The sequence below is a fragment of the Ruegeria sp. HKCCE4148 genome (assembly GCF_017872495.1).
In the GTDB taxonomy this organism is placed as follows: domain Bacteria; phylum Pseudomonadota; class Alphaproteobacteria; order Rhodobacterales; family Rhodobacteraceae; genus Ruegeria.
On the sequence record NZ_JAEDOS010000003.1, the window covers coordinates 175,514 to 233,184 of the forward strand.

Sequence of the window (57,671 nt, forward strand, 5' to 3'; positions counted from 1 at the left end):
TGTGGTGAGCACCCAGATATGCCAGCCGCGCAGCGGACTCAAGAGGCTTTTTCAAATTCCGCTCCACTATCTTATCCGACAAACAAGTTGCGCAAAATGTGCAGTGCGCTAAGACAAGGTCCGGTCAACTAAAGGAAGCCCGAGTGAACCTCCGCAAGAAGATCGCAGACAGCGAAGTTGTGCTGAACTGGGTGGCACGTCGGATCGCCAGCTATATTCGATGGGTCAACCGCAACACGCGCTGGCAACGCATCGGGTATGAAGAACTGGACCAACTGGCTGAACAGGGAGAGCCGGTCATCGTTGTGCTGTGGCACCAGCGGCTGGCGCAGTCCCCGTATTTCTTTCCGCTGGACAAGGGCAGGATCTGTTCGATCACGTCCGCAGCCCGCGCCGGCAGCATGGTGGGCCGGGTGCAGGAACAGTTCGGCATGGACACAATCGCCATGTCCAGCCACAAGCGACACGTGGCCCTGTCGCGTGAAGTGCTTGGTAAGATGAAGCAGGGCATTTCCATCGGCATTGCTGCGGATGGGCCACGCGGACCAGAACGGGTGCTTTCAACTGTGCCTCTGGTCTGGGCGCGTACATCGGGCAAACGGGTATTTGGCATCACCTTTTCTGCGAAACACGGGCGCGAGGCCGGTACATGGGACCGCTTGCTGATGCCACGCCCCTGGCGCAATGAAGGAGTGTTTTTGTGCCGCGAATGGACCGAAACGGTGCCTCGCAAAGCCAGCGAAGAAGAGTTTGAGGCCCTGCGCCTGAGCCTTGAGCAGCACATGAACGACATCACAGCCGAAGCCGACCGGATGGTCGGGCGCGAGCCTTGGTCGCCTGATGCCTAACCGCCCCTGAGGCGTTGCATCAGATAGACTTCGCTGCCCTCAGGGATTGGTTCAGTGAGCCCGGTGGCAATGACGCGCCCGTCAATCGCGATAGAGACCCCCGCATCGATGGGGGCTTGCAATTGCGGGTGGGCCTGAACCAACGCACGTAAAAGTTCGCCGGTGGTTTTGGCCTCGACCTCCACCACCTGTTGGCCCCCGGTCAATGACCGGAGGCTAGACCAAAGGTGGACCTCAACCATTGTCCTTTAGCGCGGCCAGAATGCGCGGCGGGGACATTGGCAGTTGCTTCATCCGAACGCCAGCGGCGTTGGACACCGCATTGGCGATGGCCGCCAGCGGCGGGACAATGCCCGTTTCGCCGACACCACGAACCCCAAACGGGTGGCCGGGGTTGGGTACTTCGACAATCACCGTGTCAATCATCGGCAGGTCGCTGGCAACGGGAATGCGATAGTCGAGGAAGATCGAGTTCTGCAAGCGCCCGTCCTCGCCATAGATGTACTCCTCGTTCAGAGCCCAACCGATGCCTTGTGCGGCTCCACCCTGGAATTGACCCTCAACATAGGTCGGGTGGATCGCTTTACCGGCGTCCTGAATGACCGTGTAACGGGTGATCGAGGTCTTGCCGGTTTCAGGATCGACTTCGGCATCGACAATATGAGTGCCAAAAGACACGCCCGCACCTTCCGGGGTGGCTTCAAAGTGGCCCGAGATCGGGCCGCCGGTTGAACCCATATCCGCAGTGATGTCGGCCAGCGGCATCGGATCGAAATCGCCTGCATTGGGGCCCGAAGGCACCGCGCATCCGTCTTCCCATTTCACCGCATCAACCGGGATGCCCCACTTGGCCGCCGCGCGTTCGCATAGTTTCTCGACCGCATGTTTTGCGGCTTTGATCGTGGCCAGACCCGAGGCATAGGTCACGCGCGAGCCGTGGCTCACGTCGTTGTAACCCAGTGTCGCGGTGTCGGCGACGGTGACACGGATGTTCTCATAGGCAATGCCCAGAACCTCGGCCGCCATCAGCGCCATCGACGCGCGCGACCCGCCAATGTCAGGCGTTCCGACCATCAGCTGGGCCGAGCCATCTTCGGACAAGGCCAAAGATACGCTGGTCTCACCACCATGGTTGAACCAGAACCCGCAGGAAATCCCCCGCCCCTGCCCCGGTTTCAGCGGTGCTGCGTAATGCGGATGCGCCTTGGCAGCCTCAAGCGTTTCGACCAGACCGATGCGTTCATAGGTCGGGCCATAGCTGGCCTTGGTACCCTCATGGGCGGCGTTTTTCAGGCGCACGTCGACGGGGTCGAGACCCAGCTTGTTGCACAGCTCATCGATGACCGATTCAACCGCAAACGCCCCCATCGGCGCGCCCGGTGCCCTGTAGGCCGCCTGCTTGGGCCGGTTCGACATCACGTCATAGCCAATTTGCTTAACGTTGGTCAGATTGTAGGGCGCAAAGGCACACATAGCGGTCATGTCGCCCGGTGCGCCGGGGAACGCCCCACCTTGCAGGCGGAACACGCCTTGTGCTGCCGAAATTGTACCGTCCGTCTTCATCCCGATCTTTACATCCATCGATGCAGAAGAGGTTGGGCCGGTTGCACGGAATACTTCTGAACGCGTCATGACGATCTTGACCGGACGATTGGCTTTGCGGCTCAGCGCCAGCGCAACAGGCTCGATGAAAACGGTGGTCTTACCGCCGAACCCGCCGCCGATCTCGGACGCAGTCACCCGCAATTGCGAGGTTTCGATGCCCAGCAAAGCTGCACAGGTTTTCTGCGCAATCCAGTGGCCTTGCGTTGTGCACCACAGCTCGCCTTTACCGTCATTGCCCAGCATGCCCAGACAGGCGTGCGGTTCGATATAACCCTGGTGGGTCGCCTCGGTCACAAAGCTGTCTTCGATCACCAGATCGGCCTCGGCAAATCCGGCCTCGACATCGCCGTGACCGCTTTCATGGTAGCGGACCACGTTGGGGTGCATCCCTTCGGGTACGGAATAGTCTGCCGCGCCTTCGCGGATGATAGGTGCGTCCGAAGCCATTGCCTTGTCCACGTCGGTGACATGGGGCAGCACTTCGTATTCGACCTCGATCAACTTAAGCGCATCACGGGCCGCCAGCGCAGACGTCGCCGCCACGGCCGCCACCGCGTGACCGTCATACAGAGCTTTCTCACCCGCCATGACGTTTTCCAGAACATTCCAGAACTCGCCTTCCAGCCCCGGCTTGAACGGCACGTCGGCAAAATCCGCTCGGGTTACAACGGCTTTGACATCATTATGCGCCTCGGCCCTTGACGCATCGATCTTCACAATCCGTGCATGGGCGTGAGGAGAGCGCAGAACAGCACCGTGCAACATTCCGGGTGCCGAAATATCCGCGCCGAATTTGGCGCGGCCTGTCACCTTGTCCAGACCGTCAGGACGATTGGGGCGGGTGCCCACAAATGTGAAGTCTGATTTCCGATCGTCCAGAGCCATTACGACGCCTCCCGCATCTCAGCCGCCGTATCCATCACGGCGCGAATGATCTTGTCGTACCCGGTGCAGCGGCAGAGATTGCCTGCCAGCCAGTACCGGGTTTCCTCTTCGGTGGGGTTCGGGTTTTTCTCCAGCAGCGACTTGGCCGCCACCAGAATACCCGGAGTACAGATACCACACTGCAAAGCAGCGTATTCGATCATCTTCTTTTGCAGCGGATGCAGAACGTCGCCCTCTGCAATGCCTTCGACGGTTTCGATTTGCTTACCCTCGGCCTCGACGCCCAGCATCAGACAGGAACAGACCAGACGGCCATCAACGGTGACGGAACACGCACCGCAATCCCCGGTACCGCAGCCCTCTTTCGCGCCGGTCAGGTTCAGCTTGTCGCGCAGACAATCCAGCAAGGTTTCGCGCGGGTCGCAGAGGTATTCAACGGCGTCCCCGTTCACGGTGGTGGATACGTGGAGCTTGCTCATGCGTTTTCTCCCTTTGCACGGGCATAGGCAATTTTCGCAGCGCGCTTGGCCAGAACGCCAGCGACCTCGGTGCGGAATGCCATGGTGCCGCGTTTGTCATCGATTGGGTTGCAAGCGGCCGAGGCCGCAGCGGCCAGCGCATCCAGCGCGGCATCGTCCAGCTTGCTGCCGACAAGGGCTTTCGCGCAATCCTCGACCAGCAGAACCGTGGGAGCGATCGCCCCCAGCGACACCCGAGCCTCGGTGATGGTATCCCCGTCCAGACGCAAGCTGACACCTACACCAACCACGGCAATGTCCATTTCCGTACGCGGGATAAACCGCAGATATGCGTCGCCTGCATTCTCACCGCGCGCGGGAATGTTGACGGCGGAAACAACTTCACCCTTCGCCAGTGAGATCTTGCCGGGGCCGGTTGGGATATCCTCGACTGCAATCTCACGGGTGCCATCCGGACCAGTGACCGTGACAGTTACACCCGCTGCAACCATCGCTGGCACGGAATCAGCCGCCGGAGACCCGTTGCACAAGTTGCCGGTCAAAGTTGCACGCCCCTGCACCTGGGTGGATCCGATCAGGTCCATCGCCTCGACCACACCAGGCCAGTCCTTGCCCAGATCAGGATGCTCGCTCATCTCGGCGCCTGTAGTGGCCACACCCAGCGTCCAACTGCCATCGGCATTGCGGGTGATGTCGTGTACACCGTTGATTTTCTTGATGTCGATCAGCGTATCGGGTGTCACCAGTTCCGAGCGCAACTGCACCAAAACATCGGTGCCACCCGCCAGAAACCGAGTGATACCCGTCGCATTCGCGGCCAGAGCCGAGGCTTCGGCAAAGCTGGCGGGGCTGTGATAATCCATGAAGCTACCTCGTACCTGTTGATCAGGGATATCTGGGTTCCGGGCGACGTTAATTCACCCCTCGCCCGGCGTCTATGGGCCGAGCGACTAAAATTAGCGCTCCAAATGTCACGTAAGGTTAGGGTTCACAGATCGATTTCGATCACCCCATCGGCTTCTGCTGCGCGGCTTTGGCACAGGATCATGGCCCCTTCGCGCTGTTTCTTTGATAAAACGAAATCTCGGTGTTCGACCTCACCCGAGATAACATCGCATTTACAGACGCCGCAGATGCCGTCTGCGCATTTCACATCCACATGAAAACCCGCCTCGTTCAAAACCTGCGCCGCATCCTTGTCTGCTGGTACGGTCAGCGTCTTCCCGGATCGTGCCAGTCTGAGCTCAAACGGATGGTTCTCATATTCGGGTTGTTCGGGAACCGAAAAGTATTCTAGATGCCGGGCCTCTTCGGGGAAGCCTTGCTGTTCTGCCGCTTGCATTACCCCATCCATGTAGCGATCTGGCCCGCAGGTGTAGACATGCCAACCCTCCTTGTACCCAGACAGGACCGCATCCAAATCGGCGCGGGTACCTTCATCTGAGAAATGGTAGTGCACTTGGTCTGCCCACGGCATCGCGGCCAGATCCTCTAGGTACCCTGCCCCGCTCCGGGTGCTGGCTGAATAGTGCAACTCGAAGTCGTGTCCTAGCGCGTGTAGACGATGGGCAAAGGCGATCATCGGGGTGATGCCGATACCGCCACCCATCAGGAAACTCTTGGTTGCTGTTTCGTCCAGTTCGAAATGGTTAATGGGTTTTGAAATGAAAACCTTGCGCCCCTCAGAGAAGATACGGTGCAGCAACGCCGAACCACCGCGCCCCTCATCCTCGCGCAGCACGCCGATCTGATAGGTCGACCTGTCTGACGGATCGCCGGACATCGAATATTGCCGCAGATATTCCGGTGCGACCAATACGTCCAGATGTGCGCCCGCTGTCCATCCCGGCAGGGGCGCACCGTCCAGCGTTGAGAATTCATACTTCGTTACATCAGCAGTCATCTTATCGACCTTGGTCACGGCAACCCGCATCACCGGTGCATCACCGCTGATCTGATAGCGGTGGATGACCGACATATCCCCGCTGGCCTTGCGCGACTTGTATTCATCGGTTGTCACCATGGCCTCATAGGCCGCAATCCCGGCCTCTCGATCCATGGCAAAGGGATAGGGCCACGGGTGCGGGGCCAGATAAGCGGGATAGACAGCCAGCGTCTGATCTTCGTATTTCAGGTCCAGATCCGTTTGCAGGTCACGCCGGTTCAACGGGTGCGTTGTGGGGCGATAGGAACCGTCCGGCTGCAGCTCGATATCCCACCACCATTTCTTGATGTCGTTCAGACCGCCATTGCCGACCGCATCGTCCAGCTTGGCCAATGCAGGCGCGGCAGAGGGGATGTTCATCGCGGCCCAGCGGAACGGCCGTTCCTTGAAGATGCCTTCAAGGTTCCACGGGCAGGTTTTCATGCACCGCCCACACATCGCCCCTCCCGGTGTTGTCACACGATAGGTCGCACATTTCTGGCTGTCGGATTTCCAGATTTCATAGCCGTTGAACATCAGCTTCGGCCCGGCCGTGATCGCACCCGACGGACATTCGCGCGCGCATTTGTTGCAAGACTCGCAAAAGCTCTGCAAGCCGAAGTCAACCGGCTTGTCATGCTCCATCGGCATATCGGTGGTCACAGCCCCGGATTTCAAACGAGGGCCCAGATATGGGTTCAGGATCACTTCTCCGATCCGACTGACCTCACCCAGACCGGACAGCAACAGAAGCGGCGGTTGCAGCACCTCACCATCCATCACCGTATGCGCCTTGGCCTTGTAACCGAGGTTGCGGATTTGTTGCGCAATCACGCCGCCCAGCAGCGAAAAGCGCAGATAGGCGCGCATGGATTGGGCAACGCTGATCCAGTCGTCACCGCTGGCGCCTTCCATCGTTTCATAGCCCTGATCGATGATCATGCTGATCGCCTGATCATGGGGCGGTACGATTTCTTCACCCGTCGCATCATGAGAATACCACGCCCATTCTGGGCAGCGGCTAAGGCCCACCGCATCGACTCCGAGGAAATAGGTCGCCGCTTTTACATTTGCCGCATTCCTTTGGGCGTCAGTTGGTTTTATAGCCTCAGCGCTTTCGCCATCCTGCAACAGCACGAAGGCCCCCAAGGCACGCCGTTGGGCAAAGCTGGGCGCGGCCTTGCGGACATAGTAACCGCCCTTTGCCGCATCCTGCAGCGATTTGCCCATATCCCCGAATTGCGCACGGGCAAACATGTCAGCGCGTTTGGGAACGCGGGCGACGTTTTCTTCGTCGATATACGTGGTTGGTGTCTCGACCCGTTTGAGTTTCTCGAATGGATGCGCCCCGTCCACGTACCGTCGTTTGGAATACGGATCACGGTTCAGGGCATTCTTGGCAAAGCCCGTTCCCAACCACCATGCTGGCCCTTGCGTCCGGAACCACGGCTGTTGCGCCATGGGTCGGAGCGGTCGGTCATGGGCAATCGGCATCTCAGTCGTGACGGCAGCCAGACCAAATCGCGTGCCCAGCCACGGCGCAATCAATTCACCGTCTTCGACTGTGACCAGCCCGGCGGCCACGGCCAACTTGCCCAAATCAACCTCAGAGGACATCACGCTATGCGCGCGCGCGTCAAAACCCAGCAGACGGATATAGTTGGCGATGACCACGGCATTCTCGGTGGCCAGCAGACAGGCGCGATGATCCTGCGCATCTGTGATCCAGTCTGCGCCGGGTTCGGACGGATCCGGGTTTCGGTTGTGTTCGTACAGAAACACGATGCTATGCTTGTGGCTGTCAATCGGCCCGGGCGCAGCTTCCATACTGTCTTTCAGATCGGCCATGATGACGTCGATGCCCGAAGCCAATGTCTTGGTTTGTCGCGTGCGCAATGCATGGGCAAGCCGGTCGATATCCGGGTTGCGGCGCGGCTGCGCCAGCAAAGCAGCCGACGGCAAAGGCCCGCAGCCCATCATTGACGCATCGTTGAAATACCCAAACGCTTTCAGATGGTCGGCACGTTCCTGCGGGTCTGAAGGTATCTCTGACGCAACCGGGTTTACCAACCCGTCGCGGATGGCGTCCATCATCGCCTGAAACTCGCCCATCGCGTTGACGATGCTGTCGGGATGTTCCGGTCGATGAAAGCTCAGTTCAGCCATCGAAGGCACAAGCGACAGGTCTGGCATATCATCCTGTCGGGCCAAACGCTCCAGCGGATAGCGGCCCATATGAACGGGCCGGTTCTTATCCGAGAAAAAGCGGATTCCCATTATGCGCCTCCTGTTGCTGCCCGTCCCCTAACCCGCCATGGACAGCAAAACCATTCATGCTTAATCATAAATGATATGAGCAAAATCGATTTCACTGACCTCGACGGCAAAGTCCTGCGCACATTTCTGACCATACTCGAGGAAAGCTCGGTCTCGAAAGCTGCGGACCGACTGGGCGTCACACAATCCGCGATCAGCCACACCTTGGCCAAGCTGCGGCAGGTGTTGGGTGATCCGCTGTTTGTCCGTTCGGGTCAGGGCCTGACCCCAACCGAGCGTGCCTTGTCCCTGAAAGACCCGGTGCAGAGCGTGCTGGACGGGATGCGCGCGCTGACCGACGAGCGGCCGTTCGATCCGTTGTCTGAACGGATGGAAATTCGCATCGCAACCAATGACATGCCGCGCGAGTTGATCTTTCCACGGTTGCTGCGCGAATTCCGAGCCGAGGGTGCGCGTCTGCAATTGGAATTTATTCCCTCAGGAGTACCAGAACCTGACTTGCTGCGCAGTGACCGATGCCAGTTGATGCTTACTCCGCTTCCACCCGACGGGCCGGACATCTTTCAGAAACGGCTGATTAACAGCCCTCTGATGGTGTTCTACGACGCCGCGCAACGCAATCCGCCGGACACCTGGCAAGCCTATTGCAACAGCGATCATGTCGAGGTGCGCTTTGCTGATGGCCGAAGCGCCCGTGCGGTCATGCGTGGCGTGGATCAAAGCCAGATCAGACCCTCTGTTGTGACCTTGCCGCATTTCAATGCAATCCCCGCGTTTGTGCGGGGCAGCAATCTGATCTCGACCGATACTGCGCTGATGAAACAGGGGCCACTCGCCACTCTGGATTGTGCCCCGCTGCCTTTCGAGTGCCCGCCTGTGTCCATCTACATGGTCTGGCATCAGCGATCCGCAAATGACCCTGCCCACCGCTGGTTGCGTGCCCGGATCGAGGCAATCGCAACCACGCTTCAGACCTGAGACAACAGCCAGCTGCGCATGATCTCAACCAGTTGCGGCTGGCGCGGCTGGCGCGGCGCGACGATGTAAAATCCAAGATCTTCGATCAAAACATCCTCAAGCGGCCGGACAAGACGGCCCGAGGCAACCTCGGGCGCGACCAGCGGCGCATTGGCCAGCGCGACCCCCTGCCCTGAGAGCGCGGCATCAATCGCAAGACTGGTCTGGCTGAAACTCATCATTCGGGGCTTGCCGTTTACGCCCACCCTCTCAAGAAACAAGGGCCACAGCCCATGGGTGTCATTGAGCAGCACTTGGCCCAGCAGGTCAGAGGGATGGGTGACTTGTCCGGCAATGGCGGGGCTACACACTGGGACGAATTCGGTTGAGAACAATGGCTCGGCAACCAGGTCAGATCCAAACGGCGCCCTGCCCTGCCTGACCGCCAGATCCACGCCATCCGATTTGAAATCTGCCAGGCGCTCGCGTGCATCCACTTGAACCGAGATATCCGGATGCAGGTCTGTGAACCCCGACAATCGCGGTACCAGCCATTTTGATGCAAAGCTGGGCGTGACGGACAATGTGACCCGGCGGTCAGGAGACAAATCTTCAACGGCTTCTTCGATCAACCTGAAAGCCCGGCGTAAAGGTGAATGAAACCGGCGCCCGGCTTCCGTCAACCGCAAGCCACGTGGCAGACGGTCGAACAGAACCTCGCCCAATCGCGCCTCGAGCCCCCGTACCTGCTGCGCAACGGCGCCTTGCGTCACGCCCAGTTCTTCGGCGGCCAGTCGAAAGTTCAGATGCCGCGCAGAAGCTTCAAAAGCCCGCAAGGCGTTCAGAGGGGGAAGGGCGGCCATGGCATGATCCTGTAGATTTTCTACAGCATAGAGCCAGCATAACTGATTGGTCAAACCGGGCCTTGATCGCCATCTTGGAATCAAATGAAAAAAGGAGATTTCAGATGGAAAAAGTAGCTCTTATCACAGCCGGCGGTAGCGGCATGGGTGCGGATTCCGCACGCAGACTGGCTGCAGACGGATACAAGGTGGGAATTCTGTCCGCCTCGGGCAAAGGCGAAACCCTGGCGCATGAGTTGGGCGGCGTCGGTGTGACCGGCTCGAACCAGTCCACTGAAGATTTGCAAAAGCTTGTCGATGCGGCGATGGCCCATTGGGGTCGCATCGACGTTCTGGTCAATTCTGCAGGTCACGGCCCCCGCGCGCCGATCCTTGAGCTGACGGACAACGATTGGCACACAGGCATGGATGTCTATTTCCTGAACGCGGTCCGTCCGACGCGACTGGTGACGCCGATCATGCAGGCGCAAGGTGGTGGGTCGATCATCAATATCTCGACCTTTGCCGCATTCGAACCTGATCCGGTATTTCCGACATCTGGTGTGTTCCGGGCTGGTCTGGCCGCTTTCACCAAGCTGTTCTCGGACAAATATGCCTCTGAGAACATCCGCATGAACAACGTTCTTCCGGGCTTCATTGACAGCCTGCCCGAGAAAGAGGAGTTCCGCAGTCGCATTCCAATGGGTCGCTATGGACGCAGCTACGACGAGATCGCTTCGGTCGTGGCCCTGCTGGCATCCGAAGGGGGCGGCTACATCACCGGGCAGAATATCCGGGTGGATGGCGGCATCACCCGGTCTGTCTGACCTCAGAACCGTGCCTTTATCAGATGTGTCAACGCTGCGCCGGATTCAAAAAAGGCGCGGCGCACGCGTGTCCAGCTTTCGCGATGCTCAGGCACGGCGGGCACAGGTAAACGTGACGGGTCTTCGGCAAGAAGGCTCTCGGCCATCATGCGACCAAACACCGTGCCGGGTCCGATGCCGCGACCGGAATACCCGTGGGCGGCCAAAGCGTTCGGACCGATCTGCGTGATCTTCGGGATATGGTCCGAGGTCATGGCGATCCGCCCGTGCCAACCCTGCTCAAACGGCTGGTCGGCCAATTGCGGGTAAAGCTCTGCCAGTTTACGCCGGACCCAGGCGGTGTGTGCGCTCTGACCTGCATTGCCAAGGTCGCCCATGCCGCCAATAATCATGCGCCCCGCCTGATCCAGGCGAAACGACGTCATGATCAAACCGGTATCCCAGCACCCTTCTTCTTGCGGCAGAATGCTGGCGCGCAATTTATGCGATAGCGGAGCGGTCGCGTATTGAAAATAATAAACCGGCACATAGGCGGGCGCGGTATCTGGCAAGCCAAGGTGATAGGCGTTGGTCGCCTGAATGACGGACTTGGCTCGCACCACCCCGCCCGGTGTGGTCAACACCCATTGGCCGTTTTCATGGCGCATGGTCTGCACCGGGCTTTGCCCGTGTATCTGCGCCCCGGTCTGCGCCGCCGCTCGCGCCAATCCGGCCACATAAGCCAGCGGCTGTATGGTTCCGGCGCGAGGATCGAACAACGCCCCATGGAAGGCATCGCTACCGGTTCTTTCCCGCGCCTGATCCATCGAAAGCAATTCCACCGGTGCACCTGCTGCGCTCAACTGCGCGTGGCGCGTTTGCAGGTTTTTCAAACCAGCTGCGGAATGCGCGCAATGCAAGGTTCCGTTACGCACAGGCTCACATGCGATGCTGTGTTTTTCGATCAATGCAAACACATCAGACGGGGCCCGCGCCAGCAGATCGATCAGGCGATCTCCGGCCACCTGTCCGATATGCGCGCGGATTTCGTCCGGCAGCAACCAAAGCCCTGCATTGGCCAAACCGACATTACGGCCCGATCCGCCAAAGCCGATCTCCTGCGCCTCAAGCAGACAGACCGAAGCACCGGCCTGGGCGGCTTCCAAAGCCGCTGAACATCCGGTGTATCCACCGCCAATGACCGCCAAATCAACAGAAGTATCAGCGGTCAGGCGAGGTGCTGAAACAGTCTCGGCACAGGTGCTGCGCCACAGAGCATTTTCGGGATCGTTCACGTCGGGCCTCTGAGTCTTTGGCCCGGATCATCATATCGTTTTCCCCCCTTGGCAAGCGGGCACGTCAAAGCGCGCCTGCGACGAAAAAGACCCCGCAGTCGCGGGCTTTTCCCGAGCCTGGCAGGCCCAACCGGAGAAGGTATTCCGGCTGGAATGATGACGACGGAGGTGAGCCCCTTGGAAACCGTCAAACGTCGATCGAGCGTGCGATCAACTCTTTCATCACCTCATTGGTGCCGCCGTAGATCATCTGCACGCGCGCATCCGCATAAAGTCGTGCAATCGGATATTCCATCATGAACCCATAACCGCCGAACAGTTGCAGACATTCATGCATGATCTCGTTCTGCACCTCAGATCCCCAATATTTGGCCATCGAGGCGGTGGCCGCGTCCAGCTCTCCAGCTTCCAGCTTTCCGATACAGTCGTTGATGAAGCTGCGCAGAACCTCGGCTTTGGTCTTGCATTCGGCCAGCTTGAACCGGGTGTTTTGGAAGTCCATCACCCGTTGCCCAAAAGCCTTGCGTTCCTGAACGTATTTGACCGTTTCAGCGATGGCGAAATCAATCGCGCCCAGCGCCATGATCGCGATGTTCAACCGTTCCCACGGCAGTTGTTTCATAAGCTGGTAGAAGCCCTGCCCTTCCTCAGCTCCCAGCAGGTTCGTCATTGGCACTTTGACATCTTCAAAGAACAACTCGGCCGTGTCGTTGCCCTTCATTCCCAGTTTTTTAAGGTTGCGCCCCCGGCGGAAGCCATCGGCCCCTTCGGTTTCAACCACGATCAAAGACACACCACGCGCGCCTTCGGATTTGTCTGTCTTGGTCGCCACAATAATCAGGTCAGCTGACTGCCCATTCGTGATGAAGATTTTCGAGCCGTTCAAACGATAAGAGTTTCCGTCTTTTTCAGCCGTCGTCCGCACCGCCTGCACGTCTGACCCGGTGCTAGGTTCCGTCATCGCCAACGCGCCAACCATCTCGCCCGAGGCAAGTTTAGGCAGCCATTTCTGTTTTTGATCTTCGTTGCCATAGGCGGTGAGGTAATGCGTCACAATCGACTGAATGCCATAGCCCCAACCGGCATCGCCACGCGCGCCCTGTTCGTAGGCGGTGATTGCATCGAACCCCATGCCGCCGCCGACACCACCATACTCTTCGGGGATTGCTCCCGCCATAAGTCCGGTTTCACCCGCCTTACGCCAAAAGTCGCGATCCACCACACCGTTTTCGACCCAGGTTTCGATATTCGGCGTCAGTTCGTCATCCATGAACCGGCCCGCCATGTCGGCAAACATGCGGTGTTCATCGGTGACCCAAGCTGCGGTTGAAGTGAAAAGTGGCATCGAACGCTCTCCAGAAAGTCTTTTGTTAAAGCCTAGCGCTCTGTCCGATTCACGCCAATGCGTGTGACGCCGCGTCCTGAAGTGGAACAACGCAACGTTCATTGCCCGACAATCCAAGCAGAAACAGTTTAGCTGAGCAGGTTTAGTTCAGTGCCGAGGCCAGCAGTTTTTTCGCCGCATCCTTGGCGTCCCGCGCAGGATCACAGTGTTGAAGCAGAACGGCAGAGACAATTGCTCCCTCTTGCAAAAGTACAATCTGGCAGGCCAGTTTATGCGGATCCTGAGCACCGGCCTGTTCAGCAACCGAAGTGAAATGGTCCAGCAGGAATTGCTTGTGCTCGGCAGCCTGTACATGGATCGGGTGATCCGGGTCCTGGAATTCAGCGCCTGCCTTGATGAACATGCACCCCCGGAACTCATCTTCTTCGAACCATTCTTTCAAAGCGTCAAAACTGACAAGGATTTGCTCGACCGGAGTCTCTGCCATCTCATCGATGCGTTTCAAGAACCAATCGCGAAAGTTTTCGTCCCGCAGACGTAGTGCCGCAAGGATCAGTTCTTCCTTGGTGCGGAAGTGCTTGTACATCGATGTTTTGGACACGCCCGTTTCCACCACCAGCTTGTCCATGCCAGTCGCGTGAAACCCATCGCGGTAAAAGACCTTCAGGGCCTTGCTCACCAGTTCGTCCCGTTTGTTTGGGCGCATGATTCGGCTCCATAGTGTACCGTTCTGTACATATTAGCCCAAAACGCAAAGTACAATAACATCAAATCAAGTCCCTGATTTTATGGAACTTTATTGACTTCAACAGTCTCAAATTGAAATTTTTTGAAGATTGTCCTTGCAAAAGTTAACAGATCGGTACACTTTGAGGTCGAAAGTTAACCGATCAGTACACCAGAGGATTTGACCGATGAAACGTCGTGCCAGCATTTTTCCATCTCAGTACGTTCCGTTCCTTCTGACCATGGCCCTTCTGGCCGCATCACTTGCCTGAAAGCTCTTGCCTTATGTCTCGCCCCCCTCTGCCCCCTTTCACGCTTGAAACCGCGACTCAGAAAGTGCGGATGGCGGAAAACGCCTGGAACAGTCGCGACCCCGACCGGGTGACGCCCGCCTACACCGAGGACAGTCATTGGCGAAACCGGGCCGAGTTTTTGACTGGCCATGCCGACATCCACGCCTTCCTGACGCGCAAATGGCGGAAGGAACTGGACTATCGCCTGATCAAGGAACTCTGGGCCTTTTCCGGAAATCGCATTGCAGTGCGCTATGCTTATGAATGGCGAGACGACAGCGGCCAGTGGTTCCGCTCTTATGGTAACGAGAACTGGGAATTTGCCGAAGACGGGCGCATGTCGCATCGCCACGCCTCATTGAACGATTTGCCGATCACCGAAGAGGACCGTCTGTTTCACTGGCCGCAAGGCGAACGCCCCGAAGATCATCCCGGACTGTCAGATTTAGGTCTTTGAAAGGACTTACCATGCCCCGTGCCTTTTCCCAACGTGCCTTCACCCCTGCCGTCCGCGCCCATCAAGAGCGGATGGGATCGGCAAAAACCTATGCCAAGTTCATCGAAAGTGGACCACAGCAGGGCCACTTGATCGGCGAGCCCGAAAAAGAGTTCATTCAGACACGGGATGGGTTCTATCAATCCACTGTGTCCGAAACCGGCTGGCCCTATGTGCAGTATCGCGGTGGTCCTGTGGGGTTTTTGAAAGTGCTGGGGCCGCAGACCATCGGCTATGCGGATTTTTCCGGCAACAAGCAATATATCTCGCGCGGGAACCTAGATGGGAATGATCGTATCGCGATGATCCTGATGGATTACGCCAACCAACGCCGCCTGAAGGTCCTGGGGCGTGTCGAGTTTACCGAAGGCGAAGCGGCCGCAGCCAGTTTGTATCCCGAAGAGGCCGAGACCCCGGCGGAACGGGCCGTGATCATCCGCGTCGAGGCGCTGGACTGGAACTGCCCGCGTCACATCACCCCTCGCTTCACCGAAGCCGAGCTGCGCCCCCATCTGAACACGCTTGGACAACAGCTGGCCCAGTTGCAGGCAGAGAATGAACGGCTGAAGCAACAACTGGCCAAGTCAGACTAACCCGCCGGACTGTCAAAGAAATTCGATATTCAGGAAAGGAATTTGCGCAATGGTTCGTTCAGTCTTTCAACTCTCGGCGGCGTGTCTTGCAGCGGCAGCCCTGATATTGCTGATCCTGATGCTTGGGTTTTTCGCCTCACCCAGCGCTGTGCGCACGTCTCCTTCCGTGTTCAGCACAATGCTATTTGATCACCTGCAGCAGGAGTGAAAGGCGATCAGCCTCGACTGGCTTTGACCATTGCTGCAATACCTGCGGCGCAAAACTCGACCAAGGGCTCTATGTCAGGCTGATCACCACCTTGCGACAGCGCCCTAACGCGCCAGCCGCTGTTGAGATGCGCCAACATGGCTGAAACCGTATACACCTGACCACTGGCCAACACTGCCGGATCAACATCAGGATAAAGCGCAGCAATCTCTGCGATAAAATGCTGGGCCGTCGGATCGAAACACTCAGCCGCAATGTCGCTCCACCTTGGATCGACGGACACATGCGCCACTAGCCGGCCATAGGCCATCCAGCCCGGACCACCTGTTTCAGCCAGCTCTACATAAGGGCGGATAAAGCTGTCCAGAATGCTGTGCAATGTCAGCGACCCCTCGGCCCTGGCTTTGTTCAGCGTCTCGACCCGCAACTGCGCCAACTCATCCGCGCGGCGGGCGACGGTGCGATAGAAAAGCTCTTCTTTTCCACCGCCGTGATGGTGCACCAGGCCGATCTGCACACCCGCCAAAGCGGCAATATCGCGGATCGAGGCGCCTTCGAATCCCCGTTCGGCAAAGACCAATTCCGCTGCATCCATGATCCGCGCCCGCGTCTCCAAAGACCGCTTGGACGGTGCTCTTTGCCTTGGTTTTTCTATGTTTTTTAGACTCATGATTTTCACCTTGCCTTATTTTGGTCGTTCGTTCAAGTTAAGCCTCACGAACTTTGGGAGGGTTCATGGAAGAAACGCGCGACGCATTCGCCCTGATCGGGGCGGGACCGATGGGATTGGCCGCGGCCAAGGTGCTGAAAGAACAAGGCATCGCATTTCAAGGGTTCGAGCTGCATTCGGATGTGGGCGGTCTGTGGGACATCGATGCCCCCAGATCAACCATGTATGAGACAGCGCATCTGATCTCGTCCAAGCGCATGACCGAGTTCGAAGACTTCCCGATGGATGAGGCTGTGGCCGAGTACCCTTCTCACTGGGCGATGCGCGACTATTTCCGTGCTTTTGCAGATCATTTCGGGTTGCGTGAGAACTATAGGTTCAATGCCGAAGTCACCCAGATCACGCCGCTGGGCAACTCGGGAGACGGTTGGCGCGTGTCTTGGAGGGATGCCGAAGGTGACCATCAGGCCGACTTCGCAGGGGTTATGATAGCAAACGGCACCCTGTCGGAACCGAACATGCCAGAATTCCCCGGAACCTTCGACGGCGAATTGATCCATGCCTCTCAATACCGGTATCCCAGTCAATTCGACGGCAAGCGCGTATTGGTTGTGGGTGCAGGCAACTCCGGTTGCGACATTGCAGTGGACGCGATCCATCATGCAAAACGCTGCGACCTGTCGATGCGGCGCGGATACTATTTCGTCCCGAAATATGTCTTTGGCAAACCTGCTGACACGATGGGTGGCAAGATCCGCCTGCCCATGTGGTTAAAGCGAAAGGTCGACAGTCTGATCCTCAGCTGGTTCGTCGGAAATCCGCAGAAATACGGCTTTCCCAAACCCGATTATCAGCTTTACGAAAGCCATCCGGTGGTAAATTCACTGGTCCTGTATCACGCAGGCCACGGCGATCTGCGCATTCGCCCCGATATCGACCGGCTTGAGGGTCACACCGTTCACTTCAAGGACGGCACCAGCGAAGACTACGACATGATCCTCGCCGCAACCGGATACAAGCTGCACTATCCTTTCATCGATAAGGACCTGCTGAACTGGCAGGGCGATGCCCCGCATCTTTTCCTGAACACCATACACCCCGAACGCGACGATCTGTTTGTGCTGGGCATGGTCGAGGCCACGGGTCTTGGCTGGCAGGGGAGGCACGAACAGGCCGAGATGGTGGCGCGCTATATCAAGGGTCTTCAATGCGGTTGCCCGGCGGCGGCCGATCTGAAAACCGAAAAACAAAAAGACTACACGCGCGCCACCGGAGGCATGAACTATATCGATCTGCCCCGCATGGCTTATTACGTGGACAAGGCCACATATAGAAAGGCCGTCACTGGCTGGATCGACCGGCTGCGGAAAGCCGCCGCATGAGTGGTATTGACGAAGTCACGCTGAATTTCAGCCCGGCGTCGCTGACGTTGCTGAACGCCATTCTGGCGATTGTGATGTTCTCGATCGCGATCGACCTGACGCCGCGGGATTTTGATCGCCTGAGACGCGCGCCGAAACCGGTGATTGTCGGGCTGTTGTCTCAGTTCGTGGTCCTGCCCGCACTGACCTTTGCGCTGGTGTGGATCACAGAGCCACGTGCATCCATCGCGTTAGGGCTAATCCTTGTTGCGGCTTGTCCCGGAGGCAACATCTCGAACTTCATCACGCATCGCGCGGGCGGCAATGCAGCTCTGTCTGTGTCGATGACAGCGTTTGCCACTATTGGCGCAATCTTCATGACGCCTTTCAACATCGCGCTTTGGGGCGGGCTGTATCCACCAACCCGAGCGATCCTGCAGCAGACCCAGATCGATCCGGTGCAAATCGCCATTCTCGTCGGCTTGATGCTGATCCTGCCCCTGGTTCTGGGTATTGCGTTGAATCAGCTTCGACCAGCCCTGACCGCCCGTCTGCGGGCGCCGTTGCAATACCTGTCGATGGGTATCTTCGCGGCCTTCATCCTGCTTGCCCTGGCCGCCAACTGGGGATTCTTCCTCAGCTTTGCCGGGGCGGTTGCCGGGCTTGTGATCCTTCACAACGCCCTGGCGCTGGGGGGCGGTTGGGTCGTGGCCACTCTGACCCGGCTATCCCCCTTTGATCGTCGCGCAATCACCATAGAGACCGGCATTCAGAATTCAGGGCTTGGACTGGTCTTGATCTTCGCTTTTTTCCACGGGCTGGGCGGCATGGCGGTTGTGGCCGCGTTCTGGGGCATCTGGCACGCGATATCGGGCATTGCGCTTGCGTCGGTCATGGCCCGAACCGAGGCCGCGCGATGACCCGTATTCTGATCACAGGCGCAGCCGGTATGGTCGGGCAAGCACTGTTGCCGGAGCTTGAGGGGCATGAGGTCTTTGCCACCGACCTCAGACGCCCGGAGTCTTTGCCGGAATACGTCGCCTTCCTGCCCATGGACGTGACAAGCGACGCCCCTGCCCGCGTGATCACCAAGGTGAAGCCGGATGTCATCGTGCATCTGGCCTCAATCGTGACGCCCACGCCCAAGATGGGACGCGCCGCAGCATACGCTGTTGACGTCGAAGGAACGCGCAAGGTGGTGAATGCAGCGATTGCCAACGGCGTACGCAGACTGGTGGTCACATCATCCGGGGCTGCGTATGGGTATCATGCGGACAACCGCATTCCGCTGCGCGAGCGTGACCCGTTGCGGGGCAATCCAGAATTCCCTTATTCCGACCACAAGAGACAGGTCGAGGAATTGTTGGCGGAAGCCCGAAGCGCTGCCCCTGATCTTGAACAGGTCGTTCTGCGCGTGGGGACGGTGCTGGGGGCTGGCACTGAAAACCAGATCACCGCCCTGTTTCACAAGCCGCGCCTGCTGGCTGTGACCGGCAGCGAAAGCCCTTTTGTGTTTATCTGGACGCACGATCTGGCCCGTATCCTGCGGCGCGCAGCGACAGACGGGCCACCCGGCGTTTATAACGTCGCCGGGGACGGAGCGATGGGTGTCACCGATCTGGCCGATGCCATGGGGAAATCAGTTCTGCGTCTTCCTGCTTGGGCACTTAAGGCGGCTTTATCCGTGGCACGCCCGCTTGGCTTGTCTCGCTATGGGCCGGAACAGGTACGGTTTCTGCAATATCGACCTGTTTTGGACAATTCCGCCCTCAAATCAGAATTCGGCTATACACCCGAAAAAACCAGCGCCGAGGTGTTCGCGTTCTGGCAAAAGCAGGCCGGGCTATGAAGACAGCTGTCATATCAGGTGGAGCAGGTGGTTTGGGGCAAGCCCTGAGCCATGCCCTGCAAGCCCGCGGTTGGCGGGTCGTGTTGCTGGACCTTGACGTCTCAGGCTTGGACACCAGGCCAAACCAGTTGCCAATCGCTTGCGATCTGACAGACCCCGAGCAGCTTGCTGACGCAACCCAAAGGGTGATCGAATCCAGCGAAAGTACTGATCTGGTCATCTACAACGCCGGGGTCACGCAAATTCGGGGGTTTGATCAGTCCGACGCCGCCAGCCACCGAATGGTATTCGACATCAACTATTTCGCAGCCGTCGAAATGGCCCGGTCATTTTTACAGCCGATCCGGGCGTCCAAAGGGACACATCTGGCGATCTCGTCCGTGGCAGGGTTTGCACCGCTCTATCACCGGACGGCCTATGCTGCATCGAAACACGCGCTTGAGGGGTTTTTCAAATCGCTCCGCTCCGAAGAAGCACCTCATGGTGTTCGGGTTCAGATCGCGGCACCGTCTTTCGTGGCCACCAACCCGGGCAACGCACAAGAGCAGGCCGATGGAACGGCAAGACCCGGATCGGCAAAGGATGGTATGGATGAGATGAGCCCTGAGGCCGCCGCCAAAGCAATCCTGCGAGGATTAGACAAATCGCAGCCGATGATTCCGGTTGGACGTGTGGCGCGTTTGTCTTGGTGGCTGAACAGCCTCTCACCGCGCCTGTATCAACGCATGATGGAGCGCAATATACGCGGGCCAGCAGAATAGATTTTTGCCATGACCCCTTGACCTTCCCGTGACCGGAACCCCCATTTGAAGGGCAAGGTAAGCTGCGGAACGAGTCGCATGGCACATGAAACACTCAAAGAGCTCAAAATCACCGGCATGGGCTGCGCGTCCTGTGTGGGCCGTGTCGAAGCGACCCTGCGCGATGTGCCAGGTGTCGATGCGGCTTCGGTCAACTTTGCAACCAAATCAGCGCAAGTGGCGTTTGACGGGCCGGTTACGGCTCTGACTACGGCGCTGGATGCGGCAGGGTATCCTGCTGAAACCAATTGCGTAGATCTGAGTGTCGACGGGATGAATTGCGCCTCGTGCGTGGCCAAGATCGAACGCGCGCTAGTAGCCAACCCGGGTGTAATAGACGCTCAGGTAAATCTCGCAACTCAAACCGCCAAAGTGACATACGCGGCGGGGACAACCACGCCAGAGCAGTTAGCACAGGTAGTCACCGGAATCGGATACCCGGCGCGCTTTCAAAACACCCAGGAACCTGAAAGCCGCGAAGATGACGAAATTCGCAATCTGAGCCGCACCACGATGCTTGCCGCTGTCCTCGCGCTGCCCGTGTTTGTTCTTGAGATGGGTGGGCACATGATCCCCGCGTTCCATCATTGGGTACACGCCACCGTCGGTGTGCAGACCAGTCAGCTTATCCAGTTTGCTCTGACCTCGGCCCTGTTGATCGGTCCGGGACGAGTGTTTTACCGCAAGGGCATCCCATCCCTGCTACACGGCACGCCTGATATGAACGCGCTTGTCGCGTTGGGGACCGGGGCGGCCTATCTCTATTCCGTGGTGGCCACATTCACCCCAAATGTGCTGCCGCAAGGCACCGCCAATGTCTATTTCGAAGCTGCAGCAGTCATCGTTGTTCTGATCCTTCTGGGTCGGCTTATGGAGGCGCGCGCCAAAGGCAGAACCGGGGCCGCAATCAGGAAGCTGGTAGGCTTGCAGCCCAAAACCGCAAGGGTCGAAGTGGATGGCCGAACAGAGGACCGTCCGATTGCTGAAATAGTTGTCGGAGACATTTTGCGCGTTCGTCCGGGCGAGCGCCTGCCAGTAGATGCCGAAGTGCTTGAGGGCACATCTTACGTCGACGAAAGCATGATCACTGGCGAGCCTGTGCCGGTCGGAAAATCGCAAGGGGCCGCTGTTGTTGGCGGCACGGTGAACGGGACCGGAGCCTTGCGGGTACGCGCCGCGCGCGTTGGGGACGACACGGTTCTGGCTCAGGTCATCCGCATGGTGCAGCAGGCACAGGGGGCCAAATTGCCCATTCAAGGGCTGGTCGACCAGATCACCTATCGCTTCGTCCCCGCCGTCATTCTCGTTGCTGTAATCACCGTCCTAATCTGGCTGATTTTCGGTCCCAGCCCCGCCTTGCCGCTCGCGCTTGTGGCAGGTGTTTCGGTGCTGATCATTGCCTGCCCCTGTGCGATGGGGCTGGCGACGCCTACTTCTATCATGGTGGGCACGGGGCGCGCAGCAGAACTGGGGGTATTGTTCCGCAAAGGCGATGCATTGCAGCAGCTTCAACAAGCACGCATTATCGCGCTGGACAAAACCGGGACACTGACGCTCGGCCGTCCCGAGTTGGATAGCGTGATGACGGCGAACGGGTTTGACAGGGATGAGGTTGTGCGACTCGCTGCGTCCCTCGAAGCACAGTCAGAGCATCCAATTGCATCGGCTATCACCCGGGCGGGCCCCTCTGCTCTACCCGAGGCGTCGAATGTCCAATCAATTACCGGGCTGGGCGTACAGGGCCTCGTTGAAGGTCAGGAAGTTTTGGTCGGGTCGTACAGGCTGATGAAAAACCGGGGGATTGAACTTGGCCGCTTGGCGGACGAGGCCGAAGAGCGCGCCTCTGAAGGGGCAACGCCGCTATTCGTTGCCTTAGATGGGCAGGCCGCTGCGACGATTTCTGTGTCCGACCCGATTAAGTCCGGCACCGAAGAAGCGCTGCAGAGGTTGCACCAGATGGGGCTGACTGTGGCCATGGTCACCGGAGACAACACGCGGACGGCACAGGCGTTGGCTGATCGGTTGGGGATCGATCACGTCACTGCCGAGGTGTTGCCGGACGGTAAAGTAGATGCGATCACGGCTTTGCGGGGTAGTTTCGGAACGCTGGCTTTTGTTGGCGATGGGATCAACGATGCTCCGGCGCTTGCATCTGCGGATATCGGCATCGCCATTGGGACAGGTACGGATGTGGCGATCGAAACGGCGGACGTTGTGCTGATGTCGGGTGATTTGCGTGGCGTTGCAAACGCGACCGAGATCAGCCGTCGCACAATGCGAAACATTCGCCAGAACCTCGGATGGGCGTTTGGTTACAATGTCCTGCTGATCCCGGTGGCGGCTGGCGCACTGTATCCGTTTGGCGGTCATCTGTTGTCGCCTGCTTTGGCAGCAGGCGCGATGGCTTTGTCGAGTGTTTTTGTGGTCTCAAATGCTTTGCGTCTGCGTCGCGTTCGCGCCAGCGTGCCGGAAACCCCGACCTTGGCCGCCAACGAGGTGCACCCATGAATATCGGAGACGTGTCTGCCCGTACAGGTCTGCCCGCCAAGACGATCCGCTATTATGAGGAGATCGACCTGATCAAGCCTCTGCGCGACGACAACGGGTATCGCCGTTTTCGCGATCAGGACGTGCACAAGCTGAACTTTCTGGGCCGCGCCCGTGCGCTTGGGTTCACCATCGAAGATTGCCGTACCCTGTTGGCGTTGTATGAGGATGAAACCCGCGCAAGCGCCGATGTGAAGCGGGTCGCACGGGATCATCTGGCTCAGATCAAAGCCAAGATCGCGGACCTGAACGCGATGCGCGATACGCTGAGCCATCTCATCGATGCGTGCGCCGGAGATGACCGCCCTGATTGCCCGATCCTGAAAGATCTGGGAGGGAAAGGCTGACACGGGGTTGCCCTTTGGGCGCAGCTTTGCTTTGTCTTCGCCAAAGATTTCGGCCTGAGACCATGGTCGAACAGTGGAGAGGATCACAAAATGGCAAAAGTCGCGTTCCTTGGCCTTGGTGTCATGGGCTATCCCATGGCCGGACATCTGAAAGCCGCAGGTCATGACGTTACCGTCTACAACCGCACCACAGCCAAGGCCGAAGCCTGGGTGGCCCAGTATGGCGGGGCCATGGCGGCTACTCCGAAAGACGCCGTCCTGGGCGCGGAATTTGTCATGGCCTGCGTGGGCAATGATAACGATCTGCGCATGGTCTGCTCAGGCGAGGACGGTGCGTTTCACGGCATGTCCGACGGAGCCATCTTCGTCGATCACACAACGGTCTCGGCAGATGTCACGCGTGAGCTTTGCAAGGCCGGTGCCGCGCAGGGGGTCGCCTTTGTCGACGCCCCGATCTCGGGCGGTCAGGCCGGGGCTGAAAACGGTGTTCTGTCCATCATGTGCGGTGGTGATCAGGCCGCTTACGATGCGGCCGAACCGCTGATGGAGGTCTATTCCAAGATTTGCCGCCGAATTGGCGACAGCGGCGCGGGCCAATTGACCAAGATGTGTAACCAGATCGCGATTGCCGGTTTGGTTCAGGCTCTCAGCGAGGCGCTGCATTTTGCCGAGAAAGCAGGGTTGGACGGGCGATCCGTGGTAGAGGTAATCAGCCAGGGCGCGGCTGGAAGCTGGCAAATGGTGAACCGTCACGAGACGATGTTGGACGATCATTTCGAACACGGGTTTGCCGTGGATTGGATGCGCAAGGATTTGGGTATTTGTATGGATGAAGCCAACGTCAATGGTGCATCACTGCCCGTGACCGCATTGGTCGACCAGTTTTACAAGGACGTTCAGAAACTCGGCGGTGGGCGGTGGGATACGTCGTCTCTGTTCAAGCGCTTGCGCGCGTTGGACTGAGGGTTCAGGGGGCTGTCTGCCCCCTCTTGGCCCGTTGGGCCAATTCACCCCCGAAGGTATTTTTAGCCAGATGAAGAGGATCCCGGGTGCACCGGGGCGGAGAGCGACATGAGCGAATTGGTGAAGTTCTGGGCGGATGCATTGCGGCAGCACTGGGGGCTGGACGCGCGTTTGAAGCGGTTGGATGGCGAATACGACCTAAACTTTCTGGTGCAGGCCACCAATGGGCAGGACTATGTTCTGAAGGTCATGCGAGCAGGTTGCGAAGCCGGTTTGGTGGACCTGCAGATACAGGCACTGGCCCATATTGCATCGGAAGCACCGGGTTTGCCTTTTCCCAAAGTGTTCCCCGATTTGAACGGCGATGTGTTACCCGAGATTACAGACTCTGAGGCTCAGCCTAGGCTGGCATGGTTGCTGGAATGCCTGCCCGGGCGATGCTACGCAAAGGCGGCACCAAAATCCGAAGAATTGATCCTGAAACTTGGGCGCGTGCTGGGAGCAACCGATCGGGCCCTGGAAGGGTTCCAGCATGAGGGGCTGCATCGGGCCGATTTCAAATGGGACTTGATGCAGGCGGATTGGATTGCGGGTAAGCTGGACGCGATTTCTGGTCCTTCGCGACAAGCCTTGCTAAAGGAAATCTGCGGCGGGTTTGCTGCGATCTCCGGCACCCTTGCGGATCTGCCAAAACAAGCCATCCACAATGATGCCAATGACTATAACATTCTGGTCGAAGGGGAATTGAGTGAACGGCGGCGGATCTCGGGCCTGATCGATCTGGGTGACATGTGCGCGGCGCCGCGAGTCTGCGATCTGGCGATTGCCGGGGCTTACATAGTGTTGGACCATCCCAAACCAGAACGGGCGCTGTCTGCGTTGGTGAAAGGTTATCACGCGGCCAACCGGCTGAGCGTCGACGAAGTAGACTTGATCTGGCCGCTGCTGCGGATGCGGCTTGCCGTGTCGGTCGTCAACTCGACCCTGATGGCAGCCGAGAACCCGGATGACCCTTATGTAACCATCTCGCAGGCACCCGCATGGCGGTTCCTTGAGAATGCCTCGGTCAATGGTGGGTTGATGAAGGCGCGCTTGCGGGCGGCGTGCGGCCTGCCTGTTGTCGACGGAGCTGAGCGCATCCAAGCCTATCTGAAGGATCATCGTGGCCAGTTTGCCGATATGTTCGGTCAGGATCTGAGCGATGCGCCCATGGGCTCGCTGTCGGTTGAGAACTGTGTCTGGCCTCAGAACCCGTTCCACATGCCTTTGGCCGAAGCCGCGCGGGTCGGCGAGGAATATGGGCAAGATCTGTGGCTGGGCTATTACAACGAGCCCCGCCTGATCTATGCCGAACCGGGGTTCCGCAAGGGCCCGTGGAAAGCCTCGGACCGGCGGACAGTGCATTTGGCCGTGGATGTGTTTGCGCCTGCCGGGACGGTGCTGCACGCGCCCATGAGCGGGCGGGTTGAGGTCGTCGAGAAACGCGACAGCCACCTCGACTATGGCGGGGTGATCATCCTGCATCACGAAACGCCCGAAGGTGATCCGTTCTATACGCTCTATGGTCATCTGGATCCAGAATGCTGTGACAGGCTGAAACCCGGCGATCCGGTAGCACAGGGGGCGGCGTTTGCCCGGCTGGGCGATGCCAGCCAGAATGGCGGATGGGCCCCTCATGTGCATTTCCAACTGGCCCTGACCACCGATGGTATGGAGGCGGACTGGCCCGGTGTTGGCGATCCTGACGAGATGGAGCTGTGGCACGCGGTCTGTCCGAACCCCGCCGCCTTGCTGAACCTGCCGGATGACAAGGTGTTTTACCAACCCACTGACAAGCAGGCGATCCAGCAAGGGCGACGCGATCATTTTGGCGGTAACCTGTCTCTGACCTATGACGATCCGGTCATGCTGGTGCGTGGGTGGAAACACCACCTGTTCGACGAATGGGGCCGCCCCTATCTGGACGCCTATAACAACGTTCCTCATGTCGGCCATGCGCATCCGCGTATTCAGGCCGTGGCAGCGGATCAGTTGAGGCGGATGAATTCGAACACCCGTTATCTGCATCCGGCCCAAACCGCTTTTGCCGACAAGATCCTGTCCAAACTGCCAGATCATTTCGAGGTCTGCTTCTTCGTCAATTCCGGGACCGAGGCCAATGAGCTGGCTCTGCGACTGGCCCGTGCCCATACCGGAGTGAAAGGGATCGTGACGCCGGATCACGGCTATCACGGGAATACAAACGCGGCTGTGGCGATCTCGGCTTATAAGTTCAACAAGCCTGGTGGCATCGGCAAAGCCGACTGGGTTGAGCTGGTCGAAGTCGCGGATGACTACCGCGGTTCGTTCAAGCGAGACGATGCGGATCGGGCCCAGAAATTTGCCGATCTTTTAGACCCGGCAATCACAGCCTTGAACGCGCGCGGGCAAGGCGTAGCAGGGTTTATTGCGGAAACCTTCCCTTCGGTCGGAGGACAGATCATTCCTCCCAAGGGCTATCTGCCTGCGGTTTATGAGAAAATCCGTGCCGCCGGTGGTGTCTGCATCGCAGATGAGGTGCAGACAGGTCTTGGTCGTCTGGGCGAGTACTACTTTGGCATTGAACACCAGGGCGCGCTGCCTGACATTGTTGTCATGGGCAAACCGATCGGCAACGGGCACCCTCTGGGCGTGTTGGTGACGACCAGGGAAATTGCGGACAGCTTCAACAATGGGATTGAATTCTTTTCCACCTTCGGCGGCTCGACCCTGTCCTGCCGGATCGGCAAGGAGGTGCTGGACATCGTTGACGACGAAGGTCTGCAAGACAATGCCCGCCTGATGGGAGACCGTCTGATGACCGGGCTGCGTCAGATCGAAAACGACTTTGGCTGTGTTGGCGACGTGCGGGGCATGGGGTTGTTTCTGGGTGTTGAGCTGATCAACACTGACGGGTCAGAAGGAACCGAGATTTGCAGCTATGTCAAAAACCGGATGCGCGATCATCGCATTCTGATCGGCAGCGAAGGTCCCAAAGACAACATCCTGAAAATCCGCCCGCCGCTGACCATTGAGGCCGAGGATGTGGACATGATCCTGTGGGCCTTGCGGGACGTGCTGTCTGAGGTGGGCGACTACACCCCTGCGCCGGTTTGCGATCATGATCATTACCACGCAGGATGTGGATGCTGCTGAACAAGATAACCCCGGCGCAATGCCGGGGTTAAGCCGCCCTGAACCGGGGATCAGTGGAGAACGGCCGAGGGGGTATGGTGTCCGGTTGTCGGAATCCTGAACCGAGCCGTGATGCGCTTGAGGGCAAGACCCAACTCTTCTGACAACGATGCGAGCGCAGGCGCAAAATCCGGGCGCACGATCAGAGACGCCAACATCATCGCATCTTCACGCGCACCCTCGGATGCTGCGGCGATCATCTGGGCGAAGCAATTCTCATCAGCGCCCAGGCACGCGCATTTCAGCCCATGGCGGATTAGGGGGCGGCGTCCATAGGCGGCACAAAGGGAACACACACTTTCCAGCGTCTGCATCGCGGCCTCTCCGCAATCTGCGCCCAAGGCGATCTGGAAATCACTGGCTGCGTCGGTTCGACCGCCCTCACCCTCGCTCCACATCCGCAGATACATCACCGCACCTGCTTCAACCGGACCAAGATCCGCAAGGTGGCCAACCGTGGCGCCACCGCGTGTGGATTGCATGCTCATTTCGTCAGGATCAGTTTGCCTGCGCGGGTGATCCGCAAAGTGTAAAGCTGATCGCCAAGTTCGATATGGGCAAGATTTCCGCCCTTTGTCAGCTCCTCGGCCTTGTGCGCGGGAAGCATCGAGACAGGATAACCTTGGGTGGGGGTCGGGTTCTGTATGTTCATCAGGACATCTCCAGAGCGTGTCGGCTTAGCGCCATACCTGTTGCGTTTCATATAGTCTGGCTGACCCCGACTGGGCTGGCTTTCTGTTCCTGCAGCTTAATCTGATTATTTTAGTAAGGATTGTCAAGTGTCGTTTTAACACAAGCGATTGCACCCCTGAAGAGGGCGGGTTACGTCTGCGGTCAGACGAAAAGGACGCGCTGGGCATGACCGCAACAGTTATTTTTGATCTCGATGGAACGCTGGTGGACAGCCTTGGCGATCTGGCCGCAGCGGCCAATCGAACATTGAATGACGTTGGGCATGACCCGCTGTCGATCGACATCATCAAGGGATTCGTTGGCAATGGCCTGCCCAAGCTAGTCGAACGCATGATCCACCATTGCGAACTGCCGCTGGACCGTCATGCGGAACTGACACAACTGACCCTGAAGCACTACAACGCAGCGGCCAGCGAAACGACCATTCCTTACCCCGGCATCCCCGAATCGCTGGATGCGTTACGACAGATGGGTTGCGCTCTGGGCATCTGCACAAACAAGCCCGAAGCCCCTGCCCGCCACGTGTTAGAAGCGCTGAACCTGTCGCGGTTCTTCGATGTGGTGATTGGTGGCGACAGTCTGCCGACCAGAAAGCCGGACCCCAAGCATCTTTTTGCAAGCTTCGATGCCCTTGAGGCAAAAGGTCCCCGCGTATTTGTTGGAGACAGCGAGGTAGACTCGGAAACCGCCGTCAGAGCGAAAATCCCGTTTCTGCTGTTCACGGAAGGATACCGAAAGTCCCGCGTGCAGAACATTCCACATGACATCGCCTATGAGGCTGCTGCAGACCTTCCCATTCATGTGGCGACGCTGGCCCAAAACGAACACTTGTCCTGAACTCGCCCACCAAATCTGCGGGCGGCAAGATCTGTTTCACATTCCCAAAAAGTTAAGAGGGGCCGGCCGAGGGGGTGTGACCAGCCCCTCATCGGGGAAAGTAATTACCGTGTGTTTGTGTGGTAAGTACGGTAGGTCATGTTTACCCCTGATCGCTGCCGCGCAAAATTGGGGGTTTCCCGTAGTCGCGCTATTTTCCCTGAAAACCTGTTAAAAAACCCAGCAGGAGCCTTTCGATTTGCCCATCATGCCTTGCTTAAATTTTGCCCCGACGCTCTGTTGGCAACCAAGATCACACGCAGAACAAATCGGGTAAAAAGGTAACCCATGGAAAACCCGGGCAGAAATCCCAAATCATCACCGTCACCGGTGCTGCAGGGCGTGCTGCCTTTTGACCGGTCGCGTCTTCCGACCGAGATGCTTGCCGGGCTTACCTTTGCCTGCCTCGCGATCCCCGAAGTCATGGGCTATACCAAAATCGCGGGTACGCCGGTCATTACGGGGCTCTATACGATTCTGATTCCCATGGCGCTGTTCGCCCTGTTCGGGTCGTCGCGACATCTTGTGGTCGGGGCCGATTCGGCAACGGCGGCCATAACAGCCTCGGCGCTGGCGGGCATGGCGGTCTCGGGTTCGTCGGAATACCTCGCTTTGGCGTCCCTGTTGGCGCTGATGGCGGCCGTGCTTTTGATCGCTGCGCGGATCATCGGGCTTGGATTTCTGGCCGACTTCCTGTCGCGCACCGTTTTGGTCGGTTTTCTGACCGGCGTTGGCGTTCAGGTTGCCACTGGCGAAATACCCGGTTTATTGGGGATCGAAGCCAGCGGACACGGTACGCTTGCGCGGCTGAACGACGTATACCTGAACGTGGCTCATATCAGCTGGCCAACTGTGTTTGTCTCTGCCGCCGTGCTTGGCGTTGTTGTCGCCTCCACAATGCTGTCGCGAAGAATACCCGGCCCCCTGATCGCAATCGTAGGAGTGATCTATTGCAGCTGGGCCTTTTCCTTCGAAACAATCGGCATTGCTGTTCTGGGGACAGTTCCAAGCGGCTTGCCGTCACTCTCGATACCGAATGTGGATTGGAGTTGGACTTTGTTCAAACAACTCCTGCCCACGGCACTGTCCATCTTCGTGGTTATTCTGGCACAGAGCGCAGCGACCTCACGAGCCTACGCTGCCCGGTACGATGAGAAGTTCAGCGAGAACACAGACCTGATCGGGTTGGGCCTTGCAAATTTCGGCGCGGCATTTTCCGGCACATTTGTGGTCAACGGTAGCCCCACCAAAACCGAAATGGTCGCCAGCGCCGGTGGGCGCAGTCAGGTGGCCCAATTGACTACTGTGGCCATTGTCCTTGTGGTGATCCTGTTTCTCACCAAACCGCTTGCTTATCTGCCAAGTGCCGCCTTGTCGGCCATTGTCTTCCTGATTGGTTTGAAGCTGATTGATCTGCGTGGTCTTACCACGATCTACAAACAAGCCCGCTCAGAGTTCTGGGTGGCCGCCGCAACGGCCGCCGTGGTCGTGCTTGTGGGCGTCGAACAAGGCATTGTCTTTGCCGTGGTCTTTTCTCTGATCGATCACACCCGCCGGGGGTATCGCCCAAAGAACGCCGCGATCGTCAAAACCGAAAACGGTGGCTGGCATTCAAAAGCCCTGACACCACCCAATCAATTTGAACCCGGCCTTGTGATCTATCGGTTCTCGCACGGCATGTATTACGCAAACACACAGCGTTTTACGAATGAAGCCACGGCCATTGTGCAAGGCTCGGACGCGAAACCTGAATGGTTCTGCATCGACGCATCGGCCATAGATGAGATCGATTTTACCGCCGGGTATGCCCTGCGCAGCTTGGTCGAGTTTCTGCATGAAAACGGCATTCGCCTCGTGTTCACGCTGGTTGAACCAGATGTAAAAGCAGAGCTTGATCGCTATGGCGTGACCGATCTGATCGGCGAAGACGCGTTCTTTGACACGGGCAACCGTTTGTTGGATGCCTTCGACAAACGTTCGGCCGCGTCGTGAAGCCCGCTTAGTTGTAGTATTTCGCCTTCGACATCTTACCGATACCAGGGTTGAACGAATTGGTCGGGTCGCAGCACTTGTAATGCGCTGCCAGGTCCGGCTTGGCCTTGTACAAGTGACCCACGTTGTGTTCAGCCGGGTATTCTGCCCCCCGTTCGTCAAACAGTTTGAGCATCGCTGCCTTCAACACCTTGGGGTCCGCGCCCTTTTTGACGATGTAATCCTGATGCATGACGTGGCACATGAAGTGGCCGTAGTAGAGTTTGTGCACCAGCTTATCCTCGATCTCAGGTGGAAGTTTTTCCAGCCAGTCGTAATCGTTGCGGCGCAGCGCGACATCCAGTGCAATAATATCTTCTACATCCGAGTTATGCAGCGCCATGTAACGCACGGCGGCTCCGGCGGCTGCGAAACGATGCAGGCCGGCAATCTTGGCCTCGCGCATATCGCATTCAAAGAACCCAGCTTCACGGTCTTTCAGAAAATCCGGCAACCACGCAGCAGCCTCTGCGATCCCGTCATCTTTCATCTTCAGGATCAGGTGATGTTCGTACTTGTCGCGGAACTCGACCATCCGCTTGGGCAGAACACGCGGCCAAAGCGCTACGGCCATTTGCATGAAACGATCAGTAAAATTGCCGAGGAGCGGTATACGCCGAAGCCGCGCATCAACCGCGCCTTTCATCGCGAAGAAGAACGGCAAGCGATCCGTCCCCAGTTTGTCGATCATCACAACTGTGTCCTTGCCGTATTTGGCGGTGATGTCGAACACTTCACGCTGCATATATTCGGCCGAAACAGGCAGTGACTTGAACCTAGACAGGATATGGCGGCGCAAAGCGGCCAGATCATCGGGGCTGTTCGTTCCAATATAGAACACTTTTTCCGCGTCGTTTTTCCGGAAGGTATCAAGGCGAACAGCAAAAACCGCCAGTTTTCCGGCAGAACCAGCGGATTCGAACAGTTTGGCCTTGTCTGCGTTGAAACGTGCAGGCGTTTCTGCGTCCACATCCCGCACGATCTGTGCGTAGTCACTTGCTGACGCCCGTTTGTTCGTGGCCCCCGGGTTGCGGTCGAAAGTGCCGGCGTCAAGGCTTGCCAGAATTTCCTCGGGCGTGTCGCCCAGATCAATGCCCAGATGGTTGACCAGTTCCAGCTCGCCCTGCTCGGATATCCGGGCGTACACGGACAGTTCGGTGTAAACGGGCCCACGCTCGACCAAAGACCCGCCCGAGTTATTGCAGACCCCACCCACAATCGATGCACCGATGCACGAGGAACCGATCACCGAATGCGGCTCGCGCCCCAGCGGGGCCAGAAGTTTTTCCAAAGCAAACAGGGTGGCACCGGGAAAGCTGACGATTTGCTCGCCATTGTTCAACGGGACCAGTGTATCCATCCGGCGGGTGTTGATCAGAACGACATCGCGGTCATAGCTGCCCGACGGTGTCGATCCTTCTGTCAGGCCGGTGTTGGCGGCCTGCATGATGACGATCTTGTCCGATGCAACACAAGCTTGCAGAACCTTCCACTGTTCCGACAGCGTACCAGGCTGAATGACACACAGCGCCTCCCCCTCGCCCGAGCGGAACCCACGCCGAAACCGCTCGGTCGCGCGCTCGCCTGTCAGGACGTGGCGCGATCCGACGACGGAGCGGAAGTGCTTGATCAATTCTTCATTGGTCATCTCGGCCCCCATCTTGGGTTCAAGCGCTGCGGAAACGGATATTCTCGCGGCTCAACTGGTCAACGCTGGTGACGCCCATCAGTTTCATGTCGCGCTCAATCTCGGCCCGCATCAGGCCAAGTGCGCGCTCGACCCCCGCCTGCCCTGCGGCAGCCAACGGGTACAGGTAGTGACGACCAACACCCACGGCTTTGGCCCCAATTGACAACGCTTTGAGCACATGCGTGCCGCGCTGAATGCCGCTGTCCATCATCACGTCCAGCTTGTCACCAACTGCATCGACTATCTCGGCCAGTTGGTCGAAGGGCGTGCGTGAGCCGTCCAATTGGCGGCCCCCGTGGTTCGACAAGATGATCCCGGTGCAGCCGATTTCATCTGCGCGTTTGGCATCCTCAACGGTCATGATGCCTTTGAGACAGAACTGACCGTCCCAGTCTCGCACCATCTGTGCCACGTCATCCCAGTTCATCGACGGATCGAGCATGTCGGTAAAGTAGCCGCCGATCGAGCTGGCACCTCCACCCATATCGACATGTTCTTCCAGCTGCGGCAGGCGGAATTTCTCGTGCGTGACATAGTTGATCCCCCACATCGGCTTGATTGCAAACTGGATCATGCCGCCCAGCGTCAGACGGAATGGGATCGAGAAGCCGGTGCGCAGATCACGCTCACGGTTGCCGCCGGTGATGCTGTCGACGGTCAGCATCATGACCTCGACACCGGCCTCTTTGGCGCGCTGCATCATGGCGGCGTTCAGGCCGCGATCCTTGTGGAAATAGAACTGATAGACCTGCGGGTTCTTGTGTTTTTGCCGAAGCTCCTCCAGCGACACAGTCCCCAGCGAGGATACGCCGAACATCGTCCCGTATTTCTCAGCCGCCGCCGCAACCGCGCGCTCGCCTTGATGGTGGAACAGGCGCTGCAAGGCGGTGGGTGAGCAATAGACGGGCATATCCAGCTTTTGCCCCATCACGGTGACCGACATGTCCACATCGGACACCCCACGCAGGACCGAAGGCAGCAGATCGCAGCGATCAAATGCGTTGGTGTTTTCCCGATACGTCACCTCATCATCTGCGCCACCGTCGATATAGTTGAAGATGGGCCCCGGCAGCCGCTGCTTGGCCAGCCGCCGGAAGTCGTGGAAGTTATGACATTGGCTCAGACGCATCAGGCAGGCTCCTTAGTAGGCGACCGAGGGCAGCCAGGTGGCTAGGGTCGGCCATAGGAAGACTAACGCCAGACCGGTCAACTGCAACAACACGAAGGGGATGATGCCTTTGTAAATGTGGGTCAGCTTGATCTCGGGCGGGCAAACGCCTTTCAGATAGAACAGGGCGAAGCCCACAGGCGGCGTCAGGAAGCTGGTTTGCAGCGTCACCGCCACCAGGATCACGAACCACACCAGCGCGGGTTCATCCAGAACGCCAAAGCCGGGGATGTCGATGCCCAACCCGTTCACGATGGGCCGCATCAGAGGCAACACGATCAGCGTGATCTCGATCCAGTCCAGAACGAAGCCCAGCAAGAAGACGATGAACAGGATGAAAAGGATTGTGCCGTAGGCACCAAAGCCGGTGGATTGCACCACATGCTCGATCAGCTCGTCTCCGCCCAGTTCCCGTAGGACGTAAGAGAATACGGTCGCACCAAGGAAGATCGCGAAGATGTACGCAGTGGTGTTGAAGGTCGACACCAGCACGTTCCACAGTTTCGCAAAGGTCAGCTTACGATAGCCCAGTGCCAGCAGCGTCGCACCCAGCGCACCGATGCCCGAGGCTTCGGTCGGCGTGGTCAGACCTGCAAAGATCGAACCCAGCACGGCGAGGATCAGCATCAGCGTTGGGATGACGGCAATCAGAACGTCCTTGACAGCGGCCCAATCGGGAGCTTTTGCGCCCTCGGGCACAGGGGCCGCATCACGCTTCACCAGTGCGAGAATGAAGATGTAGGTCAGGTACAGGCCACCGATGATCACGCCGGGGAAGACAGCCGCCATGAACAGGTCTCCGACAGACAAGGCCATCTGGTCGGCCATGATCACCAGCATGATGGACGGTGGGATCAGGATACCCAGCGTACCGGACGCTGAAACCACGCCAGCAGCCAACGTCGGCTGATATTTCTGCTGCATCATCGACGGCAACGACAGCACGCCCAGCAGCACGACCGATGCTCCGATGATGCCGGTCGAGGCTGCCAGAATGATCCCGATCAGGGTCACGGTGATCGCCAGACCGCCGCGCACGGTGCCGAACAGGCGCTGCATCGAGGACATCAGACGCTCGGCCACACCGGATTCGTCCAGCATCAGGCCCATGAAGATGAACATCGGGAGCGCAACCAGAACTGCGTTGGACATGGTGGCATAGACCCGGTTCACGACCGCTCCGAGGGTCAGGTAATCGAGCCCGGTAAAAGTGCTCTCCAGCCCCGTCCACAGCATCAGATCGTTGTCGAACAGGTAAGCCAGACCGCAATAGGCCACGCCGACACCGGCCAGCACCCACGCCACCGGGTAGCCGGTGAACAGCAGCGCGATGAAGGTCAGGAACATGGCGATGACCAGCTTTTCCTCGGTCGTTTCGACAAGGAAGGTCAGGCCCACGCAGACGGCAGCGAACACGGCCAGAACCAGCAGGATACGACGCAGCGGCGCGCCTTCCCGTTCCGAGGCCGGTCCGTAAAGCAGCGCGTGCCCATCGTGGATCAACCGTGCGAGTGCCGCCAGGGCGAGCAGGATGAAACTGATCGGAATGACCGCCTTAAACGCCCAGCGCGCAGGCAGACCCGTTGGGCTGTCCGAGCGTTCATTGACGCGGAAGCTTTCGTAGAAATAGTCGTACCCCTGGTCGACCATCAAATAGATGAACGGTGTCAGCAGGGTCAGGATACCGATCACTTCGATGATCCGCTGCGCGCGGCGTGACAACTGCATATGCAGGACGTCAACGCGGACATGGCTGTCGGTGATCAAGGCATAGGAAATGCCGATCATCGTGACAATGCCGTAGAAATGCCACTGGATCTCGTCCAGCTTGGGGTAATTCTGGCTGAACAGGTAGCGCAGCGAAACCTGGCTGAAGATCGCAGCCATCAGCAGGATATTCGCCCACATGACCACATGGCCTACCGCTTTGACGCCCGTGTCGATAGCGACGGCAATTTTCTGGCGGTCTGTTTCGGGATGCTCCAGAATGCCTTCATAGGCTTCGACCGGATCATTTGTATATAGTTCGTTGGCCATGGTCATTCCTCGCTCAGCACCCCGGCGTGCGGGGCAGTGAAAGGTTAGAAATTCCGTTTTTGGGAGAGTTCGGAGCGGCGGATTCCGCCGCCCCGGTAACGTCAGTTAGGGAGAGTTTACTGACGTGGGAGGAACGCGTTGGTCTTCCACAGGTTGTAGCCGTCGCGGAATTCGTTCATGTCGGCCAGGACTTGTGCAAAAAAGGCATCGTTTGCGGCTTCTTCAGCGGCAACTTCGTCCCAGGTGGCGCGGAAGGTATCCAGCATCTCGGGCGACCACTGCTTGATGGTGACACCGTTGTTTTCAACGTTGTCGATCAGCGCGGCATGCTGGATCGCTTCACCTTCGGCAAAGCTGTCCGCCATCGACGCCTTACAGGCGCTTTCAATGATTGCCTTGTGCTGGTCGCTGGTTTCATTCCAGACGTCTTTGTTGATCAGCAGTTCGAACACAGTCGCCTGCTGGTGCCAGCCGGGGAAATAGTTGAACTTGACCAGTTTATGGAAGCCCAGGCGCGCATCAATGGCGGGCATCGAAAATTCAGTCGCGTCAATCGCGCCTTTTTCCAGCGCGGGGAATATCTCACCACCCGGCAGCAGCGACGTTGCAACACCCAACTTCTGCATAACTTTGCCGCCCAGACCAAAGAAACGCATCTTCAGACCGTTCAGGTCTTCGGGCGAGTTGATCTCGGTTGCGAACCAACCCGAGGTTTCGGGTGCGATGATTGCGCAAGGCAGAACTTTTACGTTGTAACCGGCCTGATCATACATTTCCTGATACAGAGTCATGCCGTTGCCGTAGTAGAGCCACGCCATGTATTCACCCGCTTCGGGGCCAAAAGGCACAGCCGAAAACAGCGGCGCAGCCGGGATTTTACCGGCCCAATATCCGGCTGTGGTGTAGCCCGAGTTGATCTTTCCAGTGGATACCGCGTCCAAAATTTCGAACGGCGGAACCAGCTTGCCCGGCTCGTACACTTTCATCTTCAGCGTGCCGCCCGACATCACGTCAAGCTGTTCGGCAACACGCGGGATCGGCGAGCCCAAGCCCGGCAATTCGGTCGAGAACGCAATCGGCGTTTTCAACAGCAGTTTGTCTGCGGCAACCGCAGGCGCGGCCATAATGCTGGCCGCCACGGCCAAGCTCGTCAGGGTCTTCTTCATGAATTCTCCTCCAGGGTTGGTCGGGGTTTCAGCCCGATCATTGGCGCAGGCTCTTCCAGCGCCGCTCCGGTGGTAAACTAACTTTACCAGAGTTAGCCAGTCAACAATTTTATTTACCATTGGTTGATTCCCAAAAATCCCTGCGACGTTAGACGCGGCCTAAAGAACAACTTTTGAGATCTGCTAAAAAATAGGACAAATCCCAAAAACCTTTCACGAACAACAAAGTACCTAGCTACTTGTAAGAACGCTCAGAAGCTTGAGTTTCGCGCGGATACGGTTATGTTTGTTTACCAGTTGCTGCGGATTTCCAGCTTCAAACAGGGCAGTGCATCATGAACACCAAGGCAATTTTTGAACCGGTTGGACACGAATCGTTGGCCGAGGCTGTGGTTGCACAAGTCGAAGATCTGATCGCCTCGGGCATCCTGAAACAGGGCCGGAAACTGCCTTCGGAACGCGATCTTGCCGAAATGTTGCGCGTATCGCGCCCAAAGCTACGCGAGGCGCTTCAGGTGCTGGAAGAACGCGGTCTGGTTGCCACGCAGCACGGCGAAGGCACGTTCGTGGCAGCCCTGACCGGACAGGCCATGATGCCTGCTCTTCTTGCACTGTATGAACGGCACGAGCCTGCTTTTTTTGATTATCTGGAATACCGCCGCGAGCAGGAAGGCTTCGCGGCCCGCCTTGCTGCACGTCGGGCAACCAAGGCGGACAAGGAGCGGATCGCCGAAATCCTAGACGAAAATGAGCGTGCCTGGCAGGAGCAAGACGCCAAAGCCTCGCAAGAGGCAGACTTTGCGCTTCACTCAGCGATTGTCGATGCCAGTCAGAACGCAACCCTCATCCATATGATGGCGTCGATCTACGAACTCACCCGTAAAGGCGTTTTCTACAATCGTGATTTCCTGCGCACGATTGACGGAACGGGGGAAAAGCTGCTGCAGCAGCATCTAGAATTGGGTCGCGCGGTGATCGACGGTGATGAAGAACGAGCCGAAAAAGCGGCAACCGAACACATCGACTTTGTCGAAAAGTCTTTCAAACTGGGAATTGAACAGAGACGACGTGAGGCCATGGCTGAAAAGCGGCGAATACTATCACGTTAATGCGTGCCCACCGGCTATTCGGATACCAAGGCCCTATTGTCAGATGTCCTTTCCAGGCGGTTCCAACAGACCACCCGGCTCTATCAACGCCCGCTCTGACAGCCAGGGATTGAGATCAAGAGCCTCAGACAGTGCCGCTCGCGCATCCTCCAGGCGCTTCAAACCCAGCAAAGACAAAGCACGCCCGCTGAGTGCCCCAATGTGGTTTGGCGACAATTCAATTGCGACGTTCAAGTCTTGCAAAGCCACACCAAAATCCTGCCTGAGGTAGTTTACAAAAGCTCGCTGATTGTAACCTTCAGCGTAGGTCGGACAATAGTCGACAAGTTGGTTGAAGTCGTCCAAGGCGCCCAGCAAATCCCAAGCTTCTCGTCGTGCCATCCCCCGATCCAACAAGGTTTGTGATCGAGAGTCCGGTGCATCCGTCCAAAGCACCCACATCTGATCCGAGATGGCACGCGCGTCGCTTTGCGACTTTGCCTTTTGAACCTGCTTAATGAGCGCCTCAACCCCTTCCGTATGATCCGGAGACATAGGGCATGTTTCAGCGAGCGCCAAAAGCGGAAAGGCGATCATAAGACTCGTGGCAGCGAATACTCGTTTCATGCCCCTAGGGTGGGTTGAAATCCTGTTCCGTCAAGCCTGTTGTTCAAACCCGCCAAGCATACCGGTTTCTTTAACAGCCTCCATCGCCACAAAAGTTGACGTGCTGGCAACATGCGGCAGGGATGAGATTTTCTCGGCCAAGACACGACGGTACTCGGACATCGTGGCGGTGCGAACTTTTAGAAGATAATCGAAATTCGATGCAATCATATGCGCCTGCTCGACTTCGGCGATCTTACGGACAGCGGCATTGAACTCGGCCAGCGCCTTTTCGCGCGTGTCCGTCATGCGCACTTCGACAAAAGCCACGTGATCCAGCCCAAGGCGGATCGGATCCAGCATTGCCCGATACCCCTTAATCACTCCGCTCGCCTCCAACCGCTTGAGCCGCGCCTGTGTCGGGGATTTCGACAAGCCGATCTCGCGCGCCAGATCGGCGACCGAAGCACGACCGTCTTCAGCCAAAATTTTCAGAATCGACCGATCGAACCGATCCAGATCAGGAAAGTCCATTTGCACTGCCTATTTCCACAAAATCAGAACACTTGCCTTCGGATACATAAATTTTGGGCCATTGTCCTGTATTTTCCACCCTATATTAGCGCAAAGACCGGAGGACTCATGTCACACAGCCTGCGCACACTTATCGACACGCCAACCTATGCCGATCAATCGGCTGTCCTTGATACCCTGATCACTCAAGCAGACCTGACGGATGCAGATCGTGTCACAATCTGCGCCGCCGCGGCGCAGTTGGTTCGCGACATCCGCTCCAGCACTTCGCCGGGGTTGATGGAAGTGTTTCTGGCCGAATACGGCCTGTCTACTGATGAAGGCATCGCATTGATGTGTTTGGCCGAAGCGTTGCTGCGCGTGCCGGATGCTGACACTATCGACGCGTTGATCGATGACAAGATCGCTCCGTCCGACTGGGGCAAACATCTGGGAAAATCCTCGTCATCGCTGGTGAACGCGTCCACGTGGGCGCTGATGCTGACCGGTAAGGTTCTGGACGAGGGCAAAGCCTCTCCGGTCGGGGCATTGCGAGGGGCCATAAAACGACTGGGTGAGCCAGTGATCCGAACCGCCGTGGCCCGAGCGATGAAGGAAATGGGACGGCAATTCGTTCTGGGTGAATCCATTCAATCCGCGATGGATCGCGCCCGTGGAATGGAGGGAAAGGGCTATACCTACTCCTACGATATGCTGGGCGAAGCCGCGCGGACTGAGGCGGACGCAGCGCGCTATCACCTGTCATACTCCCGCGCTATTTCGGCCATTGCCGATGCTTGCACCCATGACGACATCCGTGCCAATCCAGGTATCTCGGTCAAGCTGTCCGCCCTGCATCCTCGCTATGAGCTGGCGCAAGAACAGAGGGTCATGGACGAGTTGGTCCCGCGACTGCGGGCTCTTGCATTGCTGGCCAAAGCCGCCGGCATGGGTCTGAACGTCGATGCAGAAGAGGCAGACCGCCTGTCGCTATCGCTGCAGGTTATCGAAGCGGTCATGTCTGATCCGGCCCTCGCCGGGTGGCACGGGTTCGGTATCGTGGTGCAGGCTTACGGACCGCGCGCCGGGCTGGTTCTGGATACGCTGTACGACATGGCGCAGCGCCACGACCGCAAGCTGATGGTGCGCCTGGTCAAAGGGGCCTATTGGGACACCGAGATCAAACGCGCGCAAGTCGAAGGCGTGGATGGGTTTCCGGTGTTCACCCACAAGGCGGCAACCGATGTTTCCTACATCGCCAATGCCCGCAAGTTGCTGAACATGACCGACCGAATCTATCCGCAATTTGCCACCCATAACGCCCATACGGTCAGCGCCATTCGGCATATGGCTGACGAGCAGCCCTATGAGTTCCAACGCCTGCACGGCATGGGCGAAACTTTGCATCAGATCGTGATGAACAAACAGAACACCCGGTGCCGGATTTATGCGCCGGTCGGGGCGCATCGTGACCTGCTGGCATATCTGGTGCGACGCCTGTTGGAAAACGGGGCAAACTCTTCTTTCGTGAACCAGATCGTCGATGAAAACGTGCCCCCGGAAGAGGTCGCCGCAGATCCGTTTGTCATTGTACAGACGCCGCCGCCCGCCCTGCCGACAGGGCCCGAGCTGTTTCAACCAGAACGCCCTAACTCCAAAGGGTTTGATCTGCACCACACACCCACTCTGGATCGGATCGAGGCGGCGCGGGATGGGTTCCGGGCCTATCACTGGTTTGCTCAACCTCTATTGGCCGACAAGGCCAAACCAGAGGCCGAAGAACCTGTTACCAACCCGGCCAACCCGCAGGACCGGCCCGGATTCGTTGCGCCAGCCAGCGCGGCGGATGTAGAGTTGGCCCTGGCCTCGGCCAACCCCTGGGACACACCGGCTGCTGAGCGTTCGCGCGTTCTGAACGCTGCTGCCGATCTTTATGAAGCGAACTATGGCGAGCTTTTCGCCCTTCTTGCTCGCGAAGCCGGGAAATCCCTGCCTGACGCGGTGGCGGAACTGCGCGAGGCGGTGGACTTCCTACGGTATTACGCGGCCAACATTCCTGCGGCCAAGCCTGCGGGTATTTTCACCTGTATCAGCCCGTGGAACTTCCCTCTGGCCATTTTCTCAGGGCAGATCGCAGCGGCGCTGGCCACCGGAAATGCTGTGTTGGCCAAGCCTGCACCGCAAACGCCATTGGTTGCGCATCGCGCCATTCAATTGATGCACGAGGCGGGCGTACCGCGCGACGCACTGCAATTGCTGCCCGGAGGACCTGCTGTAGGCGCAGCGCTGACGTCGGATGAACGCATTTCGGGTGTGGCCTTCACCGGGTCGACAGCCACCGCGCTCAAAATCAGGGCCGCGATGGCCGAGAACATGCGCCCCGGTACGCCGCTGATCGCGGAAACTGGCGGCTTGAACGCAATGATCATCGACAGCACGGCCCTGCCCGAACAAGCAGTACAATCAATCATCGAAAGCGCCTTTCAGTCGGCGGGTCAGCGTTGTTCAGCCCTGCGGTGTCTGTATCTGCAGGAAGACATCGCCGAAGACGTGCTGACAATGCTCAAAGGGGCAATGGACGCGCTGAGCATTGGAGATCCTTGGCTGATCTCAACCGATTGCGGCCCGGTGATCGACGCGCAGGCCCGGCAAGGCATAGCTGATCACGTGGCCAAAGCGCGCAGCAAAGGGCGGGTTCTGAAAGAGCTTCCGCTGCCGCCCGAAGGCACTTTTGTTGCCCCTACCCTGATCGAGGTTTCTGGTATTGCCGCGCTGGAACGCGAGATTTTCGGTCCTGTGCTGCACGTGGCCCGATTCAAGGCGCAGGAGATCGACAAGGTCATCGCCGAAATAAACGCCACTGGATACGGGCTGACCTTTGGACTGCACACGCGCATCGACGACCGGGTGCAGCATGTGACCGAGGCGATCCATGCGGGCAACATCTATGTGAACCGCAACCAGATCGGCGCCATCGTTGGCTCTCAGCCCTTTGGGGGCGAAGGGCTTTCGGGCACCGGCCCCAAGGCGGGTGGGCCGAACTACATGGCCCGCTTCTGTGCGCCGGATCGTCAAAATGCGGCGGATACCTGGCGTGCTATAGCCGACTTGCCCGCCCCTCAAGGGCAGCCTGTGCCGGTCAAAACTCAATCCTTGCCCGGTCCCACAGGTGAATCAAACCGCCTGAGCGAATACCCACGCTCACCCTTGCTGTGTATGGGCCCTGGAGAGGCCGCAGCGCGCGCGCAGGCCGAGGCTGTTCAGGCGCTTGGCGGTACGGTCATTCAAGCGATCGGGATGCTGGACCTGCACCGGTTGGAAAACCTGACCGACATCTCAGGCGTGTTGTGGTGGGGGGATGACGAAACAGCCCGGCAGATCGAGCAGCATCTGGCGCGCCGCGACGGCCCAATTCTGCCGCTGATCCCCGGCAAGCCCGACCGTGCGCGGGTTCTGGGCGAACGTCATGTCTGCGTCGACACGACAGCTGCGGGCGGAAACGCTGCGTTGTTAGGAGGTGCGGCATAAGCTTGCATTGACGCTGGGCGCGCAAAAGCCCAGCGTCTCATCATGTTTCCGATCCGTGACCATAACCCTTCGGGGCGCACGCCTTACGTTGTATATGCCCTGATGGCCGCCAACATCCTGATCTTTCTCAGCTATGTGGGGATCATGGATGAAGGGCCGAAGATCAGCAGGCTGTTTTATGACTACGCCATCATCCCGGCGCGGGTCAGCGACGGGTTTGGGTTGGAAACCCTTGTGACATCCATGTTCCTGCACGGCGGCTGGATGCATCTGGCGGGAAACATGCTGTTCTTATGGATCTTCGGAGACAACCTGGAAGACGAGATGGGCCACCTGCCCTTCCTTCTGTTCTATCTGGCAGCTGGGATTGGCGCTGGCCTCATTCACATCATCACTGGGCCGGACTCTCGGGTGCCGACCGTTGGCGCCTCGGGCGCGATTGCAGGTGTGATGGGCGGGTATCTGCTGCTGTTTCCGAAAGCACGGGTAGATATTTTGCTGATCCTGATCGTCTATTTCAGGGTCTTCACCATTCCGGCCTTCATCATGCTGGGGATCTGGCTGGCGATACAGTTCTTTGGCAGCATCACCAGCAATCCAGACGAAGGCGGTATTGCCTATTGGGCCCATACCGGAGGCTTTGCCGTGGGTTTGATCCTGTGCATACCGCTTTGGCTGCGGCGTGGAGGCGCGCAGTTCTGGGACCGCACCCGCGGGCACCCGCCCCACCCCGAAGCGAAGTACAAGCTTTCGCAGTCACGCATTCCACGTGTTCCGCGCAAGTAAGTTAAAAAGTGCTTAGCCCCGGATCACTTTGGCGAACTGATCAAAGATCGGTTCGTTCGAACAGATCACTTCACCATCCTCCAGAACACTGCCTTCGGGGTTCAAAGCCTGTACAAAGCCGCCAGCCTCTTTCACGATGATGATACCAGCCGCCAGATCCCACGCGTTCAGGCGGCGTTCCCAGAAACCTTCGTACCGGCCAGCGGCGACATACGCCATATCAAGCGCAGCAGCACCCCAGCGACGCACACCAGCGCAGGCGGGCATCAAACGCGCCAGATCTTGCAGGGTCGCCGGCAGATCCGAACGACCCCCAAAGGGCAGACCAGTCGCGAAGACCGACTCGATCATGCGGTGACGGCCCGACACGCGAATGCGGGTGTCGTTCATCCATGCACCCTCGCCTTTTTCGGCAAAGAACATCTCATCCTTGGCTGCGTCATAGATCACACCGGCAACAATCTTGCCCTTGTGTTCAAGCGCGATTGAGATCGCCCAATGCGGCAGGCCGTGCAGGAAGTTGGTGGTGCCATCCAGCGGGTCGACAATCCAGCGGCGGGTCGGATCTTCGCCGTCAATCGCGCCACCTTCTTCGGCCAGCCAGCCATAGGTTGGTCGCGCGCCCAGCAACTCTTCTTTCAGGATGGCTTCGGCGGCGATATCGGCCTTTGAGACGAAGTCTCCCGCGCCTTTCATCGACACCTGCAAATTCTCGACTTCACGGAAATCCTTGACCAAAGAACGCCCCGCTTTGCGCGCGGCTTTGATCATGATGTTGAGATTTGCACTGCCAACCATTGTCAAAAGGCTCCTGTCCGGTCAAACCGCGCGTATACTGCTGCAATGCGCCCTTGCCAAGAGGAATGATACGCATAACAGACCCCCGGAAAACGCCGTTACTGGGATTGCAGCTTGCGCGCCTCATCTCGGGCCAGTTTCACCAGTTCCTGAACGTAAGGTTTCTCAAGATCCTCCGACCGGATCGCAGCGTACAGGCGTCGCGTGATCCCTTCTTTTGTCAGGGGCCGGGTCACGTAATCCGAGTTATATTTGACCTCGCGCACAACCCAATCCGGCAGGACCGAAACCCCCCGGTTTGACGCGACCAGCAGCAGTATTACGGCGGTCAGTTCCACTTGGCGGATTGTTGCGGGCTCAACCCGTGCAGGGATCAGCAACTGGCTGAACACATCCAGACGCGTGCGCTCGACCGGATATGTGATCAGGGTTTGTCCCCGAAAATCTTCGGCCTCGATATACTCTTTTTCAGCCAGGGGATGGGTTGAAGCCGCCACAAAGACAGCGTTGTAGTCAAACAGCTCCACAAACTCGACACCCGGCAGGTCTTCGGGGTCGGACGAGACCACCAGATCTACCTCTTCCTTTTGCAAGGCCGGAAGCGCGTCAAAGGCCAGACCTGGGCGGATGTCCACATCGACATCGCCCCAAGACTTTCTGAAGGCTTCGAGCACCGGAAACAGCCATTCGAAACAGGCGTGGCATTCGATTGCGATATGCATCCGCCCGGTGCGCCCGTCCCTCAGCGAAGAAAATTCATGCTGAGCGGCCTCAACCTGCGGCAGGATCTGTTCAGCCAAGCGAAGCAAGCGCAACCCGGCGGCCGACAGTTTCATGGGTTTCGAGCGGCGCAGAAACAGTTCGACCCCCGCCTGATCCTCTAACCCTTTGATCTGATGGCTTAACGCAGACTGAGTGATGTTCAACTGGTCTGCTGCACGGGCCAGCCCACCGCATTCATGGATCGCTTTGATAGTACGCAGGTGCCGGAACTCAATGTGCATTTCGAACAGCATTCATGTTGTTGTTGAATAATATGAGTTTGTCTCACATTGTCCGCCATGGCACAAGAGGCTCAGATGATCCAGCGAGGCCGTTATGTCCAAACCTGAAATTTCCTTTGAGTTCTTTCCGCCCAAAACTCTGGAAGCCTCTTTTCGTCTTTGGGACACGGTTCAGACCTTGGCTCCATTGGACCCTCGCTTTGTTTCGGTCACCTATGGTGCAGGTGGCACGACACGTGAACTTACACGCGACGCGGTCTCGACCTTGCATAAGTCGTCAGGGTTGAACGTCGCTGCACATCTGACCTGCGTCGATGCCTCACGGCAGGAAACATTGGAGATCGCCGACACGTTTGCGCGCGCCGGTGTGCAGGACATTGTTGCCCTGCGCGGTGACCCGCCGAAGGGTCAGGACAAATTCGAACCCCACCCCGACGGATTTGCCAATTCGGTTGAGTTGATCGAAGCCCTGGCCGAAACCGAGATGTTCAGCATTCGCGTCGGCGCCTATCCAGACACTCACCCAGAAGCCGCAGATATGGCTGCTGATGTTGATTGGCTTAAGGCCAAGCTGGACGCTGGTGCTGATGAAGCTCTGACGCAGTTTTTCTTCGAGGCTGAAACCTTCTTTCGGTTCCGTGACGCCTGTGCCAAAGCGGGAATCGATAAGCCGATTGTGCCCGGCATTCTGCCGATCGAGAACTGGGCAGGTGCCCGCAATTTCGCCAAGCGCTGCGGTACACATATTCCTGTGTGGGTCGAAAACGCCTTTGAAAAAGCTGTGCGCGACGGGCGTGAAGATTTGCTGGCAACAGCGATCTGTACCGAGCTGTGTTCAGATCTGATCGATGGCGGCGTGGATAAGCTGCATTTCTACACCCTCAACCGCCCGGAACTGACGCGGGATGTATGTTTCGCACTCGGCATTACGCCGCAGGTTGAACTGGAAAACGTCGCCTGACTTACCAAAATCATCAATGATTCGCCCGGGTTACGTTCACACTCGGGCGATTTTCATCCTACTTTGTGCAAACTGTTTCACACTCTCATAACCAAATTCACAGTTTTCGCGACAATTGAATCTCAAGATCCCAATTGTTATCCGCACCCCCGCAAATCCACCCCGAAATTTGACAAAACTATGTCCAGGGCGACACATGGGGCGTGTAGTTTGTAATGAGTGTTTTGAGTATGGAACCTGTAGATAAAGTGCGTGCGCGCACCGATGCCCTTGCAGATTTGGGATTACCCCCATCTGCCAGTTCCCGCGAAATCCGAGAGGCGTGGCGACAGATCGCCTTTCATTCGCATCCCGATCACAGGGAAGGGGACAGTTCTGGGTTTTCACGCGCCAAGGCCGCCTATGACTTTCTGCGGAAAGAAGGTTTGGCAAAAAAAGGTGGGGGCAATGCTGGCCCGACTCAGCCGCGCCGTCCCCGTTTGAAAAAGCGGATCATTGAACTTCCGCAGGAAGAAGTTTCGGCCTGCAAGGCAATGCTAAGTCCCGATCAGGTGTTGTCACATCGACACGGCGAAGATGATGCACCAGGCATACCCGAAGCGTGCGTATCGGACCATGTACCGGACGCAGTTGGCTGCTACGGTCGGCATTTGACCTACTTCGTCACCACGCCTGTGCATCATGGCGCAAATCGGGTGGCTCTGCCGACCACGGTGCTAAGCGGTGCGCGACATACCGAGGCAGAGATCCTGAGCTTTCAGTCCAAGGATACCGGCGCCGGAGAGGTGGTGATCCCGGACACGATCCGTGAACGCAAATTCCCAGGGGCCAAGAGCGTGAAGATCCGGTTTGACGCCGATCAGGACATCCGGGATCAATTCTGGCTGGCGGGTTGATCGCAAAAAGCCCGGCTAAGGTAGCCGGGCTTTGAACTTTTCAAAGTCTCGTTGTCAGATCAGTTGGTAATAGGACCTTCCGAGGTGAATTTTGGGATAACATTGGTCGAGGCGTCCGAGGATTCGATGCCTGGCCAGTTGCCTTCTGCGATGTTGATGTTGCCCGGCACATCTTCTTCCCAGAAGCCAACAACCACATCGGTGATGTTCAGATAAAGCTTGTCATCGACGATGCGCCACAGGTTAGGGTTGGCCGGAACTTTACCGCCCTTGGACACACCATAAGCGCAGTGGCCATCATATTGCGGAGCATAATAGGCCGGGTTCTCAAGGAACTTGTCACGGTTTTCTTCAGTCGCGAAAGCCCAGGTTGCGCCGTTGTATTCTGCGGTTATATCAGCGTTTCCGCGCACACCTTCTGGCTGTGACTGGCCGATCGAAACCTGATCCAGGCTGCGATAGGCAACAACGTCATAGCCCGAAACCGCAAAACCGGTTCCATCAACATATTGAGGTCCGGCAAAAGCGGGTACCGCCAAGGCCATGGCTGCAGCGAAGGTCAATGCAAAGTGTTTCATGTGGTCTATCCTTTTCGTATCAACTGTGTCCGTGGAGCCGTCATGGCAGGTCTGCCAAGACAATATGCGATTCCCGCGCGGTTCGTAGTCCTCCTAACGCCCCTGTGACCCCGCACGGGAAAACGTGAGAGTTTGGTCGCGGATTGTTACAGAAAAAGCCTGAAGCACCGGGTTGGACTCGGCGATTTGCAATATTAGCTGTAAGACAGCCATGGTATAGGCATGAAAGGCAAGAGATGAGCGACCAATTCCCCTACACCCCCCCAGCGGTCTGGACCTGGGACAGTAAAAGCGGCGGCCAGTTCGCCAATATCAACCGGCCGATTGCCGGTGCGACCCACGACAAAGACCTGCCTGTCGGACGCCACCCCCTGCAGCTGTATTCGCTGGCCACGCCCAACGGCGTGAAGGTCACTGTGATGCTGGAAGAGCTTTTGGCGCTAGGCCACGAGGGGGCCGAATACAACGCCTGGCTGATCAACATCGGTGAGGGTGATCAGTTTGGTTCGGGCTTTGTCGATGCCAACCCGAACTCAAAAATCCCCGCCCTTTGGGATCGGTCGGGCAAAGAGCCTGTTCGCGTGTTCGAAAGCGCCTCGATCCTGTTCCATCTGGCCGAAAAATTTGGAGCGTTCCTGCCCGCGTCCGGCCCTGAGCGGACCGAAGTGATGAATTGGGTGTTCTGGCAGATGGGCAGCGCGCCCTATCTGGGCGGCGGGTTCGGCCATTTCTACGCCTATGCACCCGAGAAATGGGAATACCCGATCAATCGTTTCGCGATGGAGACCAAGCGCCAGCTAGACGTTCTGGATCGGGAATTGGCGGATAAGACCTTCATCGCTGGAGACGAGTACACGATTGCCGACATGGCGATCTGGCCGTGGTATGGCCAGCTGGTTCTGGGTCGCCTCTACAGTGCTGCCGAGTTCCTGGATGTTGAATCATACAAGAACGTCATGCGTTGGGCCAAAGAGATTGACGCGCGTCCAGCAGTTCAGCGTGGTCGAATGGTCAACCGCGCCTTTGGCGAGCCGCACACGCAGCTTCACGAGCGCCATGACGCCAGCGATTTCGAAAACCGTACGCAGGACAAGTTGGAAGCGGCTGCGGAGTAACCGCATTCCAAGCGAAACACCACGCGGTGCAACGTGCGCCGCGTGTTTGCGTCTTGTCGGTTACTTCAGAATTGGCGGGTTGTCAGGGTTGCTGCCGGGGGCTTCCCGCATCGGCTCAGCCACCTGCGGCTGAGGCAGATCAAACCGAAGCCCCACTTTGGCCAGCAACGCGGCAGTGGGCGCACTGGCCGCGAAAAAACCAACATCCATTGCACCAGCCTCGATCCCGGAAAAGGTCAGCGCCTCGGACGCGGCCTTGGCCAACGCGGCCTCGGCCCCGTCAACTGCATCGACAAAGCCCAACATATGCCCCTGTGCGCCGGCCTCTGACTTGGTTGCAACCAAATAGGCGGCGCGCGCCAGCCCGCCCGCGGTTGCCAGTTTGGCATCCAAGGCGGTCAGCAAAGTATCGGGCAAGCCAGACGGCGGCATGAATTCAGCCAGCTTTTCCTCGACCTCTTGTGGATCGTGTTGCAGCGTTTCGGCCAGCCACTCCAATGCCTCTGCCGGCACCAGCATCGATGAAGGCGCGGTTTCCAGGTTCAGGCCCAGCCCAATCACCTGCCCTGCCAGCATCCCGGAAAGCACCCGCCCTGAAAGCGCCACGTAAGGTACAGGGCGACCTGCGAACTGCGCCAACCGTTCCTCTCGGTCAAAGGCCAGCACATAGCGCCCATCCGCTACGTCGAACAATTCGGGCGAGATATTCTCGTCCTTCGCTTCCTCGGTCAGCATCAGGAACAGCTCGCTGTCGGCAAGCCGCTCAAAGAAACGTAGCCGGGCGGCATCGTTTCGCGGATCCGCCTGCATCGCGGCATGTGCTGCGTCCAACGCCGTGGTTTCAGTCATTCAACACCTCTTGGACCCGCGCGCGCAGAACCGGCAAAAGCTCGGTCTCGAACCACGGGTTTTTCTTCAACCATGCCGTATTGCGCCAGGACGGATGTGGCAAGGCAAAGACCCGCGGCGCATGGTCCTGCCAGCCTTGCACGGTGCTTGTGACCGAACCTCGCGCACCAAGGTGATACTTGTGCGCATGACCACCAACCAAAACGGTCAGCGGCACCTGGCCCAAAACGCTCATCACCCGATCATGCCAGGTCTTTCGGCACACGGCGGGCGGCGGAAGGTCCGCGCTGCGTGCATCGTAACCGGGAAAGCAGAACGCCATAGGTACAATCGACACGCGGTCACGATCATAGAAGATCGTCTCATCAATCCCCAACCATTGCCGAAGCCTGTCACCTGACGGATCGGTAAAGGGCCGCCCCGACTCGTGCACTTTCGCACCTGGGGCCTGCCCTGCGATCAAAATGGGCGTACCAACGCGGAACCAAACAACCGGGCGGGGTTCATGGGCTGTTTCAGTCTGCGCAAACTTATCAGCACACAGTCGGCAAGCGCGAATTTCCTCGGCAAGGCTGTCCATCGGAATTCAAAACCTCTTGCGGCCCAAGTGTCACGATGGGGAACATAGGGTCCACCAGCCACACCGCCAATGCAGTTGTCACAGGTTTTACCGCAATGCATTGATCATTTGTTTCATAATTCGACATAATGTAGCCAACATGGATTGGTAAAAATAACCCTTTGCAGCCGTCTCAAAGAACGGCAACGCCACGGAACACGAGCAGCAGGCCCCGAATGTTAGAATTCGACAATGTCAGCAAGTCCTTCTGGACCGGAACACGCCGCAAGGTGATTCTGGATCAGGTCTCGTTCCGGGTCGAACTGGGTACGTCGCTGGGCGTTCTGGCCCCGAACGGCACCGGAAAAACCACGCTGATCAACATGATGGCCGGTTTGGAAAAACCTGACGAAGGCGTGATCCGTCGCGAATGTCGTGTGTCGTTTCCCATGGGGTTCACCGGTGGTGTGTCGGGAAAACTGTCCGCGCTGGAGAACGCGCGCTATATCGCCAAGATCTATGGCATGGACCCGGACTATGTCGAAGCCTATTGCAAATGGCTCTGCGGGTTGGGTGAGTATTTCGATCAGCCGCTTGCGACCTATTCTGCCGGGATGCGATCCCGGTTCACCTTTTCACTGATGCTGGCGCTGGATTTCGACATGTATCTGATCGACGAAGGGATGCCTGCGTCGACGGATGTCGAATTCAACGAAAAGGCCGGATCAATCCTGAAAGAAAAACTAAGGACCACAACGCTGGTCATCGTTTCGCACAGCTCGTCTGTGTTGGAAAAGTTTGCCCAGCAAGCCGCCGTTTTGCTGAACGGTCAATTGTACATGTTTGAATCCTTGGAAGAGGCTAAGCAGCTATATGACTACGAATCCCAAGGTTAGAAAGTATAGCGGGCACCGCAACCGGCCAAGCGAAGGTTCGGCTGAGGCGCGGGCCGATGCGATCTCGCGCATTCGCAATGCAACGCAAGGCCAGCCTTCTGTAGATGAAGCCCAGCCGGGCGCGCAGCTGGACGACATCAAACGTGAGGGCCTGACTGGCCGACAATTGCGCATCGCGCGCAGGCTGGCGCAGAAACATGGGCTGGCTGCGACCTCGGATTACGATGCCGTGCGCCTGCTGCGTCAGAAAGGCATCGACCCTTTCCAACGCACAAATCTTCTGGATCTTGCTGCGGCCAAGCCCTCTGCTCAGAACGAGAACAAGAACGCCAAAGACAAGGTCAGTATAAAACTGCCGCAGGCCGTAGGCGCGGAAAAATCCAACCTACCCGGACCCGAGCTCAGCCCCACTGAACGCCGCAACCTTGAGATTGGGGAAATACAGAAAGACATTGCCCGCAGACGTCGGCGCAAGCTGTTTGCCTTATTTGCGCGTCTGGCCGTTTTTGTTTTTCTGCCGACCTTTGTCGTGGGCTTCTATTTCTACCGCATCGCTACTCCGATGTACGCCAGCGATTCCGAGTTTTTGATCCTACAGGCCGATGGCGGGCCAGGCAGCGTCGGCGGCTTGTTGGCGGGAACCCAGTTTGCCACAACACAGGATTCGATTTCGGTACAGTCTTTCCTTGAATCGAAAGAGGCGCTGCTGCTGCTGGATCAGGACGCAGGATTTTCTGATGTCTTCAAACAAGATTGGATCGACCCGATCCAGAGACTGGCGCCCGATGCCTCGTTGGAAGACGCATACAAACTGTTCAAACGTATGATCACCATCGGCTATGACCCAACAGAAGGGGTCATCCGGATGGAAGTCGCCGCCCCGGATCCACAAACCTCTACCGAGTTTTCGGAACGTTTGATCTCCTATGCGGAAAACCGGGTGAACGCGCTGTCTGGGAAAAAGCGCGAAGACCAGATGCGCGACGCCATCCAGAGCTTTGAGTCCGCGCAGGAGGCGCGCAAACAAGCGCAGGAAGAACTGATTGAGCTTCAGCTTCAGGGCGCGGTTCTGGACCCAGAAAACGTGATCGCCAGCCTGAGAAGCCGAATTACCGAAATCGAAATATTGGTTCAAGACAAAGAGCTTGAGCTTGCCGCCCTGCTGGACAACCTTCGACCAAACAAAGCCAAAGTTGACGGGGTTGAGGCCGATATCGCCCGGTTGGAAAAAGTGCTGGAAGACCTGAATGCCGAAATGCTGGATGCCTCAGCCGGCGAAAACTCGCTGGCAAGGCTGAGCGTGCGCATACAGATCGCCCAGGCTGATCTGGCCGCCCGTGACATGATGCTGCAAACGGCAATGCAGCAAATGGAATCGACCCGATCCGAAGCCAACCGGCAAGTTCGGTACCTGACCGTTTCGGTGAACCCTATTCCCAGTCAGGAACCCACCTATCCGCGCAAGTTCGAAAATACGATTTTGGCATTCCTGTTATTTGCTGGTATCTACCTGATGATCTCGCTTACCGCGTCGGTCCTTCGTGAACAGGTATCCTCATAAGACCCATGAAACATGTAAAAATCTCCGACCTGACAGTCGGCAATGACCTTCCGCTGACCATCATCGCAGGCCCCTGCCAGCTTGAAACGGCAGACCACGCGCAAATGATTGCGGGCAAGATGAAAGAAGCCTGTGATGCGGCTGGGGCGCAATATGTGTTCAAGGCGTCTTATGACAAAGCGAACCGGACGTCACTGTCAGGCAAGCGTGGCATGGGAATCGATGCGGGCCTGCAGGTTCTGGATGACATTCGCAAAACGATGGGCATCCCGGTCCTGACAGATGTTCACACCGAAGCACAATGCGCTATCGCGGCCGAAGCGGTGGACGTCCTGCAAATCCCAGCCTTCCTGTGCCGTCAGACAGACATGCTGCTGGCCGCTGGTGAAACCGGCAGGGCTGTCAATGTCAAGAAAGGTCAATTCCTGGCCCCTTGGGAGATGACGAATATCGTCGACAAGGTCGAAAGCACGGGAAACCAGAACATTCTGCTGACCGAGCGTGGCACGTCGTTTGGATACAACACCTTGGTCGCAGACATGCGCGGCCTGCCCCAAATGGCAAAAACCGGCTATCCGGTTGTCATGGATGCGACCCATTCGGTCCAGCAACCCGGTGGAAAAGGCGGTTCGTCCGGCGGACAGCGCGAGTTCGCGCCCGTGATGGCCCGGGCGGCTGTTTCATTGGGAATTGGCGCAGTTTTTATTGAAACGCATCAAGAACCTGACACAGCGCCGTCTGACGGCCCAAACATGATCCCATTGGACCAAATGCCTCAACTTATTGACACATTGATGCGTTTTGATGCGCTGGCCAAAGCGAATCCTATTCAGATTTAACGATTGAGACCTGTTATGACCAAACCCCTCCCCGAGGTGACACCCAACACCTGGAGCTTTCTGCGCGACGCGATGATCAAACCCACCGGGTTTCGCGAATATGATGCCCGCTGGAAATACCCCGAAGAGATCAACCTGCCCGGCATGACTGCACTGGGCTTAGGGCTGGGCACCCAGATACGCAGGCGCGGCATTGAGCCCGTGATCGCCGTTGGCAACGACTATCGCGATTATTCGTTGGCGATCAAAAATGCTTTGATCCTTGGCCTGATGCAGGCCGGTATCCGCGTTAAGGATATTGGCCCCGCGCTCAGCCCGATGGCTTATTTCACGCAGTTTCATCTTGATGTGCCTGCCGTTGCGATGGTCACGGCCAGCCACAACCCAAACGGCTGGACCGGTGTGAAAATGGGTTTTGATCGCCCTCTGACCCATGGCCCGGACGAAATGTCGGAACTGCGCGATATCGTGCTGAACGGTGAAGGCCAACAGCACGAAGGTGGATCATACGAATTCGTCGAAGGCGTGAAGGAAGCTTACATCGATGACCTCGTCGGTGATTTCAAAATGTCCCGCCCGCTGAAGGTGGTCTGTGCCACTGGCAATGGCACCGCCTCAGCCTTTGCGCCTGAGATTTTCGAGCGGATCGGGGTCGAGGTCGTACCCAGCCACAACCGGCTGGACTATACCTTCCCTCATTACAACCCGAACCCCGAAGCGATGGAGATGTTGCACGACATGTCCGCCACGGTGAAATCCAGCGGTGCCGATCTGGCGCTTGGGTTTGACGGGGACGGCGACCGTTGCGGTGTCGTCGATGACGAGGGTGAAGAGATTTTCGCAGACAAGGTGGGCGTGATCATGGCCCGCGATCTGGCCAAGCTGTATCCGGGATCGACTTTTGTCGCGGATGTGAAATCCACCGGCTTGTTTGCCAGTGACCCCGAATTGAAGGCTTTGGATGTCAAAGCGGATTACTGGAAAACCGGCCACAGCCACATGAAACGACGCGTTAAAGAAATTGGCGCATTGGCCGGGTTCGAAAAGTCCGGCCACTACTTTCTGGCCGAGCCCGTTGGGCGTGGCTATGACTGCGGTATGCGCGTGGCGGTCGAGATCTGCAAGCTAATGGACCGCAACCCGGATCAAAGCATGTCGGACCTGCGCAAAGCGCTGCCAAAAACCTGGTCAACCCCGACCATGTCACCTTATGCCTCTGACACCGAGAAATACGATATCCTTCAGCGCTTGGTCGACAAGCTGGTTGCCAAAGGCGAAGCGAGCGAAACCTTTGCGGGCCGCGCTATCAAGGAGGTTGTTACAGTCAACGGCGCGCGCGTTATTCTGGACAACGGCAGTTGGGGGTTGGTGCGGGCATCGTCCAACACCCCGAATCTGGTGGTTGTTTGCGAAAGCAGCGAAAGCGAAGCTGAGATGCGCGCGATCTTTGCCGATATCGATGCCGTCATCCGAACCGAGCCGGGTGTTGGTGATTACGACCAGACCATCTGAATGTATCGGCTTGGAGCATCATCGTGCTCCAAGCCAAGCAAGCTCAATCTCCGCCAAGCAGCTTGAGCAGACCTTTCTTCGCCTCGTCTTCCAGCTTCTTCTTAAGCGCATCTTCGATTTGATTGCTGTCGGTGATGGTTGTATCCAACTCACTCCCGACCTTCTCAAATACCTTCTGCTTGGCATCGTCTTCCAGTTCCTTGACCTTCACATCTGCCGCCGCCTCGATGACCTTGGTCAGGTCCGGCTTGATCGACGGGTTGCTCCACGGACCAACAATACGAACCGGCACCGAGATACCCTGTCCGGAATTGGCACGAAGCGCTACGGGCGTGAAAAGGTAATCAATATCCCGCGCGCCAAGCCCAACTTGGCCCGCCCCATCAGCGCGATAGTTCTTCAGCGACATCAGCAGGTCTTTGTTAGCCAGAACACCCTGATCCATTGTGAAGCTGCCCGTCAGGCTGTTGAAAACTGTTGTTCCGCCCGATCCGGTTCCTCGCCCCATAAGCCGATCCAGATCGAATCCGGAAATCACCCCTGACCCGACATCCAGATTCCCCTTACCGCTGAGAGAGCGCATGATTTGATCCTCAGACTGGCCAACGCCCAGAAACTCCAGACTGCCCGCAGCCGAGCCGGACAACCGTTCAACCCCGACAAGCGTGGCGAGCGCCTGTTTAAGATCAATCCCGCTGGCCGTGATATTGCCGCCTACGGACAAGCCATTGCGATTGTTGGCAACCATCTGGCCGTTCAACTGACCTGCAAATAATGTGGCCGGATGCATTTCCAGAACTGCGCGTGATCGGTCCAAAGACAGGGTCAGATCACTTTTTCCAAAAGTCATTCCCGGAACTGCGATCGAGTTTGCAGTCAGACGGATTTTACCGTTCGCCAGCGCCAGAACGGATGCATCAATAGGCTCTTTCGACCACCCATCCACTGGCGGTTCACTCGACTTAGACGTGCCGCCCTTGGTAGGTTCAGATTCAGATATCCGCGAAAGATCAAAATCACCTGTATCGAGTCGCGCCACGATCTGTGGTGGATCCGAGATGGTGATGTCCGCCTCGCCTTTGAAACGGTTGTTATCCAGCTGTGCGGTCATATCCCGCAAAGAAATCCGCCCATCTTGCGTATAGGTCATTTGCGCAATGATGTTGGCCCTTCGGCCCAGCCCCGGTGGAATATACACACCGGCCTGACCAAATGCGGCAAACATCCTTTCGCTGTCCCGGGCCACAACTTTGGTGGTTCCGTCCATTTCACCAGCCAGATTGACGCGCCCGTCAAACCCGATCTCGCCCCCCGGCGCAGTCAAAGACAGTTCCAGCGCCGTAACGTCGCCATCGGAAAAGGCAGGCAGGTCCGGGATTTTCAAGTCTACTTCAACGGCTCCGCCAAGCGCGGCCATTGTGGCTTGCATGATCATGGGAGATGTGACCTCGGGCCAGCTTGCGGCCAGTGTCACACCAGAAAAATCCATCTGGGTGGCGCCGTTCTCAACGTAAATTAGCCGCGCGTTGGTCAGCTCTAGCTGATCCAAAGTAACCTCACCTGTCGCCCCGTTGGTCCCGGCGGACTCGGTCTTATTTGTGGTCGAAGCAGGTGCAGAGGTGCCAAACTCCCAATTCACCTGGCCTTCAGATGTTTCCAGACGCAACACGGGATTGTCTGCAAAAACACGTTTGATTCGCAGATCGCCGTTCCACAACGCGGCGGCGTCCACGCCAACGGCAAGACTGTCGGCGCTCAGCATCGGCTCGGACTCTGCCCAGCTTGCGTTGCCGAACTGCACCGGACCTGTTTCCATCCCCAGCACAGGCCAGAAGGACAGACGCACGTCGCCGCTCAGCGTCAGGTCGCGCCCGGTTTGCGCCTTCACCTGCTCGGCCAGAATCGCGCCCAGTTTTTCACCCGGCATCAGCAAAAGCGCGCCGATGACCAGGCCCAGAACTGCGACCACAACAAAAAGGATGCGCATCAGCCATTTCATAATCTGCTCTCCGCCTTTTGGCTTATCATTGCCGTGATCATTCAAATCACACGTCACATTTGCAAGGGGAAGCGTTCCCCACTATATGCCGCGCCATGACAACGAACCCGCCAAACCTCCGCCCCGACCTGGCGCCAGCCGCCCGGATCACCGAGACACCCCGTTCCGACCAGCCGACCATCGGCATGGTGTCGCTGGGTTGCCCCAAGGCGTTGGTGGACAGCGAACGCATCCTGACCCGGCTTCGCGCCGAAGGATACGGCATTTCACCCGATTATGCCGGGGCTGATGCCGTCATTGTGAACACCTGCGGATTTCTGGACAGCGCCAAGGCAGAATCGCTGGACGCGATCGGAGAGGCCCTGGTTGAAAACGGTAAAGTCATCGTCACAGGATGCCTGGGGGCAGAACCGGAATACATCCGGGAACATCATCCCCGCATCATGGCCGTCACCGGACCGCATCAATACGAACAAGTATTGGATGCGGTGCATGTTGCGGTACCACCCGCGCCCGATCCTTTTGTCGATCTACTTCCAACCAGCAGCGTGCAATTGACCCCGCGCCACTACAGCTATCTGAAGATCTCGGAA

General features: G+C 57.8%; 50 protein-coding genes and 1 tRNA gene (2 of these 51 running past the window's edge). 26 read left to right on the top strand and 25 right to left on the bottom strand.

The genetic code is table 11. The annotated features are described in order from the left end of the window. A tRNA-Trp gene (locus I9187_RS10690) sits at position 1 on the bottom strand; it reaches 75 nt to the left of the window's first position. Between the two features lie 142 nt (positions 2-143). On the opposite strand from I9187_RS10690, the gene I9187_RS10695 reads away from it, so the two are divergent. Beyond that, positions 144-848, top strand: coding sequence for a DUF374 domain-containing protein (locus I9187_RS10695; protein ID WP_171175965.1), 705 nt, complete (start codon positions 144-146; stop codon positions 846-848). On the opposite strand, the gene I9187_RS10700 is transcribed toward I9187_RS10695, so the two are convergent. The 5 genes from I9187_RS10700 to I9187_RS10720 form a co-directional block, all read right to left on the bottom strand. Beyond that, entirely contained in the window at positions 845-1,090 is a 246-nt protein-coding gene (locus I9187_RS10700) for a MoaD/ThiS family protein (RefSeq protein ID WP_171175968.1), read from the bottom strand. The genes I9187_RS10695 and I9187_RS10700 overlap by 4 nt on opposite strands. Beyond that, positions 1,083-3,338, bottom strand: a complete 2,256-nt coding sequence (locus tag I9187_RS10705; RefSeq protein ID WP_171175970.1) for a xanthine dehydrogenase family protein molybdopterin-binding subunit — start codon at positions 3,336-3,338, stop codon at positions 1,083-1,085. Before I9187_RS10705 ends, I9187_RS10700 begins: the two co-directional genes overlap by 8 nt. Continuing rightward, a complete protein-coding gene (locus I9187_RS10710; protein WP_171175972.1) occupies positions 3,338-3,817 on the bottom strand; it encodes a (2Fe-2S)-binding protein in 480 nt (159 codons plus the stop codon). Before I9187_RS10710 ends, I9187_RS10705 begins: the two co-directional genes overlap by 1 nt. Next, positions 3,814-4,680 (bottom strand): xanthine dehydrogenase family protein subunit M, encoded by an 867-nt coding sequence (locus I9187_RS10715; RefSeq protein ID WP_171175974.1) that lies wholly within the window; start codon positions 4,678-4,680, stop codon positions 3,814-3,816. Before I9187_RS10715 ends, I9187_RS10710 begins: the two co-directional genes overlap by 4 nt. 125 nt (positions 4,681-4,805) lie before the next feature. After that, complete coding sequence (locus tag I9187_RS10720) at positions 4,806-8,018, bottom strand: reductive dehalogenase (protein ID WP_171727411.1); 3,213 nt, start codon at positions 8,016-8,018, stop codon at positions 4,806-4,808. 75 nt (positions 8,019-8,093) lie between these two features. Here I9187_RS10720 and I9187_RS10725 point away from each other — a divergent pair, with 75 nt between their 5' ends. Beyond that, positions 8,094-8,996, top strand: coding sequence for a LysR family transcriptional regulator (locus I9187_RS10725; protein ID WP_171175978.1), 903 nt, complete (start codon positions 8,094-8,096; stop codon positions 8,994-8,996). Here the strand turns inward: I9187_RS10725 and I9187_RS10730 are convergent. After that, positions 8,987-9,838 (bottom strand): LysR substrate-binding domain-containing protein, encoded by an 852-nt coding sequence (locus I9187_RS10730; RefSeq protein WP_171175980.1) that lies wholly within the window; start codon positions 9,836-9,838, stop codon positions 8,987-8,989. The two genes, I9187_RS10725 and I9187_RS10730, sit on opposite strands and share 10 nt — an antisense overlap. A 104-nt stretch (positions 9,839-9,942) precedes the next feature. Here I9187_RS10730 and I9187_RS10735 point away from each other — a divergent pair, with 104 nt between their 5' ends. After that, on the top strand, positions 9,943-10,644 hold the full coding sequence (locus I9187_RS10735) for an SDR family oxidoreductase (RefSeq protein WP_171235666.1): 702 nt from the start codon (positions 9,943-9,945) through the stop codon (positions 10,642-10,644). A 2-nt stretch (positions 10,645-10,646) separates the two neighbouring features. Here the strand turns inward: I9187_RS10735 and I9187_RS10740 are convergent, their stop codons facing one another. The 3 genes from I9187_RS10740 to I9187_RS10750 form a co-directional block, all read right to left on the bottom strand. Next, positions 10,647-11,918 carry an FAD-binding oxidoreductase gene (locus I9187_RS10740; protein ID WP_209509508.1) on the bottom strand — a complete coding sequence of 424 codons (1,272 nt, stop codon included), beginning with the start codon at positions 11,916-11,918 and terminating at the stop codon, positions 10,647-10,649. A 187-nt stretch (positions 11,919-12,105) separates the two neighbouring features. Further along, on the bottom strand, positions 12,106-13,263 hold the full coding sequence (locus I9187_RS10745) for an acyl-CoA dehydrogenase family protein (protein WP_171175986.1): 1,158 nt from the start codon (positions 13,261-13,263) through the stop codon (positions 12,106-12,108). Between the two features lie 142 nt (positions 13,264-13,405). Further along, on the bottom strand, positions 13,406-13,969 hold the full coding sequence (locus tag I9187_RS10750) for a TetR family transcriptional regulator (protein ID WP_171175988.1): 564 nt from the start codon (positions 13,967-13,969) through the stop codon (positions 13,406-13,408). A 305-nt stretch (positions 13,970-14,274) separates the two neighbouring features. Here I9187_RS10750 and I9187_RS10755 point away from each other — a divergent pair, with 305 nt between their 5' ends. Together I9187_RS10755 and I9187_RS10760 are read left to right on the top strand one after the other, a co-directional pair. Then, a complete protein-coding gene (locus I9187_RS10755; protein ID WP_171175990.1) occupies positions 14,275-14,739 on the top strand; it encodes a nuclear transport factor 2 family protein in 465 nt (154 codons plus the stop codon). Positions 14,740-14,750: 11 nt separating this feature from the next. Beyond that, positions 14,751-15,371 (top strand): pyridoxamine 5'-phosphate oxidase family protein, encoded by a 621-nt coding sequence (locus I9187_RS10760; RefSeq protein ID WP_171175992.1) that lies wholly within the window; start codon positions 14,751-14,753, stop codon positions 15,369-15,371. A gap of 215 nt (positions 15,372-15,586) precedes the next feature. Here the strand turns inward: I9187_RS10760 and I9187_RS10765 are convergent, their stop codons facing one another. After that, entirely contained in the window at positions 15,587-16,249 is a 663-nt protein-coding gene (locus tag I9187_RS10765; RefSeq protein ID WP_171621286.1) for a TetR family transcriptional regulator, read from the bottom strand. A gap of 65 nt (positions 16,250-16,314) precedes the next feature. Between I9187_RS10765 and I9187_RS10770 the strand changes: the two genes are divergently transcribed. From I9187_RS10770 to I9187_RS10805, 8 genes are all read left to right on the top strand, one after another. After that, on the top strand, positions 16,315-17,631 hold the full coding sequence (locus tag I9187_RS10770) for an NAD(P)-binding domain-containing protein (protein WP_171175998.1): 1,317 nt from the start codon (positions 16,315-16,317) through the stop codon (positions 17,629-17,631). Continuing rightward, on the top strand, positions 17,628-18,530 hold the full coding sequence (locus I9187_RS10775; RefSeq protein ID WP_171176000.1) for a bile acid:sodium symporter family protein: 903 nt from the start codon (positions 17,628-17,630) through the stop codon (positions 18,528-18,530). The genes I9187_RS10770 and I9187_RS10775 overlap by 4 nt, the downstream gene beginning before the upstream one ends. Further along, the gene (locus I9187_RS10780; protein ID WP_171176002.1) at positions 18,527-19,459 is read left to right on the top strand and encodes an SDR family oxidoreductase; all 933 of its coding nucleotides are present in this window, start codon (positions 18,527-18,529) and stop codon (positions 19,457-19,459) included. The genes I9187_RS10775 and I9187_RS10780 overlap by 4 nt, the downstream gene beginning before the upstream one ends. Then, a complete protein-coding gene (locus I9187_RS10785; protein WP_171176004.1) occupies positions 19,456-20,220 on the top strand; it encodes an SDR family NAD(P)-dependent oxidoreductase in 765 nt (254 codons plus the stop codon). Before I9187_RS10780 ends, I9187_RS10785 begins: the two co-directional genes overlap by 4 nt. Before the next feature lie 78 nt (positions 20,221-20,298). Continuing rightward, complete coding sequence (locus I9187_RS10790) at positions 20,299-22,767, top strand: heavy metal translocating P-type ATPase (protein ID WP_171727414.1); 2,469 nt, start codon at positions 20,299-20,301, stop codon at positions 22,765-22,767. After that, on the top strand, positions 22,764-23,153 hold the full coding sequence (gene cueR, locus I9187_RS10795) for a Cu(I)-responsive transcriptional regulator (protein ID WP_171727415.1): 390 nt from the start codon (positions 22,764-22,766) through the stop codon (positions 23,151-23,153). Before I9187_RS10790 ends, cueR begins: the two co-directional genes overlap by 4 nt. A 90-nt stretch (positions 23,154-23,243) precedes the next feature. After that, on the top strand, positions 23,244-24,116 hold the full coding sequence (locus I9187_RS10800; RefSeq protein WP_171176010.1) for an NAD(P)-dependent oxidoreductase: 873 nt from the start codon (positions 23,244-23,246) through the stop codon (positions 24,114-24,116). A 108-nt stretch (positions 24,117-24,224) separates the two neighbouring features. After that, on the top strand, positions 24,225-27,290 hold the full coding sequence (locus I9187_RS10805) for an aminotransferase class III-fold pyridoxal phosphate-dependent enzyme (protein WP_209940189.1): 3,066 nt from the start codon (positions 24,225-24,227) through the stop codon (positions 27,288-27,290). Between the two features lie 50 nt (positions 27,291-27,340). Here I9187_RS10805 and I9187_RS10810 read toward each other — a convergent pair whose 3' ends face one another. Both I9187_RS10810 and I9187_RS10815 read right to left on the bottom strand, forming a co-directional pair. Beyond that, the gene (locus tag I9187_RS10810) at positions 27,341-27,811 is read right to left on the bottom strand and encodes a hypothetical protein (protein WP_348540086.1); all 471 of its coding nucleotides are present in this window, start codon (positions 27,809-27,811) and stop codon (positions 27,341-27,343) included. Between the two features lie 2 nt (positions 27,812-27,813). Next, positions 27,814-27,981, bottom strand: coding sequence for a hemin uptake protein HemP (locus I9187_RS10815; RefSeq protein WP_171176275.1), 168 nt, complete (start codon positions 27,979-27,981; stop codon positions 27,814-27,816). Between the two features lie 206 nt (positions 27,982-28,187). Between I9187_RS10815 and gph the strand changes: the two genes are divergently transcribed. Next, on the top strand, positions 28,188-28,859 hold the full coding sequence (gene gph / locus I9187_RS10820) for a phosphoglycolate phosphatase (RefSeq protein WP_171727417.1): 672 nt from the start codon (positions 28,188-28,190) through the stop codon (positions 28,857-28,859). Positions 28,860-29,186: 327 nt separating this feature from the next. Then, positions 29,187-30,890, top strand: coding sequence for a SulP family inorganic anion transporter (locus I9187_RS10825; protein ID WP_171727418.1), 1,704 nt, complete (start codon positions 29,187-29,189; stop codon positions 30,888-30,890). A 7-nt stretch (positions 30,891-30,897) separates the two neighbouring features. Here the strand turns inward: I9187_RS10825 and dld are convergent, their stop codons facing one another. The 4 genes from dld to I9187_RS10845 all read right to left on the bottom strand — a co-directional run bounded on the left by dld (position 30,898) and on the right by I9187_RS10845 (position 36,990). Then, complete coding sequence (dld, locus tag I9187_RS10830) at positions 30,898-32,577, bottom strand: D-lactate dehydrogenase (RefSeq protein ID WP_171176027.1); 1,680 nt, start codon at positions 32,575-32,577, stop codon at positions 30,898-30,900. A 19-nt stretch (positions 32,578-32,596) separates the two neighbouring features. Next, on the bottom strand, positions 32,597-33,748 hold the full coding sequence (locus I9187_RS10835) for an alpha-hydroxy acid oxidase (RefSeq protein WP_171176028.1): 1,152 nt from the start codon (positions 33,746-33,748) through the stop codon (positions 32,597-32,599). Between the two features lie 12 nt (positions 33,749-33,760). After that, positions 33,761-35,824: a TRAP transporter large permease subunit gene (locus tag I9187_RS10840; RefSeq protein WP_171176030.1), complete on the bottom strand. Its 2,064-nt coding sequence runs from the start codon at positions 35,822-35,824 to the stop codon at positions 33,761-33,763. 116 nt (positions 35,825-35,940) lie between these two features. After that, a complete protein-coding gene (locus tag I9187_RS10845; protein ID WP_171176032.1) occupies positions 35,941-36,990 on the bottom strand; it encodes a TRAP transporter substrate-binding protein in 1,050 nt (349 codons plus the stop codon). Positions 36,991-37,325: 335 nt separating this feature from the next. Between I9187_RS10845 and I9187_RS10850 the strand changes: the two genes are divergently transcribed. Beyond that, the gene (locus I9187_RS10850) at positions 37,326-38,099 is read left to right on the top strand and encodes a FadR/GntR family transcriptional regulator (protein ID WP_171176034.1); all 774 of its coding nucleotides are present in this window, start codon (positions 37,326-37,328) and stop codon (positions 38,097-38,099) included. A 39-nt stretch (positions 38,100-38,138) separates the two neighbouring features. Here the strand turns inward: I9187_RS10850 and I9187_RS10855 are convergent, their stop codons facing one another. Together I9187_RS10855 and I9187_RS10860 are read right to left on the bottom strand one after the other, a co-directional pair. Next, positions 38,139-38,705: a hypothetical protein gene (locus tag I9187_RS10855; RefSeq protein WP_245223191.1), complete on the bottom strand. Its 567-nt coding sequence runs from the start codon at positions 38,703-38,705 to the stop codon at positions 38,139-38,141. 30 nt (positions 38,706-38,735) lie between these two features. After that, positions 38,736-39,218: an Lrp/AsnC ligand binding domain-containing protein gene (locus I9187_RS10860; RefSeq protein WP_171176036.1), complete on the bottom strand. Its 483-nt coding sequence runs from the start codon at positions 39,216-39,218 to the stop codon at positions 38,736-38,738. A 108-nt stretch (positions 39,219-39,326) separates the two neighbouring features. Here I9187_RS10860 and putA point away from each other — a divergent pair, with 108 nt between their 5' ends. Both putA and I9187_RS10870 read left to right on the top strand, forming a co-directional pair. Further along, positions 39,327-42,725, top strand: coding sequence for a bifunctional proline dehydrogenase/L-glutamate gamma-semialdehyde dehydrogenase PutA (gene putA / locus I9187_RS10865; protein ID WP_209940190.1), 3,399 nt, complete (start codon positions 39,327-39,329; stop codon positions 42,723-42,725). A 42-nt stretch (positions 42,726-42,767) separates the two neighbouring features. Continuing rightward, on the top strand, positions 42,768-43,511 hold the full coding sequence (locus I9187_RS10870) for a rhomboid family intramembrane serine protease (RefSeq protein ID WP_209940191.1): 744 nt from the start codon (positions 42,768-42,770) through the stop codon (positions 43,509-43,511). 12 nt (positions 43,512-43,523) lie between these two features. Here I9187_RS10870 and I9187_RS10875 read toward each other — a convergent pair whose 3' ends face one another. Together I9187_RS10875 and I9187_RS10880 are read right to left on the bottom strand one after the other, a co-directional pair. After that, positions 43,524-44,309, bottom strand: coding sequence for an inositol monophosphatase family protein (locus I9187_RS10875; protein ID WP_171176041.1), 786 nt, complete (start codon positions 44,307-44,309; stop codon positions 43,524-43,526). Positions 44,310-44,407: 98 nt separating this feature from the next. Continuing rightward, complete coding sequence (locus I9187_RS10880; protein ID WP_171176278.1) at positions 44,408-45,313, bottom strand: LysR family transcriptional regulator; 906 nt, start codon at positions 45,311-45,313, stop codon at positions 44,408-44,410. Positions 45,314-45,407: 94 nt separating this feature from the next. Between I9187_RS10880 and metF the strand changes: the two genes are divergently transcribed. Together metF and I9187_RS10890 are read left to right on the top strand one after the other, a co-directional pair. Then, positions 45,408-46,274 (top strand): methylenetetrahydrofolate reductase [NAD(P)H], encoded by an 867-nt coding sequence (gene metF, locus I9187_RS10885; protein ID WP_171176043.1) that lies wholly within the window; start codon positions 45,408-45,410, stop codon positions 46,272-46,274. 230 nt (positions 46,275-46,504) lie between these two features. Next, positions 46,505-47,170, top strand: a complete 666-nt coding sequence (locus tag I9187_RS10890) for a J domain-containing protein (protein WP_171176045.1) — start codon at positions 46,505-46,507, stop codon at positions 47,168-47,170. A 59-nt stretch (positions 47,171-47,229) separates the two neighbouring features. Here the strand turns inward: I9187_RS10890 and I9187_RS10895 are convergent, their stop codons facing one another. Beyond that, complete coding sequence (locus I9187_RS10895; protein ID WP_171176047.1) at positions 47,230-47,748, bottom strand: YHS domain-containing (seleno)protein; 519 nt, start codon at positions 47,746-47,748, stop codon at positions 47,230-47,232. A 236-nt stretch (positions 47,749-47,984) separates the two neighbouring features. Between I9187_RS10895 and yghU the strand changes: the two genes are divergently transcribed. Further along, the gene (gene yghU / locus I9187_RS10900) at positions 47,985-48,863 is read left to right on the top strand and encodes a glutathione-dependent disulfide-bond oxidoreductase (RefSeq protein ID WP_171176049.1); all 879 of its coding nucleotides are present in this window, start codon (positions 47,985-47,987) and stop codon (positions 48,861-48,863) included. Positions 48,864-48,923: 60 nt separating this feature from the next. Here yghU and I9187_RS10905 read toward each other — a convergent pair whose 3' ends face one another. Next, entirely contained in the window at positions 48,924-49,712 is a 789-nt protein-coding gene (locus I9187_RS10905; RefSeq protein WP_171176051.1) for an SseB family protein, read from the bottom strand. Further along, positions 49,705-50,292, bottom strand: coding sequence for a uracil-DNA glycosylase family protein (locus I9187_RS10910; RefSeq protein WP_171176053.1), 588 nt, complete (start codon positions 50,290-50,292; stop codon positions 49,705-49,707). Before I9187_RS10910 ends, I9187_RS10905 begins: the two co-directional genes overlap by 8 nt. Before the next feature lie 215 nt (positions 50,293-50,507). On the opposite strand from I9187_RS10910, the gene I9187_RS10915 reads away from it, so the two are divergent. Genes I9187_RS10915 through I9187_RS10930 form a run of 4 tightly spaced genes read left to right on the top strand, consistent with a single transcriptional unit; the run spans position 50,508 to position 55,079 of the window. Next, positions 50,508-51,167 (top strand): ATP-binding cassette domain-containing protein, encoded by a 660-nt coding sequence (locus tag I9187_RS10915; RefSeq protein WP_171176054.1) that lies wholly within the window; start codon positions 50,508-50,510, stop codon positions 51,165-51,167. Continuing rightward, the gene (locus tag I9187_RS10920; protein WP_171238549.1) at positions 51,145-52,728 is read left to right on the top strand and encodes a capsule biosynthesis protein; all 1,584 of its coding nucleotides are present in this window, start codon (positions 51,145-51,147) and stop codon (positions 52,726-52,728) included. The genes I9187_RS10915 and I9187_RS10920 overlap by 23 nt, the downstream gene beginning before the upstream one ends. Before the next feature lie 5 nt (positions 52,729-52,733). Next, positions 52,734-53,567 (top strand): 3-deoxy-8-phosphooctulonate synthase, encoded by an 834-nt coding sequence (gene kdsA, locus I9187_RS10925; protein ID WP_171176058.1) that lies wholly within the window; start codon positions 52,734-52,736, stop codon positions 53,565-53,567. 15 nt (positions 53,568-53,582) lie between these two features. After that, positions 53,583-55,079, top strand: a complete 1,497-nt coding sequence (locus tag I9187_RS10930) for a phosphomannomutase/phosphoglucomutase (protein ID WP_171176060.1) — start codon at positions 53,583-53,585, stop codon at positions 55,077-55,079. Between the two features lie 43 nt (positions 55,080-55,122). On the opposite strand, the gene I9187_RS10935 is transcribed toward I9187_RS10930, so the two are convergent. Then, on the bottom strand, positions 55,123-57,078 hold the full coding sequence (locus tag I9187_RS10935) for an AsmA family protein (protein WP_209940192.1): 1,956 nt from the start codon (positions 57,076-57,078) through the stop codon (positions 55,123-55,125). 95 nt (positions 57,079-57,173) lie between these two features. Here I9187_RS10935 and rimO point away from each other — a divergent pair, with 95 nt between their 5' ends. Continuing rightward, positions 57,174-57,671, top strand: partial view of a 30S ribosomal protein S12 methylthiotransferase RimO gene (rimO, locus tag I9187_RS10940; RefSeq protein WP_171621301.1) — the start only. Its footprint extends 891 nt past the window's final position; only the first 498 of its 1,389 coding nucleotides appear in the window; it begins with the start codon at positions 57,174-57,176; the stop codon falls past the right edge of the window.

Excerpts from the sequence above, each read along its gene's own strand:
- I9187_RS10700 (WP_171175968.1), bottom strand. The coding sequence starts at position 1,090 with ATGGTTGAGGTCCACCTTTGGTCTAGCCTCCGGTCATTGACCGGGGGC.
- I9187_RS10705 (WP_171175970.1), bottom strand. The coding sequence starts at position 3,338 with ATGGCTCTGGACGATCGGAAATCAGACTTCACATTTGTGGGCACCCGC.
- I9187_RS10710 (WP_171175972.1), bottom strand. The coding sequence starts at position 3,817 with ATGAGCAAGCTCCACGTATCCACCACCGTGAACGGGGACGCCGTTGAA.
- I9187_RS10715 (WP_171175974.1), bottom strand. The coding sequence starts at position 4,680 with ATGGATTATCACAGCCCCGCCAGCTTTGCCGAAGCCTCGGCTCTGGCC.
- I9187_RS10720 (WP_171727411.1), bottom strand. The coding sequence starts at position 8,018 with ATGGGAATCCGCTTTTTCTCGGATAAGAACCGGCCCGTTCATATGGGC.
- I9187_RS10725 (WP_171175978.1), top strand. The coding sequence starts at position 8,094 with ATGAGCAAAATCGATTTCACTGACCTCGACGGCAAAGTCCTGCGCACA.
- I9187_RS10730 (WP_171175980.1), bottom strand. The coding sequence starts at position 9,838 with ATGGCCGCCCTTCCCCCTCTGAACGCCTTGCGGGCTTTTGAAGCTTCT.
- I9187_RS10735 (WP_171235666.1), top strand. The coding sequence starts at position 9,943 with ATGGAAAAAGTAGCTCTTATCACAGCCGGCGGTAGCGGCATGGGTGCG.
- I9187_RS10745 (WP_171175986.1), bottom strand. The coding sequence starts at position 13,263 with ATGCCACTTTTCACTTCAACCGCAGCTTGGGTCACCGATGAACACCGC.
- I9187_RS10750 (WP_171175988.1), bottom strand. The coding sequence starts at position 13,969 with ATGCGCCCAAACAAACGGGACGAACTGGTGAGCAAGGCCCTGAAGGTC.
- I9187_RS10755 (WP_171175990.1), top strand. The coding sequence starts at position 14,275 with ATGTCTCGCCCCCCTCTGCCCCCTTTCACGCTTGAAACCGCGACTCAG.
- I9187_RS10760 (WP_171175992.1), top strand. The coding sequence starts at position 14,751 with ATGCCCCGTGCCTTTTCCCAACGTGCCTTCACCCCTGCCGTCCGCGCC.
- I9187_RS10765 (WP_171621286.1), bottom strand. The coding sequence starts at position 16,249 with ATGAGTCTAAAAAACATAGAAAAACCAAGGCAAAGAGCACCGTCCAAG.
- I9187_RS10770 (WP_171175998.1), top strand. The coding sequence starts at position 16,315 with ATGGAAGAAACGCGCGACGCATTCGCCCTGATCGGGGCGGGACCGATG.
- I9187_RS10775 (WP_171176000.1), top strand. The coding sequence starts at position 17,628 with ATGAGTGGTATTGACGAAGTCACGCTGAATTTCAGCCCGGCGTCGCTG.
- I9187_RS10780 (WP_171176002.1), top strand. The coding sequence starts at position 18,527 with ATGACCCGTATTCTGATCACAGGCGCAGCCGGTATGGTCGGGCAAGCA.
- I9187_RS10785 (WP_171176004.1), top strand. The coding sequence starts at position 19,456 with ATGAAGACAGCTGTCATATCAGGTGGAGCAGGTGGTTTGGGGCAAGCC.
- I9187_RS10790 (WP_171727414.1), top strand. The coding sequence starts at position 20,299 with ATGGCACATGAAACACTCAAAGAGCTCAAAATCACCGGCATGGGCTGC.
- cueR (WP_171727415.1), top strand. The coding sequence starts at position 22,764 with ATGAATATCGGAGACGTGTCTGCCCGTACAGGTCTGCCCGCCAAGACG.
- I9187_RS10800 (WP_171176010.1), top strand. The coding sequence starts at position 23,244 with ATGGCAAAAGTCGCGTTCCTTGGCCTTGGTGTCATGGGCTATCCCATG.
- I9187_RS10805 (WP_209940189.1), top strand. The coding sequence starts at position 24,225 with ATGAGCGAATTGGTGAAGTTCTGGGCGGATGCATTGCGGCAGCACTGG.
- I9187_RS10810 (WP_348540086.1), bottom strand. The coding sequence starts at position 27,811 with ATGCAATCCACACGCGGTGGCGCCACGGTTGGCCACCTTGCGGATCTT.
- I9187_RS10815 (WP_171176275.1), bottom strand. The coding sequence starts at position 27,981 with ATGAACATACAGAACCCGACCCCCACCCAAGGTTATCCTGTCTCGATG.
- gph (WP_171727417.1), top strand. The coding sequence starts at position 28,188 with ATGACCGCAACAGTTATTTTTGATCTCGATGGAACGCTGGTGGACAGC.
- I9187_RS10825 (WP_171727418.1), top strand. The coding sequence starts at position 29,187 with ATGGAAAACCCGGGCAGAAATCCCAAATCATCACCGTCACCGGTGCTG.
- dld (WP_171176027.1), bottom strand. The coding sequence starts at position 32,577 with ATGACCAATGAAGAATTGATCAAGCACTTCCGCTCCGTCGTCGGATCG.
- I9187_RS10835 (WP_171176028.1), bottom strand. The coding sequence starts at position 33,748 with ATGCGTCTGAGCCAATGTCATAACTTCCACGACTTCCGGCGGCTGGCC.
- I9187_RS10840 (WP_171176030.1), bottom strand. The coding sequence starts at position 35,824 with ATGGCCAACGAACTATATACAAATGATCCGGTCGAAGCCTATGAAGGC.
- I9187_RS10845 (WP_171176032.1), bottom strand. The coding sequence starts at position 36,990 with ATGAAGAAGACCCTGACGAGCTTGGCCGTGGCGGCCAGCATTATGGCC.
- I9187_RS10850 (WP_171176034.1), top strand. The coding sequence starts at position 37,326 with ATGAACACCAAGGCAATTTTTGAACCGGTTGGACACGAATCGTTGGCC.
- I9187_RS10855 (WP_245223191.1), bottom strand. The coding sequence starts at position 38,705 with ATGAAACGAGTATTCGCTGCCACGAGTCTTATGATCGCCTTTCCGCTT.
- I9187_RS10860 (WP_171176036.1), bottom strand. The coding sequence starts at position 39,218 with ATGGACTTTCCTGATCTGGATCGGTTCGATCGGTCGATTCTGAAAATT.
- putA (WP_209940190.1), top strand. The coding sequence starts at position 39,327 with ATGTCACACAGCCTGCGCACACTTATCGACACGCCAACCTATGCCGAT.
- I9187_RS10870 (WP_209940191.1), top strand. The coding sequence starts at position 42,768 with ATGTTTCCGATCCGTGACCATAACCCTTCGGGGCGCACGCCTTACGTT.
- I9187_RS10875 (WP_171176041.1), bottom strand. The coding sequence starts at position 44,309 with ATGGTTGGCAGTGCAAATCTCAACATCATGATCAAAGCCGCGCGCAAA.
- I9187_RS10880 (WP_171176278.1), bottom strand. The coding sequence starts at position 45,313 with ATGCACATTGAGTTCCGGCACCTGCGTACTATCAAAGCGATCCATGAA.
- metF (WP_171176043.1), top strand. The coding sequence starts at position 45,408 with ATGTCCAAACCTGAAATTTCCTTTGAGTTCTTTCCGCCCAAAACTCTG.
- I9187_RS10890 (WP_171176045.1), top strand. The coding sequence starts at position 46,505 with ATGGAACCTGTAGATAAAGTGCGTGCGCGCACCGATGCCCTTGCAGAT.
- I9187_RS10895 (WP_171176047.1), bottom strand. The coding sequence starts at position 47,748 with ATGAAACACTTTGCATTGACCTTCGCTGCAGCCATGGCCTTGGCGGTA.
- yghU (WP_171176049.1), top strand. The coding sequence starts at position 47,985 with ATGAGCGACCAATTCCCCTACACCCCCCCAGCGGTCTGGACCTGGGAC.
- I9187_RS10905 (WP_171176051.1), bottom strand. The coding sequence starts at position 49,712 with ATGACTGAAACCACGGCGTTGGACGCAGCACATGCCGCGATGCAGGCG.
- I9187_RS10910 (WP_171176053.1), bottom strand. The coding sequence starts at position 50,292 with ATGGACAGCCTTGCCGAGGAAATTCGCGCTTGCCGACTGTGTGCTGAT.
- I9187_RS10915 (WP_171176054.1), top strand. The coding sequence starts at position 50,508 with ATGTTAGAATTCGACAATGTCAGCAAGTCCTTCTGGACCGGAACACGC.
- I9187_RS10920 (WP_171238549.1), top strand. The coding sequence starts at position 51,145 with ATGACTACGAATCCCAAGGTTAGAAAGTATAGCGGGCACCGCAACCGG.
- kdsA (WP_171176058.1), top strand. The coding sequence starts at position 52,734 with ATGAAACATGTAAAAATCTCCGACCTGACAGTCGGCAATGACCTTCCG.
- I9187_RS10930 (WP_171176060.1), top strand. The coding sequence starts at position 53,583 with ATGACCAAACCCCTCCCCGAGGTGACACCCAACACCTGGAGCTTTCTG.
- I9187_RS10935 (WP_209940192.1), bottom strand. The coding sequence starts at position 57,078 with ATGAAATGGCTGATGCGCATCCTTTTTGTTGTGGTCGCAGTTCTGGGC.